The organism is Bradyrhizobium sp. RDM12, assembly GCF_051917485.1.
Lineage (GTDB): Bacteria > Pseudomonadota > Alphaproteobacteria > Rhizobiales > Xanthobacteraceae > Bradyrhizobium.
Genome location: NZ_CM133064.1, coordinates 6,071,085 through 6,128,306 on the forward strand (window position 1 = coordinate 6,071,085; position 57,222 = coordinate 6,128,306).

Below are 57,222 nucleotides of genomic sequence, written 5' to 3' on the forward strand. Positions count from 1 at the left end.
GCGCGGAGCGATTTCCGCCACCACCGCGCAATCGGGCGGAACCTCGGTTGCGGACGCGGTGACCAAACCGCGCATGTCATAGCCGATCTGGTCGAGCGCGAGCTGCAACCGGTCGAGCTGCTCTGGCGCAGCCTCCAAAATGTCGCCGGCCCCGGGCGTATCATGTCCCTTAAGCGTCTCCACGTGACTGTAGTGGAAATGGGACGGGACGGGCCGAAACACCTCTCCATGACCCGTGACGAAGCAGACCGTATCGGTGCGCTTCCGGAGCACGCGCAAGGCCGCATAGCTTAGACGCGCGGGGTCCGTGACGTTTTCGACCAGCACCTTGCGCCCGTCCGCCTGGAGCACTGCTGTGTTGTACGATCGCACACCAGCGTCCCGTGCAAGCCCCGGCTCCCTGTCGAGGTCGATTGCGCGGAACGACAACAGCGGATGACTCCGCGCGGCAATTTCGACGAGTGCTTTAACAGCAACTGCGTTGGGATCGCCTATGTTGTAGAAATACGTCAGCGCAAGCGGCGTCCGTAATTGCGTAATGACGTCTGTGAGCTGTCGCGGCGGCGTATTCCGTCCTTCCCGGCTCACGTCGAAATGGACGTCATGCCGGTACAGCGCGACATTGGCCCCAATCACGATCGCAAGTGCCGCGAGCACGATAGACAGATTCGTCACCCACGCTGAGAGCCGCGATCCGCTGCCGCGCAGCGGCAGCTTGACCGCAAGCACAAACAAAGCGAGCAGCGCAAGAAGGCACGCCGCGAACAGGAGGCAATCCGATGAGCGTTCGCCAAGCCCGGCGAAGCCTAGCGCTCCAGAGGCGATCGCAAGGATCACGAGTAAAATGAGGGCAATTTCCGATCGGGCCAGGCGGGACATCGGCTCACTCCTATCGTCGCGCCAATGCCCGCACTGTCAGCAAAAGCGTGAGCAAAGTGACACTCAGGAAGAAGCCCACGTCGGAAAGATAGATCGAGCCGATAGCAAAGGGGCGAAAGTGCACCGAGAGCGAGAGATTGACGACCAGCGTATCTGCCGGGCTCGGCAGCAGCCAACCGAAACTGTCGATAATCCACAGCAGCAGAAAGGCGGTGAGCGAAATCAGCGCGGCAATCACCTGGTTGGCGGTCAGCGCGGAGGCCAGCAGTCCCGTTCCGATGAGCGCGGCCCCGAACAGGAGCAGGCCGAAATACCCGCTGTAAATCGGACCGAAATCGGGATCGCCGAACCAAGCGAGCGCCGCAGCATAGGCGCCGGACAGCAGCAGCATCAGCACGATCAAACTCATGGCGGCGAAAAACTTGGCCAAGACGATCGCCACCTCCGATACCGGCGAGGTCAGCAGCACCTCCAGCGTCTTGAGCTTTCTCTCCTCGGCAAAGAGCCGCATGGTGATCAACGGCGCGGTCAGCATGAAGAGCACGAACATCTGGAAGAAGATGTGCACCATGCTTGGCTGATGGCTGAGGAACAGCGTCAGAGTGAAGCTGTAGCCCATGATCAGGAGGAACACGGTCATCAGCACATAGGCGATCGGGGAGGAAAACAGCGCAGTCTCTTCTTTGATGAGCAGGACTGCAAAGCTTCTCATGCGGCAGCCCTCGGTCGCCGGGTCAAATCGAGGAACACGCGCTCGAGATCCGGCTTCCGTTCGATGAGTTCGGAGACCGCAACCCCGGCTCCCACAAGGGCTGCCGCCACTTCGGAAGCAAGCGCGGGGCGCCGTTCGGCCCTGATCAGGTAATGTCCCGCACCCGCGTCCGGATCGGGCGCGACGCCGTGCACCCCGAAGATCCCCTCAAGCGCCTTGCGCACGCTGTGCTCGGGTTCGCTTGTCGAAACTCGCAAGTTCAGGCCGCTGTCCGATTCCTTCAGCGCGTCCCGCGTCAGCAGCTTCCCATCGAGGAGGATCATCACCCGAGAAGCTATTTTTTCGATTTCGGGCAGGACGTGCGAAGCCAAGAGCACCGTATGCCGGCCAGCGAGCGAATGGATCAGATCGCGGACCGCGATCACCTGATGCGGGTCGAGCCCGCTGGTCGGCTCGTCCAAAACCAGAACCTCGGGATGCCCGAGAAGTGCCTGCGCAATCGCGACCCTCTGCCGGAAACCGCGTGAGAGCTTACCGCTCGAAAGGCTCATCACCTCACCAAGATCGAGCCGCGCGGCTGCTTCGACCACCGCCCTTTTCGCTTCAGCTCCGCGCAGGCCTTTAAGGCGGGCCATGAAGTGCAGAAACTCGTCAACACGCATATGATCGTACAACGGCGCGTCTTCCGGTACGTAGGCAATGGTGCGACGCACGGCAAGCGACTCCGCCACGACATCGTGGCCGGCGACCTCCAGTCGGCCGGCCGTCGGCACCAGGTAGCCCGTGAGCATGCGAAAGATGGTGCTCTTACCCGAGCCGTTGGGCCCGAGGAGACCAACGATCTCACCCGGCTCGATCGCGAAGGACGCGTCGCTGACTGCGCGGCGTGGGCCGTACCACTTGGTCACATGCTGTGCCAGAACAACCGGGGCCATCGACTCTCAGATGCTGAATCTACTGCAAACTATACAGATTATCCCGGGCGCAAAGCCCGGGATGATCGTGCGGAAGTCCCGAACGGCGTCTTCCGATCACTCGTAAAATTCGGGTGAGTGCTTGTGCGCCTTGAACACGTCCGGATCGTGGGCATAGATGATGTCGGCGCCTTCCGTGTCGCGGACCCGCTTCACCCAGGCGTAGGCATCGAGCATGCCGACTGGATCATAGACGCTGCCGACGCTCGGCAGGATGTTCTTGTCCAGATTTTCCTGCAGGTAGACAGCGTCGCTGGTCAGCACCACCGTTCCGGTCTTGGGCAGGCGCACGACCATGATCTGGCTCCCGGGCGTGTGCGAGACGCTGCGATGGATGAAAACGCTATTATCGCCGAATAGGTCGAGATCGCCGTCGAGCTCGATGGTCTTGTACTTTGCCGGCATGCCGCCGCCTACGCTGTTGCGCAGCATGGCGAAATCGTCGCTGATGAAGAACGTCGCGTAGCCCGGCGCCGGCCAGAACGCGTTTCTGATCTCGTCCCGCTGATACACGAATGTCGATCTCAGGAATTTCCCGATATTTCCGGCATGGTCGACATGGAAGTGGCCGAGCACGACATATTTGATGTCTGACGGCTTCACGTTGATCTTCGAAAGTTGGGCATCGACCGCGACGTCCGGCGACCGGCCCGGATCAAGTGCCTTCACGAAGGGGCCCCAATAGTCCGGCTCCTTGATGATCCTGTCGTTATTGCCGCAGTCAAACAGCACGTCCCCTTTAGGGTGCCGAATCAGGAAGAATCCGACGGGAATCTGAACGTTGCCGCTGCTACCGTTTTGGATAATGGACTTGTCGAGGTTCAGCGCTCCCGAACTGAAGACATAAAGCTTCATCTCTTTCGGGGGTTCGCCGGCCAACGCTGCTGCAGACATAAAAATAAGTCCTGCGGCCAACGAGCCTAGGACCTTCGCATGGGTCACCCGCATGTTGTCCTCCCTGTTACAGCACTTAGTCTTCCAAAGGTGAGTTATGCTACCATGGTTGAAGGTAGATGTGCAGGGCGTATACGCAGCTGGCGAAGATAAATGAATCCTGCTGGCCCGCGCTGCAGTGCGGCGTGACTATCAGAATTCCATGCCCTTGTGACGCCTCTTCGGCGCAGTCTAAGCGCTTGAACTTGGCAAAACGGTCCGGCCAACCAATGCTGCGATCCGACAGCCGAGGTGTAGTACCCAATCGCCAAAAGGCGGTGAAGAGATGGGGCTGGCTTAGGCATTCGCTTTCCCCGAGGCAGCATCCTGGGTCACTCCGACGCGGGGGCACGACGGCATGCAGTTGATGTTCGGCCGCCCTATCGGCGCAAGCCTGATTGGCACTGTCCGAGCGCTTTTCGCCAACTTGATTACAATGCCATTGACGAACTACACTCAACTCAAGAAAAACGCCCGGCCACTCCAGGACCGGTCATAGGGAGGTGCAGATCATGAGTGGATCCATTACTCGTCGCACTGTTTTGGCGGCCGGAGCCGCCAGCCTGCTGGCCGCGCCCTCGATTGCCCGAGCTCAGTCCAACAAACTGCTCATCGGGATGCAAAGCATTTTGTCGGGCCCGATCGCCTTGCTCGGCACATCCTCACGCAACGCGCTTCTGATGGAGCAGGATCGCATCAACGCGGCGGGTGGCTTCCTCGGCCGGCAGATCGAATTCGTTTTCCGCGACTCGAAAGGCCAGCCGCAAGAGGCTGCCCGCGTGGCGCGCGAGCTGGTGAATACGGCCGGATGCGAGTTGCTGGTGGATGCAGAGGCTTCATCGGCCTCCTTCGCAGTCCAGGAAGTCGTCCGCGACCTCGGCGTCGCCTGTATTCACACCAACAGCGAGACTTCCTCGCTCACCGCGGACCCGAAGATCCGGGTCCCGACTGCTTTCCGCGTAGCCCGCCAAGGCGTGCACGACGCGGTAGCCGGTAGCATCTATCTCGCCGACTTCGCTAATGCCAAGAAGATCAACAAGTGGGCGACCTGCTCGCCTGACTACGCTTACGGCCGCGATACCACGGCACAGTACCTGCAATTCTTCAAAAAATTCAAGCCGGACGTCGAGGTCATCACTGAAGCATGGCCAAAGCTAGGTCAGCCTGACTTCACCGAAGTGATTACCAAGTTGATCCAGGCCAAGCCGCAGGCGCTCTTTACTCTGCTTTACGCTGGCGACCTTTCAGCCTTCGTCAATCAGGGCAATGTCTACGCGCTGTTTTCGCAAATGACGATGGCCACCCCAAACGTCGACTATCCTGTGCTGGCGGCGATCAAGAACCTGCCGGCCGGCATCCAGTCCGCTACGCGCTATCTCGAAACCTTTCCGGATACGCCAGCAAACAAGGAATTCGGCCAAGCCTACTTCAAGAGGTGGAATGAACGGCCGACAAACTGGTCATGGCAGAACACACTTGCCATGCAGTTTTACGAGGCCGCGATCAAGAAGGCGAACTCCCTCGACGGCAGGGGTTTGGCGGCAGCTCTCACCGGCATGAAGATCAATACCCCGTTCGGCGCCGATGGCACCATCACCATGCGGGACGACCACACGACTGTTGGCTACGCCATTGGCTGGGGCCAAACCATCCCAAAAGACCCGTTCATCGTCGATGTGAAAGCTGCCGATTGGGGCAAGATCATCGAGTTGGAGACCGAGTGGAAGAAGCAGCAGAACTACACCTGACATGGACTTCGACGCGCTCGGCGCCTGCCTGACCACACCTGCTTGCGTGGTGACCCAGACCACCAGCGGCCTCATCGTCGGCATGTTGCTGTTCCTGGTCGCCGCCGGCGTAAGCCTCATTTTCGGAGTGCTGAAGATCGTTAACTTCGCCCACGGCACCTTCTATATGCTCGGCGGGTACGTGGCTTACAGCACGCTTGGTGCAACCGAAAGCTATACAGTTGCCGTGCTTTCGGGCGCGCTCGCGATGGCGATCCTTGGCGTGCTGTTCGAACGCGCCCTGATCAGCCGCGTCTATGGCTCCAATGTGCTGATGCAGCTGCTGGTTTGTTATGCCGTGGTGTTGATCTTTGATGACCTGGTCAAGATCATCTGGGGGCCCGAATTCCACGCCATGGGAATGCCATCAGCATTTCAGGTACCGCCGCTTTTCATTGCGGGAGGGGTGGTGCCACCATTCTACGCGGTGCTCATCGCCATTGCCGCGCTAATCGCGATCGTGCTGGGCGCCGGGCTATCCAGGACAACAATCGGAAAAACTGTGCGCGCTGCTGCGGTCAATCCACAAATGGTCTCCGCTCTTGGCGTGAACACCACGATGCTGTTCGCGATTGTGTTCGCGGTGGGCGGCGGCCTTGCCGGGCTGGCGGGTGCGCTTGCTGCACCAGTCCGCTCACTGTCTCCCGGTATGGGCTTCTCGGTCCTGATCGAGAGTTTCATCGTCACCGTCATCGGCGGCATGGGGTCCATCGGTGGAGCGCTGGTTGCGGCGCTGCTGATCGGCATGGTCCGCGGCTTCGGTACGATCGGTTTTCCGAGGTTCACTGACGGGCTGATCTACATCGTTATGATCGCCATCCTGGTGCTGCGGCCGCAAGGCCTTTTTGGTCGCCGGTTATGAGGCGGAGGCTCGCCTTGCGCGATCCGGCGATCGCAGCAATTGCGCTTGCAACCATCTTGGCCATTCCGTTTTTCCATCGCAGCCCTGCCTTTGAAGATTTCGTGATCCGATTGAGCGCCATGGCGCTGTTTGCAACCTCGCTCAACCTGCTGATCGGCAATGCAGGCATGGTCTCGTTTGGACACGGAATGTTCTACGGGCTTGGTGCATACGCGTTTGGGCTCACCATGCAGAATACCGAGGTTTCTGTGCCTGTCGCCGCTATCGTCGCGGTCATGATCACGACATTTGCTGCGCTCTGCGTCGGTGCCGTATGCGTACGCCTCGGCACGGATTACTTTGCATTCATCACGCTCGCAGTGCAGATGCTACTCTTCAGTGTCATCCTGTCTTGGCAGAGCCTTACGGGCGGCGACCAAGGCTTGCGCGGCGGCATCCCGCGACGACAGATTTTCGGCATCGAGCTCAGCTCGCAGCTTCATCTGTATCAGTTATGTGCAGTAGTCGCGGTACTTGGTCTCCTCACGCTCCGCCAAATCTCCATGAGCCCGTTCGGCCAGACGCTGCGCATGATCCGCGACAACGAAGACCGCGCCAGTTATTTAGGTATCACCTTGTGGCGGGCTCGGCTCTTGGCGTTCACCATTGCAGGCGCTTTTGCGGGTCTTGGGGGCGTTCTGGCGGCGCTATTTGTCTCCGGTGCCTACCCTGAACTCGCGGACTGGCCCAATTCCGGACAGGCAATTTTTGCGGTCATGCTGGGCGGCGTCAACAGTTTCCTCGGACCGGTCTTGGGAGCAGCAATCCTGCTCGGCTTGAACGATGTGGTTCAACGCTTTACCGAATATCATGGACTGGTGCTGGGTCTCGTGATCCTTGCGTTCGCGTTGGGCTTGCGCCGCGGCGTACTGGACTTTATGCGATTGGGTTGGGGCAAGCGCCGGCAATGAACATCGAGATCGCACATCTCACCAAAACATTCGGCGGCGTGCGGGCAATTGACGATGTCTCTCTGACGTTTCCGTCAGGCTCACTCTCGGCGGTCATTGGCCCGAATGGTGCAGGTAAGAGCACCTTTTTCAACTTGGTCAGTGGAGCGTTTTCTGCTGATTCGGGGCAAGTGTTACTGGACGGCGAGGACATTCTGGGCCTGTCCAAAGCCGAGCGGATGCATCGCGGCATCGGACGCGCGTTTCAGGTGGCAAGCTGCTTTCCGACCATGACGGTGCTGGAGAACTTAATGGCCGCGGTCACTGCCCATTCCGGACAATGGTCAAATCCTATTCGCCGATTCCCGCCTCGTGGTATCCGGGAGCGCGCCGAACATGTGATGGAATTCGTTGGGATGACGGAGATCGCGAATACACAGGCGGCCATTCTCTCCACGGCGACCAGAAGGTGCTCGATATCGCCATCGCACTCGCGCTTGAGCCCAAGGTGCTCCTGCTCGACGAACCCACAGCCGGCATGGGCCCTGAGGAGCGCTGGCGCATGATCGAACGCGTGCGAGGACTATGGCAACAGCGCAACCTTACACTGATCTTTATCGAGCACGACATGGACATCGTCTTTCAGGTCGCGAATACGATTCGGGTGCTGTGCTATGGCCGAGTCCTCGCAGAAGGTACCCCCGACGAGATCCGGAACAATCGCTCGGTCATCGAGGCTTATTTAGGAACCGAGGTGCACCCAGAATGACAGATCTCTTGCGCGCTGAGGGATTGAGCGCCTTCTATGGCGCGAGCCAAGTTCTTTTCGGTGTGGATTTTGCTCTCCAGGAAAAGCGTACTCTGGCGTTGCTCGGGCGTAACGGAGCTGGGAAGAGCACGACGTTGAAAACGCTCGCGGGGATCGTCCCCGCGCGAAATGGGCGCATCTTTTTCGCTGAGCGGGATATCACCCGCGCGCCGCCCCACGTGCGCGCTCGCCTCGGTCTCGCTTATGTACCGGAAGATCGCCAAGTGTTTCCCGGACACAGCGTCGAGGACAATCTACTGATCGCGGCCAAGGAAGGTCCTGATGGCCAGCAGCAGTGGACGCTGGCGCGGGTCTGGGACGCATTTCCGCTGCTCGCGAACCTTCGGTACCGTCAGGCGGGCCGCTTGTCGGGAGGCGAGCAGCAACTCCTTGTGATCGCGCGCGCTCTGATGGGCAATCCTCTTGTCCTTCTGCTCGATGAACCCAGCGAAGGCTTGGCACCGATCATCGTTACTGCCATTAGCAAGACATTGCGGGAACTCGGTGCAGGCGGAGCCACAATCCTGCTCGCAGAGCAGAACATGCATTTTTGCCTGCGGATCGCCGAAGAAGCGCTTGTCATCGACAAAGGTAAGGTGGTGCATCGTCAAGAGACCGTGGGATTGATTGCGAATGAGGACATCCGCCGACGCTATCTCGCAATGTAGCCGAGCGGCCCGATGGACACACAGCTTCGTGCATGCCAATTCGGGCGCAGCACAATCCTGACGGCGAAGCAGCGTTGGCCGACATCAACGACTTCTTTCTCTTTGAACGGCGGTCGCTGCCCAAACTGCGTTCGCGCCGCCGCCGAGGCACTAGGCTGTGGCCGCGTGGGTTTTCCCGCCCGTTTGCGTCTTGCGCACGACTTATAGCCAACCCAGCGACGTATGCGGCCGCGAAGATTGGGAACCACTAGTTTGAGAAATAGAAACTCCATGCCCACCGGTATGCAACGAAATAGTCACCGTCTTTGAAGGATCTCAAGCGCGGATCGATGTCAGCGCTGGCTTGGCTCAGGACCGCTGACCTGACTGCCAACTCAGCAGCCGTGAGGCTTCATCCGTAATGCCAAACCGTTACAAATCCTCACCGCCATTCGCTGCATCGGCGTTCGCGTGAGTAGTCCTTCTATTCGGCCGGTCACTGGCCGACCTCGGCCAGCGCGATCGACAAGCTCGCCGACCGGTGCTTTAGATGTCAGTTAAGGGTGAGCACCGAAAGCAGCCGGCCGAATCAAAGGCAGATTAGTACACGTGCCGCTTTCATGCTCTCTAAGCCAAAGGTCGCATAAACTTCGCGGGTTGATAATTGGCAAGCCAAACCGGAAGAGCTAGGCTGGCAGAGCATAAGGCATCGAAGAATGCCGAGATCAAAGCAAGACCTGGGAGGGATAGTATGAGTACCTCACAACGCTTCTCGTCAATCGATCGCCGCGCTATTCTCAAGTCCAGCGCCGCTATTGCTGCGGTGCAGTTCTCTGCTCCCTTCATCATTACGGCTCGGGGCGAAACTCCCATCCGGATTGGAATGGTCGATCCGTTGACCGGCGTTTATGCTGCAATTGCACAAGGTGAGGTGGTAGGAGCGAAATTCGCCGCCGACGAGATCAACAAGAAAGGCGGCATTCTGGGCCGACCCGTTGAACTGCTGATCGAAGATTCAGCAAATGACGTCGGTACTGGCGTGCAGAAAACGCGCAAGTTGATCGAGCGCGATCAAGTGAGCTTTGTAATCGGCGACGTGAATTCAGGAATCGCGATCGCGATGGCGCAGGTCACCAGCGAAAAGAAGGTGCTCCATATTGTCTCTGGAGGACACACCGATCCGATCACTGGTGCGAGTTGTTCGTGGAATGTATTCCGGGTTTGCAATTCAACCACCATGGACGCCAATGCTATCGCCAATACCCTGATAGAGAAGTTCGGCAAGAAATGGTACTTTCTCACGCCGGATTACGCATACGGCCATTCCGTCCAGGCCGGCTTTGAAAAGGTCCTCAAAGCCGCAGGTGGCACTTCCGCCGGCTCGCTCGTCCCGCTGGGTACGCCCGACTATTCATCCTATCTGATCCAAGCCAAAGCTTACAATCCGCAGGTCTTGATCAACGTTATGGGCGGCGGCGACCAGGTCTCGAGCCTCAAGCAGTTTGTCCAGTTCGGTCTAGACAAGCAGATGGCCGTGGGAGGCGCCTTGTTCGAGCTCGAGAGCATCCGCGCGGTTCCCGATGCGGCTCGGGTGGGATGGTGGACGATGGAATGGTGGTGGGATCAGCCGGGCGTGCCTCACGTCGCCGAATTCAATGCAGCAATTAAGAAGATCACAGGTGCCGCTGCCACTGCACGCAATTGGTTTGGCTATGCGTCGGTGCAGACGCTCACGCTGATCGCAAATCAGGAGAAAACGCTGGACGCACAGAAACTGGCGCACGCGCTTTCCGGATTCAAGCTGCCGCCGGAGGTCGCTTTGCAGCCGGGGTCGCCAGAGTACCGCGCCGGCGACCATGAGTTGATGAGCACCGTCTTTGTCGGCGAGGCCCACCCGCCCCAGGGCGACCCCGACAATATGTTTACGATCCGCAATCCGGTGCCTGGCGAAAAAGCCGCCGGGCCGGCCGAGGCCACCCGCTGCAAGATTCAATGGCCAGCCTAGCCTAACATAACGCGGCACGATGTCTGGTGCCGCAAGACGATGATCGAGCTCAGAAGAACCCACCCCACGGAGAAGCGCATGACGTCGCCTATCTTCAACGCGAAATTCGATCGCCGCACCCTCGCGAAAGGCGCCGCGGCGCTCGGCGCGCTCAAGTGGTGTCCCCCTTCATCATCCAGGCGCGCGGGGAGACACCAGTCCGGATGGGCATGGTAGATCCCCTCACCGGCGTCTATGCGGCGCCTGCGGGCAACGAGGTCATGGGAGCTAAGCTCGCCGTTTCGCAGATGAACGCTAAGGGCGGCATTCTTGGACGTCAGGTCGAGTTGCTGGTTGAGGATTCCGCCAATGATGTTGGCACTGGCGTGCAAAAAGCCCGCAAGCTGATCGAGCGAGATCAGGTCAACTTCATGATCGGGGACGTCAATTCGGGCATCGCGGCCGCGATCGCCCAGGTCACCGCCGAGAAGAAGATCCTGCATATCGTTTCTGGAGGGCACACGGACTCGATCACCGGTAAGGATTGCAAGTGGAACGTGTTCCGCGTCTGCAATACCACGCGAATGGAGGCGAATTCCGTCTCCAGTGTGCTCTTTTCCAAGTACGGCAAGAAGTGGCACTTCATCACCCCCGACTACGCCTTCGGACACACACTGTATGACGCCTGCACCGACGACCTGAAGAAGCTTGGTGGAACGGTAACCGGAAACGAGCTGACGCCGCTCGGCACTACCGATTTCTCCGCTTATCTGATCAAGGCGCGCGCCGCCAATCCGGACGTGCTGCTCCTGCTGGTACAGGGATCTGACATGATCAACTGCCTCAAGCAGGTGGTGCAGTTCGGCCTCAACAAACAGATCCACGTCGCTGGGACGCAGCAGGAACTGGAATCGTTGGCCGCGCTGCCGCCCGAAGCTCGTATCGGGGTCTGGATGTTCGAATGGTATTGGAAGCAGCCTGGCGTTGCAGGGGTCGAAAAATTCGTCGCCGATGTACGCAAGCTCAACAACGGAAATGTTCCGACGGCGCGACACTGGTTCGGATACACGTCAGCAATGACCTTCGCGCTGATCGCGAATGCGCACAACACTGTCGACGCACTCAAGCTCGCGGCTGCTCTTGAGAATTTCGAGCTGCCCGACGATGTCAAGCTGCAACCTAACAAGGTCTACTACCGCAAGGGCGACCATCAACTGATGACGTCGGCGTTCGTCGGTGAAGCGCAGTCGAAGGGCAAAGACGACGCGGAAGATCTGTTCCGTATTGACGAGATCGTCCCCGGCGACAAGACCGCGCCTCAGATCAGCGAAACCGGCTGCAATGTACAGTGGCCGTCCTAAAATGAAGTCCGCAGTTTTCTTTGAGGACCAGGAGGCGTTCGCCTCGCAGTCGAGACGCAGGAGTGTTTTGGTGAATTATGTGGCAATTACTTCTGTTTAACGTCACCAACGGGCTCATCATCGGCGCCTTTTATGTCCTGATGGCGCTCGGCCTTTCGCTCATTCTCAACCTGAGCAACGTCATCAATTTCGCCCATGGCGGATTTCTCGTCATCGGCGGCTACATCGCCTATACGATCACGCCTTATGTCGGCTTCTGGGGGGCGTTGCTTCTGGCGCCGCCCCTGACGGCGATCGTCGGTCTAGCTGTCGAGCGCGTATTGATCCGTCCGCTCTATGGACGCGATCCGCTTTATAGTCTGCTGCTCACTTTCGGTCTGGCGTTCATGATCGAGGATGGCACACGATTTGTCTTTGGCCCGCAAGGCAAGCCAGTCACCATTCCGCCGTTTCTGGCGCAGCCCCTCAGCAACGAATTGTTCTTCATCACCGGCTACCGTCTGTTCATGGTTGCCGTGGTGATGATCGCGGTGGGGCTATTGTTCCTGCTGCTTCGCAATACGCGCCTTGGCGTCCGCATCCGAGCCGGCACGCTCGATCTCGAGACCGTCGCAGCGCTGGGAATTAATGTGCAGATGCTACGCTCGCTTAATTTCGCGGTCGGCATCTTCCTCGCCGGTCTCAGCGGAGTACTCGCGGCCGGACAATTGGGGCTTGAGCCGACCATGGGTACCGGGTTGTTGATGCCAAGCTTCATCGCCATCATCGTCGGCGGTATCGGTAGTCTGCCAGGAACGCTGGTCGGTGGCTTACTCATCGGGGTCGCCTCCGGACTCACGGCGGTGTTTTTCCCGCCGCTAGCGAAGCCGTGATTTACGTCATGATGGCGGTCATTCTTCTCACCCGTCCACGCGGATTGTTCGGCGAAGAAGGAATGATGGGTTGAGTGCCGAGCAAACCCGCAAGCTGATCGCCCTGGCTGCGATCTGGGCAGCCCTGCTGCTCGCCCCGTACTGGATGGTACCGCTGGGTGGCTATACCGCGCTCGCGACCCGCGTGCTGGTGCTCGGGCTGGCTGCCATGTCGCTCAATTTCCTGCTTGGGTTTACCGGCGTGCTGTCCTTTGGTCATGCTGCGTGGTTTGGCCTCGGGGCGTATGGCGCCGGGTTGGCGCTAAAATTCGTGGCGCTTAGCACGCCGCTCGCGCTGATAATAGGAATGCTGCTGGGCGGCCTGTGCGGTGCCATCCTCGGCGCCCTCATTGTGCGGCGCCGTGGCGTCTATTTCGCCATGGTCACGATAGCGTTCGGCCAAGTATTCTATTACATCGCCTTCCAGTGGAGTTCGCTAACCGGCGGCGACGATGGCTTGCGCGGCTTCTCCCGGCAGCCGATCGATCTCGGCGTCTTTAGGCTCGACATTCTCTCCAACGCCGACAGCTTCTACTACTTTGTCCTGTTCTGCTTCGCGCTGGCGGTCGGCGCTATGGCGTTTATCCTACGGTCGCCCTTCGGCCGTACCATGATCGCAATCCGCGAGAACGAGCGCCGGGCCCGCTTCCTCGGTATACCCGTCGAACGCCACGTCTGGATCGCTTTCACGCTGTCCTGCTTCTTCATGGGTTTTGCCGGCGCTCTCTATGCGCTGGTCAATAATTTCGCCGACCCGAGGGGCCTGCACTACAGCCAGTCCGGTGATTTCGTCATGATGGCAGTGATGGGCGGGATGCGCAGTTTCTGGGGCCCGCTGCTCGGCGCTGCGGTGTTCGTAGTAGTGCAGGATTATCTGTCGAGCATCACGGTCAACTGGATGTCGTTCGTGGGACTGCTGTTCGTTCTCGTCGTGCTGTTCTTTCCACGCGGCTTGTTGGGTTTCCTGCAACGGAGCAGGGCATGAACGTTCTCGATATCAATAACGTCACCAAGCGATTTGGCAATCTCGTGGCGGTGCGCGATGTCTCGCTCTCCGTCGCAGAGGGTGAGCTATGCGCGATCATCGGACCCAACGGCGCCGGCAAAACCACCTTCTTCAACCTCATCTCGGGATTCTTCCCGCCGACCTCAGGCTCGATCACCTTCGATGGCCGCGACATCACCCGGCTTTCCACTCATGAACGCGTCAAGCGCGGCATGGCCCGGACCTTCCAGATTACCGAGATCTTCCCCGAGCTCACCGTGTTCGAAAACGTCCGGATCGCCGCGGAAGTGGCAGGCGGTTACCGGTTGCGGCCCTGGATCAACCGCACCGAGGCCGCACAGATCCATGAGCGCGTCGAAGAGACTCTGAAATTGGTCTCCCTGGAAGCCAAGACGGATCGGTTGGTCGGCGAGCTCGCTCATGGCGACCAGCGTGCTGCCGAGATCGCGATGGCGCTGGCCCTGAAACCGCATCTCTTGCTACTCGACGAGCCGACCGCCGGGATGGGCGACCAGGAGACCTTTCAGATCACCCAATTGATCCGCCGGCTGCATCGCGACTCCAATTACAGCATCGTCTTGATCGAGCACGACATGCGTGTGGTGTTTCATCTCGCCGACCGCATCTGCGTGCTCGATCAGGGCAGAATGCTCGCGCAAGGCACGCCGCAAGAGATTGCCGCCAACGAAACCGTTCAGGCCGCTTATCTGGGCAATGCCGCATGACTGCAGCGTTGTCAGCTGAGAGCATCCACACCTACTATGGCAAGAGCCACATCCTGCATGGCGTCAACCTTAGCGTTGCCGAAGGTAAAATCACTGCATTGCTGGGACGGAACGGCGCCGGCAAGACCACAACCCTGCGCAGCCTAATGGGCCTGACACCCGCGCGCGAAGGCAAGGTCACCATCTTCGGCAACGATACTACGCGCTGGCCGACCTTCCGTGTAGCCGGGTTGGGGGTAGGATATGTGCCCGAGGGGCGGCGCATTTTTGCCAATCTCAGCGTCGAGGAGAACCTCAAGGTCCCGCTAGAACGTGAGGGGCCCTGGACCATCGAGCAGATCTACAAGTTGTTTCCGCGCCTCGAAGAGCGAAAGTTCAATCGTGGCCGCCAGCTTTCAGGCGGCGAGCAGGAGATGCTATCGATCGGCCGCGCACTGCTCCTAAACCCCAGATTGCTGATTCTTGATGAACCTTCGCAAGGCTTGGCGCCGCTGATCGTGCGCGAGGTGTTCCGGATCGTGCAACAGATGAAGGCCGAGGGCATCTCGGTACTCCTGGTTGAGCAGAATGCACGCATGAGCCTGGAAATCGCCGACGATGCCTCTGTGTTGGACGATGGCATCGTAGTCTATTCGGGCAGCGCCAAAGAACTGGCAGCCGATGAGGCGCGGGTCCGGGCCTTGGCCGGCGCCAGTGCAGAGGAATGGAAGCTGGGATGAGGCGCTAAGTCCAGCGGCCGGCGTCCGAAACACAGAAGTGAAGCAGCGGCGCGGTTTTAAAGCATCAAGGACGGGGTTAACCCGCATTTCTCACACGACCGATTGCTCAGCGACGGAGGATAGGAGGATTTGGCAAGGCAACGGGGAGCCGTGGCGCTGAAGGCGCAGCCGGCGATTTGGTTTTGAATGTCTCCGTTGGGCCTGTTGGTGATGCCGCCGATTGAGCGCGTCGCAGCGTCGCGTGTCAGGCCGGCGAGGCGCGAGCCTTGGCGGCTTCGGCCAGGCGACGAGCCGCGTGTCCCCACGGCTGAGCGGCTGGGCAGGCCGAGGCCATGGCGATCCTGATGCGGCGGACGCTGATGCGCACCAGTGCGCCGATCTTGAGGAGCTTGAGGCGGATGGTGCCGCAGGTGGCGTCCGCAAAGTGGTTTCGGCAAGGCCGATGCGCCGCAGGGCACAGATCAGCACATAGGCCATCGAGGCGAACCACAGCCGCAGCTGGTTGGCGCGCATGGTGGCGGCCGAGGTGCGGTCGGCGTAGAGATCGAGCTGGCACTCCTTGATGCGGTTCTCCATGTCGCCGCGGGCGCAGTAGATGTCCTCATAGAGCTGCCGCACGCCCGCCGCGCTGCGCTTGAGCGAGGTGACGACGAAGCGCGGATTGGCCTCGCCTTGCGTCCACTCCGCCTTGGCGACGACGCGGCGCTCCTGGCTCCAGGTGTCGCGCGTACGCCATTGGAAGTCCTTGAAGCGGCGTGCCGGTTGGCCGGTCGTCTCGGCTGTGGCTCTCGCCGCGGCGAGCTCCTCCTCGATCATGGCGACCAGGCGCGTGTTGCGGGCGAGCCCGAACAGATAATCCACGCGGTTTTGCTCACACCACGCCATCAGCGCCTCGCGCGCAAAGCCACTGTCGGCGCGCAGCACGATGCGCACGAACGGCCAGCGGGCGCGGATTTGCCGGACAATCCGCGCGATCTCCGCGACACTGCCTGCGCTGGCATCGATGTCGGCGCGCCGCAGCTTGGCCGCCAGCAGATGCCGGCCGCAGAACACGTACAGCGGCAGATAGCAGTAGCAGTCGTAATAGCCGTGGAAGAAGCGCCCCTCCTGATGCCCGTGCAGAGGATCGTCGGTGGCGTCGAGATCGAGGATGATCTGCGGCGGCGGTCGCTTGTGCGCCTCCAGGAACAGCGTCACCGGCAACGCCTCGATCGCCGCCGCGTCGTAGGCGATCTTGTGATAGCGCGAAGGTTCCTCCCGGCCCAGTTCCAGCCGGTTCAGCGTCGACTTGCCGGCCACCGGTGCGCAGTCCTCGCGCCTGGCAACAAGCTTGCCCGCCAGCACCGCCATCAGCGGGTCGTGCCGCAACTCGTCGTGATCGTTGATGTCTTCGTAGCCAAGTGCGATGCCAAAGACCCGCTGTCCGACCAACGTTCCGACTGCGTGCTCGATCAAGTCCACCCGGCGATGATCGCGAAAGCAATCGGCAAAGCGCCCCACCAGATCAATCGCCCGATCAGACGCGCCCAGCAGCAGCGCGCCCGCATCCGACGTCACCAGGCCACCATCAAAAGCCGCTTCCACGATGCGGCCTTCCACCTCTCCAAAATCAAACCGTTCTGCGCTACACTGTGCCGGCATCGGGGCATTCCTTGAATCACCGCGAAGTCCTTCTCGCAAAAGAACTTTCGCTGATTCGCGCCCCGATGCGCCTCAACACTGTGAGAAATGCGGGTTAACGCGCAGTCCCAAGCTGGCGAAGTAGATGCCACCGGCAGCACCACCGGCCGGATCAGGAGAGGCAATCGATCTCGCGCCCAACATCGTGCGTTTGAAACCGTCCGCCGAACTGATTTCGGCTTCGATGCGCGTTTGCGCACGCGATATGCTTCCTACCTCGCTATTGCGAACTGACGGGTTCGGGTACTTGCGGCCGGGATCTGTGGTGCTCTCGACCAGAGCAACTGATAAGGAAATGGTAATTTCCTTAGATCGTGGTCGAGTAGCTCAGCCATTCGGCTTTGCCCTCACAGATCCGGGCATGCGGCTTTCCCGCACCCGGCTCTTCCCGAGGGTAACCCTCGTCATATCCGCGCCTGTACCCAAGTGCGAGTGATGCGTGGAACGGGCAGCCGGAAGCGTGCCGTCAGGGTCTCGAACTCGGACCACCCCATGCGCCGGCTTTTCTGGCTGCGCCGTCTCAGACAGCGCATCCACGTCCGACGCACTTCGCGGTAGAAGCCGTTGAGCGCTGGATAATTGTGCGGCCTGCCGTAGTAGCCGTAGTGTCCACGCAGCACAGCGGCGAACCACTCGTGCTGCGTGGCAGTGACTCGTGCATGATCCGCCAGGCCTCCTGGCGCAACGCCGTCAGCTTGCGCGTCAGGCGTTTCCCTTCCGTCTTGTGCTTCACGATAAACCTGCCGTCCCTGGTCCGCCCGCAGTAATGGGTGAAGCCGAGGAAGGCGAAGGTTTCTGGCCGCCGCTTGCCGCGCCGCTGACGCGAGAGGGCCGCGAACCGGCCAAACTCGATCAGCCGCGTCTTGTCCTCATGGAGCGTTAGGCCGAAGCCGGCCAGCCGCGCCTTGAGGGCCAAGAGCATTTCCTGCGCATCTGCCTTGTTCTCGAAGCCCATGACGAAGTCGTCAGCATAACGCACGGTCACGACGCGACCGCGTGCATGGCGACGACGCCATTGGTGGACCAGAGATCGAGGATGTAGTGCAGGAAGATGTTGGCAAGGAGCGGGCTAATGCCCGCCGCCTTGCGGCGTACCCCTGTCTGTATCTTGCTTCTCGCCGCTCTCAAGAACGCCGGCCCGCAGCCACAGCTCTATGAGCCGCAAGATGCGAGGATCAGCGATCCTGTGCGCCACCATCCGCAACAGCCACTCGTGGTCGACCGAGTCGAAGAAGCTGCGAATGTCGGCATCGAGCACCCAGTTGACGCCGCTGGCTCATGATCGCCGTGTGCAAGGCGTCAAGCGCCATATGAGGATTCCGCCCCGGCCGGAAGCCGTAGGAGAACCCGAGGAAGTCGGCCTCATAGACGGCGCTCAGCACCTCGGCTACCGCGCTTTGGACAATCTTGTCCTCTAGCGCCGGCACACCGAGAGGCCGCTTACCGCCATCGGCTTTTGGGATGTAGACTCGCCGTACCGGGTGTGGCCGGTAACGACCCGTGTGGACCCGCCCGCAGAGCTCGCGGAGGTTATCCGTGAGCCTCTGTTCGTACTTCGCCAGCGTTACCCCATCGACCCCCGCGCTGGCCTGCCGCTTTTGTCGTCGAAACGCCCGAAGCAGAGCGTCCTCGTCGAGGTGGTGCAGCAAGGCTGTGAACCGGGTTTGGGCAGCCTGCTTGGCTGCCGCGTTCACCCGTTCGAGGTTCGGCGGCAAGGCAGCCCGGCTCTGCGTCCGGACCCTGGCCTTCTCGCGCGGGCTCCCCTCGGGCTGGCCCCTTCCCTCCATGCGTCTCGTTTCCTTCGACGACTTCACAGGTATTATGAACCAGTCCGACTCCCGACCTCAGCTCGGACCGCGGCTCTGGCACTGCCTTGCCGCTGTCCCCCGTTGGAGACCAATCCAACGGACCCGGTCGGGCCTCTCATGTTCCGATGATTACCTTCCATACATGATCCGGCCATCGACCCCGACGGAGTGGCATCGTCTCGCATAACGACGATGCTCATGCTGCCTTCGTGTTTAGGGAACACACTCGGCCTCCGCGAACATCCACCTTTCGAGGCTCATTCCCGCACCCCGCATGGGTCCTGTCTACACTTCGAACCCCGCGTTGCCGCGGCGCCCGCAAGACTCGGTCCCGGCCTGCCTGCTTCGGCTTTGGCCGGATGGGACTTGCACCCACAAGCAGTCATCAGCTTGGCATGACGTACTCCCGTGGCGTGGTGTAGCTGGCGGTGGATCACCGCGTTCGCCGGCGAGAGCCGGGCTGGTCAGCTGGCGATAGCCGTGAGGCTGACACTCGGATCATCGCTCAACGGCGCGATGGTTTCCGGTGTCATGTAACGGGCGCGCTGGACGGCCCATTCATCGTTCTGTTCGAGCAGGATCGCGCCGATGAGGCGAACGATGGCGTCCTCATTGGGGAAGATGCCGACCACCTCGGTCCGCCGCTTGATCTCGCCGTTGAGGCGCTCGATCGGGTTGGTGGAGTGCAGCTTGGTCCGGTGCTGCGGCGGGAAGGTCATGTAGGCCAGCACGTCGGTCTCGGCCTCGTCCAGGAAGCCGGCAAGCTTCGGCAGCTTTGGCCGGAGCTGGTCGGCGACCTTGCGCCACTGGGTTCGCGCGGCCTCGCCATCGTCCTGTGCGAATGCTGTGGCAATGAAGGCCGAGACGACGCGGCGGCCGCTCTTGCCGGCATGCGCCAGCGCGTTGCGCATGAAGTGGACGCGGCAGCGCTGCCAGCTGGCGTTGAGCACCTTGGCGACAGTGGCCTTGATGCCTTCGTGGGCGTCGGAGACGACCAGCTTGACGCCACGCAGGCCGCGGCGAGCGAGCTTGCGCAGGAAAGCCGTCCAGAACGTCTCGGCCTCTGAAGGACCAATATCCATGCCGAGAACTTCGCGTCGGCCGTCACTGTTGACGCCGACCGCAACAATCACCGCGACCGACACGATGCGGCCATTCTGGCGCACCTTCACGTAGGTGGCGTCGATCCACAGATACGGCCAGTCGCCCTCGATCGGGCGGGCGAGGAAGGCCTTCACCTTGTCGTCGATCTCCGCGCAGAGCCGGCTGACCTGGCTCTTGGAGATGCCGGTCATGCCCATGGCCTGCACCAGATCGTCGACCGAGCGGGTCGAAACGCCCTGCACATAGGCCTCCTGCACCACGGCGGTGAGCGCCTTCTCGGCCATGCGGCGCGGCTCCAGGAAGCCCGGGAAGTAGGAGCCCTTGCGCAATTTGGGAATGCGCAGTTCGACCGCACCGGCACGGGTCTCCCAGATCCGGTCGCGGTAGCCGTTGCGCTGGGCCAGACGCTCGGGGCTCTTCTCGCCATAGGCGGCCCCGGTCTGGCTTTCGACTTCCAGCTCCATCAGGCGCTGGGCGGCAAAGCCGATCATCTCGCGCAACAGATCGGCATCAGGGGTCTTCTCCACGAGCGTGCGCAGGTTCATCATGTCGTCGGTCATCGGTGGTTCCTCGGTTGCGTTGGCGTGTCGCAACCCGATCCTACCGGAGAACTGCCGGTGACCACCGCAAAGCCGCCCGCCCGCTACGGCGCTATTTGAGGGCGCGCGTCCGGGCGGCTTTGCTCTACCGAGCTACACCACCACCGGGGGCACGACCATTTCCTTATCAGTCAGCCGACTGACTCCGTTTTGCGTATTAGCTTATCAGTTGGTCAACTGACTCCGTTTCGCATGACGTTATCAGTCTGATCATCGCCCCTCCGATAGTTCGGCGCAACTCGCTGCAGATCGAATACTTCCGATAACAGCTCTTCTCGGAAGCAATCAGCGGCCGCAGCTACGGGGCAGGAACGAGTAGCGGATTTCTACTCTGAGGGTTGCAGGTTCGAGTCCATGCTGGGAACGCCAGCTACTCAGTCCACAAATCAAAGGCTTGGCGGAGTATCGGCTTCGTTCTGCTTGCCAAACCGTGTTGTATGTCGCGTCAAGCCGTTCCTAACGAAATCAACGCCTTACGAACAGCTCAATCACTCTCGCAACCCGGCAGCAACAGCGCGTTTCGTTATTTGTTCTCAACAGTCTTTTGCCGGCCGGGATAGCCGCAGCCGGTGGTGAGACATTTGAAGCTCTGGAATTCGGTTGAGCCGGACCAATGCTGCTCGACCTTGTCGAGCTTCAGCTCGTTGAAGCACATCGGGCACACCTCTGGTGGTGGCCTTCGCTTCACGCAATGCCACTCAGCGACTCTCTAGAGCCCGTCAGAAACGCTGTCCGGTTGCTCGGGACAGAAACCGGTGCTTCACTTGGATGCCGTGTCCACTCCCCAACAGCGGGCCGGCGGAGGGGCGGCCCCGAGTTCACTCTTCAACCGGGCGATTCGGGGTCGCTCTGTCGCTACGCCGGCATGGCTGTCAATCGGCCCTTTAATTGCGGTTTGTTGTCAAGCTACCATTCTTCCTCTCTCCAGTGACACGCCGGTAGCGATTGCTCCGTCGGAGCTGGTCAGGTTGCGGAGACGGAGCAATCGCGGATGGCGAGACGATTGCCTAGCGGGCTTGGCAATCGACGTCGTTGGCGGCTTCGTCGGGTTGGGTTGATGTCGTAGCTGGGGTCATGGTCCTTTCCGAGGTCGCGAGCGCCTCATGATGATGTCCGGATCGGGCGCCTCAACGTTTGCAGCGGAGTGCGGGCGAACCGCCACCAGCCGATTGACCGAGGTCACCACGACCACCGTCCCAGCGGGACATCGCCAGTCCGGCGGACCGGACCAGGAACTTGCGAGCAAATATCAGATTGGCTTCGGCTGGCCCCAGTCGAACGACGTGCCATCGACCCAGATGCAGTGGAGAATTACGGCGATCTTTCGGGCGATGGCGACCTTTGCCTTCTTCATGCCGATCCGCTTGGCGAGCTTCATGCCCCAGGCCTTTAGGGAAGACCACTTTTTGGTTCGATAAAGAAGGACAGTGGCGGCCTCGAACAAGTAAGTTCGGAGAAGCCGGTCGCCCCATCGAGATATCTTTCCGTTGGTGTCGGTTTCGCCGGATTGGCTGCGCCTCGGCGTAAGGCCGAGGTAGGCGCCGACCGTCGAAGCCGATCGGAAGCGCGAGGGGTCATCGATCGTGTGGCGGAACGTTAGGGCCGTCACGACACCGACCTCCGGGACCGTCATCAGGCGACGCGTCGTCTCGTCCAGCTTTGCCAACCGGCGGACCTCGTTGTCGAACTTACCTTGTTGTTGACAAACGTTCTCATGGATCGAGAGCAGCGGCGATATCACGCTGAGAAGCAAATGATCGACGCCCAAGAGTTCGCTGACCTGGCTGCGGAATTGTTGGCCGATCGCGCGAGGGAACAGCAATCCACATTCCTTGATCAAGCTGCGAACCTGGTTCTCGATGTCTCGGCGCATGGACACTAGCCGAGATCTGGCGACAAGGATCGCTCGGATCTTCTGGCTTTCCTCGCTTTTGACTTTTACCTCTCGATACCATCCAACCCGAACCAGTTCGGCAAGCCCTCGCGCATCATTCTGATCGCTCTTGTTCATTCGGACCGACAAAGCTGCGTGCGCATGCCGAGCGTCGATGCAGACCACCGGAAGCTCAACCCTGCGGAGTTCATGCCATAGCCAACTCGCCATCGCACCGGTCTCGAAGCCGATACGCTCGGCATGAGGCGCATGTTTGTTAAGCAGGTCAGTCAAGGCACCAGGATTAGACTTGGCTTTCCCTTCGAAGATTACTTGACCAGTCTCGTTGACAACGCACACAGCGGTTTCTCTCTGTGAGACGTCCAGCCCGACGTACTGCTTCATGGGAGCTCCTTCGAATCATTTGATTGCGAGGGCTCAACGATAACGGAGGTTGTCTGCCACGAGCGCCGACCGCAATTACGTCATCGTTTGCAATTTGACCCCGCATTGCCTCATCCAGAATGTTACTGGACAACTTCTCGCCGACCACCTGCCGTTGCAGAATGACCCGGGCATGCCGCAGTTTTTCGAGGAGGTTAGCCAGTTCCTAAGTGGTGTGGTTTGAGCAAATGACGTGGCGCTTGGGACGTAACCACGCTTCGGCGGTTTGGAACGGTCAGCAAGCGTAAGACATGCAGGCTGCACAATATCTCGCCTCCTGATCGATACTCGCAGAGGTTTGCAATGGGGTCCTCGTATTTCGGAGCCCACAAGCGATTAGCAGAATGCGCTGGGCTGTTCGCCTTGGTAGGCCTGCCTCTCAGTTCTCCGGCTATAGCCGATGTGTATCCAGTGACGGGGATCTGGGTCACTCTCGATCCCAACTTCCCTATCGGAGTCGATGAAGCTTGCTTCACCGTCCGACTGTCTGGCGTCGAAGCGGTGGGTCGGCATTTGATTGCTGAAATGCTTATATTTAATGGGGACAAGCGGTACGACGTCACGCCGAGTACGCAGCTAGTCAGCTCACTTTCCTCTGCTAAGCCTGCACCGAAAGGTTATTGGATTACTGAAACACCCGATGCTAGGAGGCGACTCTGGTTTACTCGAAAGATCACCTATCTTCTGACGATTGTTAATCCCACGACGATTGAGATTGGGAAAAACTCGCACAGAACAAAATTTGTGAGATGCGGACCAGGCAAACTGCCAACTTGACAAACGATCAATGCGCTGCGCAAGGGGGTCAGCGTGTTCGAGGTTGTCCGCAACATGGGCACCTCCGTCGACATCATTCAGGAGTACCATAGAAACAGGCGACAGCTGCCGCTTTGCAACAGCCAACCGCGTTGCTAAGCCCAGCGGACGCGCTGAAAGTGTGGAATGGAAGTCGGGACATGCAGCATCCCGACCTTGGTCAGGGGCGCCAAGCCGCCTAGCCAGGTGGCAACATGTCGCAATTGACACCCTTGTTCAGTCGCGCGCCCACCGGCGGCATCGCGAGGCGTTAGTACTCAATCTCAATGTGCGGCGCGGTCCCGGTAGGTTGCGTAAGCGCGTTTGCAACTGCGTGGCAACGGCAGCGAAGTACGGATCCATCGCGAGCTGGTCGGTCTTGGTGCGCGCCCGCCGGGAAGGCGAGTGGCCCATCTCGCAGGTGGTAGAGTCGAGGATGGGCGCGGTAGCTTGGGGCCTATGGCCAACGCCCCGTTTCCCATCCCCGCTCATCAAACCGGACGTGCCGATTTCCGGCATCCGGCTTTCCGACCGGCTTCACCGCAATGCACGCGACGGGACCGCTTTGGGCAGGCGTTGAAGGCACAGAACGCCGAGTTCTCGATGAATGACATCGAACGTGAATCGGCGATTGCCGCGCCCTTGCACTTTGTGTCTTCGCGCGAGGAACCTGCGCAGACGTTCAGAGACGTATTGATCGACGCTACGGTATGCCTTGCTCCGCGAACCGTAGCCAAAGTAGTTGGACCAGCCTCGCAGAGACCTGTTCAGCTTGCCACATACTTGCGGCCATGGATCGATATTGCTCGGCACCAGTAGATCGCTGATCTTCGTCTTGAGCCGTTGCACACTCTTCTTGGACGGGCTCGCACCCAGATACCAATTCCCGTTCGCCTCAAACCGATGCGCGCCGAACGAGTAGCCGAGGAAGTCGAAGCGTTCCTCTCGGGCGTTTCTCAACGCAGTTTTCGCCTCGTTGATCGTCAACCCGAGCTTGGTCATCACCGCCTTCGTCCACGCCAATGCCTCCGCCGCGCGGCCGCGGCTGAGGATAACGAAGTCGTCGGCATAGGAGACGACGTGAGCACGGAACGTGTCGCCGCTTTCAGTCATACGCCAATGCTTCAGGAACCGATTCATGTAGATGTTGGCCAGCAGTAAACTTGCGACCCCGCCTTGCGGCGTGCCGCGCGTGTTTCGCTTGCCACCACTCATGCGCCGGGTCTCGTCGGCGTCCCGTTCCTCGATCGGCGCCCTCAGCCACATCTTGATGAGGCGGAGGACGTTTCGATCCACCACACGCCGGGCTACTGACTTTATCAGCTCGGAATGCGGTATCATATCGAAGTACTTGGACAAATCGGCATCAACTACGTCAGCATAGCCCCGGCATAAATGCCGGTGCACTTCCTTGACCGCGTCCACCGCCCCGCGAGCGGGTCGGTAGCCGTAGGCATTGTCCTCGAAGTCAGCCTCGAAGAACGGCTCGATCACCATCTTGGCAGCAGTCTGAATCACACGATCACGAATGGTCGGAATGCCGAGCGGACGCTCGCCACCATTCGCTTTGGGGATCATCACCCGCCGCACCGGATCAGGTCGGTATGTTTTCGAGACCAGTTCCTCGCGCAAGCCCGCCAACCATGCTTCCAGGCCCTGCTCCTCGATCTGAGCAAACGTGATCCCATCCACACCCGGTGCACCCGCATTAACGCGGGCGAGCCGATAGGCGTGGACCAGGATGTCCTCGCGACAGATCTTGTCGTAGAGCAGATAGAAGCGGAAGGTGGGCTCCGCCTTCGCTTTGCAGTAGAGCTTTCTCTGAAGGCTCCGGATCTTATTAGGCGTTGTCAGGCTCATCGTAAGCGCTTAGCCGCAACCCTATTGAGGCTGGCTTGACGTTTTGCGGAATCGCCACGGCATAAGGTCTTCGATGCGGCTATGGGGATGGCCGTCGATGATCGTCTCGAGTGTTTCGGCGATGTAGGCGGCCGGGTTGATGTCGTTGAGCTTGCAGGTGGCGACGATCGACGCGAGCAAGGCCCAGTTTTCGGCTCCGACCTCATGACCGGCGAAGAGCGCATTTTTTCTAGTCAGGCAGACTGGCCGGATGGCGTTCTCGACCGGGTTCGTGTCAAGCTCGAGGCGCCCGTCTTCGAGGAAGCGGGTCAGCCCTTGCCAGTGATTGAGCGCGTAGCGGATGTCCTCGGCGAGCGTCGAACCACTGGAGATCATCGACAGCTGTTTCTCGAACCATGGCTTTAGCGCGGCGACGATTGGCAGCGAGTGCTCCTTGCGCGCGGCCAGCCGGATGTCCGGCGATGAACCGCGTACCATGGCTTCGATGGCGTAAAGCTGTGCGATGTGCCGAACCGCAGCCTCGGCGATCGGCGATTTGCTGTTGCGGGCCAATTTGACGAAGCGTCGCCGCAAATGGCTCCAGCAATGCACAAGCGTCCACGGCCCCTGCGGTCGAGCGACTTCGGTCAGCCGGTCATAACCGTCATAGGCATCGCATTGCAGGAAGCGTCCGTTAAAGCCATGCAGGAACTGCTCCGCGAAGGCGCCGCTGCGACCGGGGGCATATCGGAACAGCACGATCGGAGGACTTGGGCCGCTGTGGCCGCGGTCGTCGGAGACGATCGCCCAGAAGTAGCCTTTCTTCGTTTGGCCACGCCCGGGATCGAGCACCGGTGCCGTGGTTTCGTCCATGAACAGACGATCTGCCCTCTCCAGATGGCGACGCATGTGGTCCGCTACGGGTTGGAGATGGAAGCAGGCGCGGCCGGACCAGTTGCCCAGTGTCGCCCGATCAAGCCGGATCCCCTGCCGAGCATAGATCTCGGCCTGACGGTAAAACGGCGTATGGTCGCCGAACTTGGAGACGATCACGTGCGCAATGGCCGCTTCGGTCGGCAGCCCACCAGGCACGACGTGCTCCGGCGCGTGGGCCTGCACGACAGGGCCGAGCAGCGGCGACAGATGTATTTCGGGCGGCGCGTGACCAGCACGCGCCATTGCGCCGGGATCACGTCGAGGCGTTTGCTGACGTCCTCGCCGATCTTTGTCATGGCGCCGCAACCGCACGGACAGAGCGTGCTCGCAGGCTCGATGATCCGTTCCACCCGAGGCAAATGGGCAGGCAAGCAGCCGCGATTGCGATGAGAACCTTGATCCGGCGCGCTCCGCGATCGGCCCTGGATCACAGCCTCGGCTCTCTCCTGAGCCGCGTCCAGGATGCCTTGCGCGATCTCCACGTCTTCCAGCGGCAAGTGATACTGATCTGGCCGTAGCTTCTCGGACTTCGCGCCGAACTTCTCGCGTCTCAATTCCCCGAGAATGACCTCCAGCCGACGTCGCGCTTCCTCCGATGCCGCCAATGCCCCCTGATGCTCGCTCAAGGCTGCCTGCGTTTGCGCCAAAAGCGCCTTCAGGCGTTCGTTTTCGTTGCGCAGCGCCGCAATGCTCATGCGCTATTTCGAGCACGTCGCCACCGCGCCTGCCACGTTCAAAATAGCTCCCGAGTCAATCTGCCGCAGTTATCCAGCCGCCTGGGGACGCCGCGCTTCTTTCGGGCGGACTAACCTCCAATCCAGCCCTTCGAACAGGGCTGCGAACATCGCTGGCGATATGCGCATCACGCCGTCTGCGATCGTTGGCCAAACGAACTTGCAGCCTTCGAGGCGCTTATGAACTAACACCAGGCCCGTTCGATCCCAGACCAAAATCTTGATCCGGTCCGCTCGTTTCGATCGGAACACGAAGGCTGCGCCGCTGAACGGGTCGAGGCCAAGCATCTCCTGCACCTTCGCCGCAAGTCCATCGTGGCCACAGCGGAAGTCGATCGGCCGCGTCGCGATGTAAATCTTCAGATCGGCACCGGCCGCGATCATCGTGACGCTCGCACTGCGCGGATCACCCGGGACAGCTGCTCGCCATCTATTGCTGTGTCCGTCCGCAGCACGACATCGCCGATCGCGATCTCAAGCTTGATCGCCGGAACGTGACCCTCCTCCAACGCGCTTTCCACGACCAGCGGCGCGAATGTCGACTGCGACGCCTCGCACGGCGCCAACAGGCCTCGCTGTCGAAAGCGTCGTCGCCAATCGTAAATCTGCCAGCGCGTCGCCCCGTGCTTGCGCGCCACCTCGGAGACCTGGGCACCGGGTAGCAGACTCTCGGCGACGATCCGAGCTCTCTCAGCCTCCGAACGCACGCGGCGTCCCGACGGTCCTTCAAGGACCTCCAGCCGGCTCACCAGCCCTACCGATGAGCCGTCCAAATGGACGTCCTTTTTGCTGTCCAATCCCATCCCAAACCTCCGTCCAAGCCGGAGGCTTCTTCGCACGTTCATTCGAATTCTGAAGCAAGGGTATCGGCTTCGCGCTTACGGCTCATCACCAATCACCTTCACCTCATCATCTTCAAAAGCACACCAGAAGTCGGGGCCCTTTGCTCCGCCGGCATTACCCGGCATCAACGCTCCTACTGCCCCGTCCGACTCCCGCCATGACCACCGCCTGATGCGATGCTGAGGCCGCTACCCTCGTCCGCGACGGGTCTCCCCCTGTAACTACGAACCACCCTACCGACGTGCCGTACCCACTACCCCGGCGGATCGCGTGGGTGCGCGTGTCGATTGCTTCCCCACACGTGCGGCCTTCCCCAAATGACCGGAGGGTCGGCATCCGCATTAGAACTTTCGAGGCCTGCTCGGGCTTCACTTTGTTACGGCCCATCGGATCGCTCAGCAGCCCAAGGCCGCCTTTGTCGCAGGGCTCCGACCCGATCAGTTACCTGACCGAGCCGCCTGCCAGCTTCCGGACCAATCGACAACTATCCGGGTGAGACCCTCCCTCACTGTAGTTCGCGCCCTCGGGGCGCACGGTCATTCGCGTCGATTTGGCGGCGAAAACCGCGCGCCGCCATCATCGCCATGCAGGCGTCTAGCGGATCGTCCGGCTTGATCGTTGCCGGCTTGCCCGTCATTACCTGGCCCACCGGCGTCTGCTTCGCATCGAGCCCGGGCAGCAGCACTTTGATGGCGCAGTCACCTTGAGTCACGATGCCGACCAGCACGTCGTCGTCCATGACCAGCACCGACCGCACCCGGCTTTCGCGCATCTCGCGTAAGGCTTCGACGACCATGTCGCCGGAACGAACATGGATCAGGGCGCCACTCTTCTGCGTTCAGCGCGCTTTTTACCGTGCTCATTGAACTGCCCTCGTGGGTCTTTGTCCTGCCCATTTGATGGCCCGCATTGAAGGATAGTCGAAATATCTTTCCGTGTCAGCACCGCGCCGAGGTCACCGGCGAAGGCTGCCGCCGACTCCAACAGCGGGATCTTCACCGCCTCGATAGAGTAGCCCTGCGGCACCTTCACCACTACAGCTCGAAGCCGCTGCCCTTACGTTTCCGGTGCTCACGCAAGGTGCCATGATCGCATATGCCGCAAAATGGAGTCGTCCCCATGAGAGGTCTGCTCGGGGTCATTTTCGACGGATTTAGCCAGGACAGTCCCATGGCTGATCTCCGCTGCACCAAAAACGCCTGCGTGGTCGAGCTAGGCGCAGCATGAACTTGTCGATTTTGAATGGGCCGCCCTCACTCGATCGACACATCGCGAACCAATACATGGAGCGCTTCGCCATCCACAGTCCGCACTGCGGCTGTAAAGCCTTCACTGTTCAAGTCCCTGAAACGTCGCTCCGCTCTGGTCAGGGCTTCAGCATTGTCGGGTCAAATTCATGGCGGGAGTGGCCGGTGTGATCCATTACAATTTGCGTTGCCACACGCTACTCCTGGACTAAGCAACGGATCCCCTGCCTCTGCTAACGTGCTATTTCATTGTCACCCATGCGGGCTGCAGCAGCGGATAAGAGATAAGCCCAACCACTGCGGTAGCCGCAATTAGCGCCGGATTGTTGACCTTCCAGCGGAGCAGCACGGCAACCGAAACGACGCCGATCGCCACCTCACGCAGTGACATGCAAGCGCACCTCCGCTCGCAATGACCTGTGATGGCGATGCCTCCTCCGAGGCACTAGTCGCTCGCTGCAGTTTGAAGAGCGCGCCTGAACCTGACGTCGCAGACAGATCCACTCACGCGGGCCGCGTAAGCGCAGCCCGCGTCAGATTCCGAAACCTCCTCTTTTTGCAGGATCAAGTCATGCTGGTCCTCGGACGGTCACGGCTTCATAGCGCCCTGCGCGCTTGTGTAAACTGCGTAGAGAGATGTCGAACCACAGATGTAAAGTCTATTTCGTTGCTGACCGCCGAAGCAAAGATTGGCGACGGTTTCCGGAATGTGGATCTTACCTAACAGTTCGCCCCCTGGTGTATAGCAGCGTACCCCGTCCTCGCTCGGATCGCCCCAACCCACGGAGCACCAGACCCGGCCCTCGGTGTCACAGCGTAAGCCGTCGGTAATGCTGGGCTTGGGCATTTCCGCAAAGACCTTGGTGTTCGACGCCTTTCCGGCGGCCACATCGAGCTCGAACACCCGGATGTGCGAGGGGTTGTCGGGCCCGTCGGTGAAGCCGGTGTCGATCACATAGAGCTTCTTCTCGTCGGGCGAGATCGTAATCCCGTTCGGCTCGACGAAATCATCGGCGATCACCTTGATCTCCCCTGATTTAGGATCGACGCGGTAAACGTTGTGCTTTTCCTGCTCGGGCTCGGCCTTGATGCCCTCGTAGAAGCCGCCGATGCCGTAGACCGGATCGGTGAACCAGATCGCACCATCGGACGTGACAACCGCGTCGTTTGGCGAGTTCAACCTTTTGCCATTGTACCTATCAGCGATGATTGTGATCGAACCATCCAATTCAGTCCTGGTAACGCGTCGGCCAGAATGCTCGCAGGTGATCAAACGGCCCTCGCGATCGATCGTGTTACCGTTCGAGTTCATGGATGGCTGGCGGAACACGCTGACGTGACCGTCGTCTTCCGAGAAGCGCATGATGCGATTGTTTGGAATATCGCTGAACAGGACATAACGGCCAGCCGGGAAGTAGACCGGCCCCTCGGCCCATCGGAATCCCGTTGCGACGCGTTCTACCGCCATCGTTCCGGCGAACGCCGGAAAGTCAGCCGGCCCGAACGTGGCCTTGCCCTTCTTCATGGATTCCAGATGAGCATCGGGGTAGCGGCTTCCCGATAGCGGCCCCAATGGCAACGCCTCGGTCGACCTGGTTGGAGCGCCCGTCTGACCGAATGGCGCTACGCTCGCAGCCGAAGCCATTTTCGTTGTTGCTGCCATTGTTGCAGCTGCTGTTGTGGTGAGAAACGCGCGTCTGTTCATCATCACCTCCCTAGTTGCATTGACTATTTTTGGTAGACGCTGATCGGCGATCCGAACTGCTTGCCAAGCAGTACTGTCGTTCGGAGGTCGAAAATTGTAGCACGAGAAAGACGGACCAAGAAGTCGAGCAGTGCGCTGAGCGTGAAGAAAGTAATCCTTGGCGAATGGCGCGCATCTCGGTGTGCGCACCCGCCCCGAGGTCGATCGCGTAGGGAAGAGCTGAGCCAGTCGGGTTCAAAAAAAGCCCCAGCTCCCGGGTCGGGGAAACTGGGGTCTAGCCTCTCGCTTCGGCCGGCAAGGGGACCGCCGGCACCAACATGCTAGTTCCTCCAGGGGCTCCCGGGGAGTCACGATCAGGTGTGGTTGATCAGAAGCAGCAGGGCGTGCGTGGCCGAATGGAGCCGTGCGAATGGTTCCGAAGAAATGTGATGCTCGTTTCTATGCTCCGCAGCGGATCAGTTGAAACATCCTGTTCGACGAAAACATGCTCCACGCCGCTATGGGACGCAGATTCGAGTATGCCGGCGAAGTCGATTGTGCCGCGACCTAGTTCGGTGGTCGAACCATCTTTTGCCATGTCCTTGAGATGAACCAGTGGAAACCGTGAAGGGTGTGACCTCAGCACGCGCGTGGGATCGAGATTTCCCTTGGTGGCCCAGTAAACGTCCAGCTCGAACTTGACGAAGCGCTCGTCCGTGCGGCTCAGCAAAACATCATATGGCTGGATGCCATTTGGCAATTCCGCAAATTCAAAGTCATGATTATGATAGGCCAGCGTCAGGGCGGAACGCGACGCTCGTTCACCGATCGTATTCAGATCGTCGCAGATCCGCTTCCAGTCATCGGCAGTCTGCCTTACCGACGGATCCAACCAGGGGCAAACCACAAACCGGCTGCCGAGCATATGAGCGATTTCGAACGACGGTCGGGCATGCTCCCTCAGAGTGGCATAGTCGAGATGTAGCGATGGGGCAGTGAGACCCAAGCCGCGCAGGAGCTTGTGCGTGCGGCTGACGTCTAAGCCGAGAATGCCGGCAAACTCCACCTCGCGGTATCCGAGAATGGCAACTCTCCTCAGGGTCCCCTCAAAGTCGGCCGTCAGCAGGTCACGAACCGTGTAGAGCTGCAGGCCGATCTTCCGTAGCTCTCGACCGCGTGCGGAACCGAGTCTCATCATCGCCCCAGCCGCGATGCATCCTAAGAGATGGCGCCTGCTGGGGTGCAGCGGCGTATGGCGGTTACCTTGGCGGCTGTAAGACGACACCGTAACGCTCGTATATCCGATTAATCGTACCGTCGGTTCGCAACCGGTCCAGAGCTCCGTCGATGGCCTCGCGCAACTGGTCGTCCGGGCGCACCATGCCAACGGCAACGTTCCAGTTGAGGCCAGCCTCGTTCTCGTCAAGTGCTAGGATGTGTACCGCCTTGTCCGGATGCGTCAAATTGAAATAGCTGGCGGCCGTCGGGGTGACCGCTGCCGCATCAATCTCATGATTGACAAGAGCCTCCAGGCTGTCGACCTCGAAACCGAACGTTGACGTCGCCACGTGTCGCTGCCCGAGGGTCATAGCCGCCATCGATCCGACAAGGACACCAACTTTCGAGTGTTCGTCGAGGCTCCTGAATGACGTGAGTCTGCTTCCATCAGAAACCGCCAGCGCAACCCCTGTGCGGTAATACGGCTTCGAGATCTTCAGGTTAGTCTCGCCCTGCGCTTCTCGATCGGCGATGATGTCGAGCACAATGTCACAGCCCGCACTCCGCATCTGGTATTGAGTGATGATCCAGTCTGGCCTCAGGGTGACGCCGAGCTCACGTGCGAACGCATTGCCCAGTTCGATCTGAAATCCCGGAGGGTCACCGGCCTTGTTGGCGAAAGGAAGCGAGTTGGGGTGGGCACATAGTCCAAGCACACCGGAGCTGCGGATCGCATCGAGAGAACGGGCCTGCGACACGCTGGTTAGTCCCAGCAGGGCGCCGACCACGAGGGCTAGATAGGTTTTCATGAAACCCCTGTGTAGATCAATGTCGCCTAGCCTTCATGTGGCTTCAGGGCGCGGATGTATTTGATGATTTCGTCGATCTGCGCATCGCTGAACGTCGCGCCGAAAGCCGGCATCGCGCCTTCCTTGCCGTTCTTGATGCGGTTGCGGATGAAGTCGTCATCTCGTTTGGTGTCCATGAGCTGCGGCCCCTTGCCGGCAGCGCGACCGCCGTCGGAGTGACACCAACCACAGGTGGTCGCGAACAACTGCCCGACATCGAGCTGTTGGTTATCCGGAGCGCCCGGAGTAGGTTGCTGCGCGCGAGAGGGCAAGCTGGAAATCGTAAGGAGCGCGGCCAGTGTCGAGGTCGACAACGTCATGATCTTCCAAGCCAATCGCATACCGGCCAACCCTACCTCTCAGGGATCCAATTTGCGCCGAGCTTCGTTAGCTCCGCTTTGATAGAGGGAGCGGCGTCAAGCCGCTCCCTTCCGGCGTCACGAGCATTATTTCAGACTGTAGACGATGAGCGCGCCGTCGTCACGAGGCATGCTCTTGTAGACGCCGCCGAAAGTCGGCGCGTAGTCATCCGACGCCATGCCGCCGAAGCCGGCGACGACTGCGATGTACTGCTTGCCATTAACGGCATAGCTGATGATGCCGCCTTGGTGGCCGGTGCCGTCGCCGTGGCTCCACAATTCGGCACCGGAGTCAGCATCGTAGGCATGGACCGTGCCGCGCGAGTCCGGCACGAACACCAGATTGCCTCCAGTCGACAATACGCTTCCGAGCGGCGGCTCGGGGAAGCGCACTTCCCACTTCTTGGCGCCGGTGATCGGATCGCGCGCGTCGAGGTGGCCATAGATCTCACCGCCGGGCGGCGGCGCGATCTTGAAGTCGGCTCCGATGTTGAGTTGGGCCTGAGGAGCAACGATCGGAGTCGTCTTCTGAACTTCGAGCGTCATGCACCATTCCTGGCCGAGCTTGTAATAGAGGCCTGTCTTCGGGTTGTACGATCCGGAATTCCAGCTCACCCCACCAGATATGTGTGGGCACAATGGTTCGGAAACCTTCCCCGCGGAGAAGTCGCGGCGGCCGATCAGTTCACCCGCCTTGGGATCAATGTTCTTGACGAAATTGCTGTTCTGCGTGATCCGCCACACGTTCTTGACACCGAGATTGCGGTCATAAACGAAAATATATCCGCTCTTGTTCGGATGGACGATGTACTTCTGGCCATCGCGATCGAGCATCACGAACTCGCCGACCGCGCTGTCGAAGTCCCAGGCGTCGTGAGGTAGTTCCTGATGATAGGATTTCAGCTTGCCGGTATCGATATCGAGTGCGATCACCGAGCTGGTATAGAGATTGTCTCCCGGACGCGCCCCTTGCGTCTTGTAATCGGCTCCCGACCAGTCGTAGAGCGGCGCCGGGTTGGCAGTGCCCCACAGGATTGTATTGTTCTCGGAGTCGTAAGTGCCAGGCATCCAGCCGCCGCCGCCGCCCGTGCGCCACGAGTCATTGCCCCAGGTCTTCGTGGCTTCGTCGGTGCCGGCCACCGTCAGGAATTCCCATTTCTTCTTGCCGGTTGCGGCATCAACACCGAAGATGGGACCCCGGCCCGGCCATTCGCCGCCTTGCGCGCCGATCACCACCGTGCCCTTGGCGTAAAGCGGCGCTCCGGTGAAACCAACGGTCAGCTTTTGGGAATCGATCAGCTTGGTGTCCCACATGACCTTTCCGGTCTTCATGTCCAGCGCGATGAGGCGGCCGTCCATCGTTCCGACGTAGACCTTTCCTCGCCGATGGCGGCACCGCGATTGTAGGGTGAGTGGGTCTGCCGCGCGATCAACGCCTCGTCCAGCTCGGGGAAGTAGGACCAGATTACCTCGCCGGTTGCGCCGTTCAGTGCAAAGGTACGACTATAGGAGCCCGTGTAGTACAGCACTCCATCGGCCGCGAGAGGCATCGATTGTAATCCTCGTGTCGAACGTCCCGGAATATGGATCCAGGCGACACTCAGGTTACTCACATTGCTGGGATTGATCTGTGCCAGGGGGCTGTAGTGATACGACTTGTATGAGCCGTGATAGGTCAGCCAGTCGTTCTGACCGGCTGCTTCGATCCGCGCCGTATCAACGGATTGCGCAAATGTCGATGACGCCATGAGCGTCATGCCAATAACAACAACAGGGAAACACGAATAACGCCACAGCTTCTTCATCTAGAGTTCCTCCCGCTTTTTCTTTATGGACTAAGTAGACCGCCTCCGAAGAGTGTCGCCGTGCAAACGCGGCGTTTCTTCGTCATCGCGTATCGGTTGCCCGCAAGTGCTCGGTTCACAAATGGGCTACGCTGACTGGACTGGCTGCTGTTTGCACCCCGCCCAGCGTCGTAGACTACGCCGGATCACATCTCGTGCAACGATGGAATGCGCACACCAGTGAATGTCAGCGGCACTTACCGAAAGCGAGCCTGTCTTGCGGGTGGCGCAGCTGTCTCGCTCAAAAAAAAAACCCCGTTAAGCGGGGGAGTACAGTTTAACCGGCGCGATCGGATCGCTAGCAGTCAGGCATTCCTGGCGGGCGCGAGGAAGCATTGGCGTTGGCACTCGTACCGGAAGGAGCAGCGGAAGAAGTGCCAGAGCTTGACCCGGTTGATGTTGTTGAGCCGACGGTGGTATTTCCAGATGGCCCAGTTGCGGTGGCGCCGCTTACGTCCCGAACCACCTTGTTAGCCACGTCCCAGCATTGCTTGAGATCGTGACCACTCGACCCACCCGTCGAAGTTCCTTGTGCGTTTGCGAATGCACCGATAGCCAACAATGCGGCGCTGATCGGCACTCCTAGATAAATCTTCCTCATTGATGAAAGCTCCTCTTTGTGCGCCGGCCAGAGTGCCGGCGCCTCTTAATGCGGATGCAACATTCAACGTTCCCTCCGGATGAAAGCATCTAGCGAGCAAGGAAATTCGCTGCGGTTCTTCATTCAGGCTAAATGTTTGACGGTTGCCAAAAGCCATTCAGCATCAGGGATCATTTCATGCGTATGATCGCCAAAAATCAGTTCATGCAGGGGCATCGAGGTGCGCGATCCGGGCAGGCGGCACAGCGTCAGGAGCGGCCCTACGCACAAGGTCGTTGTCGTTGGCGGCGGAATAACCGGGACCTTGCCCGCGAGCCAACTCGGACGCCGCCTCGCTCGCAGGCGCGGGCATGACCCTTGTCGACCACAATTTCGCGCATGTCTGTCGCGCCCGGCAGCGCCACCTACGGCACCCAGAGCTAGCACCGGCCCGTCCTGAACAAACGCCGATTTGGTCGCGCCGGCGTGCGCGATTATTCCACGGCTCAATAGAAAAATTTGCCCCACAGAGAACGTTGCGAAGCTCATTCGTTTCCGTCTAGCTTCAGCAACAGCAAGACACTCCCGGGGGGAACATGAAAAGCAACGCGCGAAGCACTCTGACTTCCGCCTTCGCCCGAGCAACAACGGCGGTGCTTCTCTTGGCCACTCAGGTTAGCGCACAGGAAATCAAGATTGCCAAGACCGACATGCAAGTCGATGCATTAGATCCGGGCATCAAGCTATTTTTGCGCGAAAAGATGGCGGAAGCCAACACCACATTCAACGAAGACAATGTCATCTTGTTTCTGCACGGCGCGACCAGCCCCTCTACCTGCGACTTCGACCTCGCGTACAAGGACTACTCCTGGGCCGACTGGCTCGTGAAGAAGGGTTACGTCGTCTACATGGGCGACTATCGAAACTATGGCGGCTCGAGCCGCGAGCCCGCTATGGATGAAGCCGCGTCGAAGAACCCTATCTCGCGCTGCGCGACGTCGAAGCGATGGTCGACGCCATCAGGACTAAGCGCGGTGTCAAGAAGGTCACCCTGATCGGCTGGTCATGGGGCGCGATGATGGCGGGCTATTACGCTTCGCTTCATTCCGAAAACGTCCGAAAGCTGGTGCTGTACGCGCCGCTCTACAATTTCAACGATCATACAAATCTCGGGCCTGGCAGCGCGCTTCAGAACAAGCGACGACCGTACGAATTCAACTTCGCCATGGGCGCATATCGGCTGGCTTCCGAGGCCGCCAACACGGCGCGTTGGAACGGCGAAATTCCGCTTGATAACAAGGATGAGTACCGCGACCCCGCGCTGCCCGCCGAATTCTGGAACGCGTGTCTTGCAACCGATCCGACCAGCGGCTCGCGGACCCCGGCAAGCATGAGGGCGCCGAACGGAGTCCTAGAGGATTCGTTCTATCAGGCCACGGGCCGGCCGCTCTGGAATGCCGCGAATATTTATGCGCCGACGCTCGTGATCGGCGGAAATTTCGATACATGGTCTTACCCTGAGGACCGCGAAGGGCTGATGCGAGATCTGATCCACGCGCCAAGCAAGAAAAACGTCCTCATCTCCGACGCTACCCATTTCGTGCTGTTCGAGAAGAAGAGGTTCGAATTCTTTGACCAAATTCTGAAGTTCCTGCGTGAGTAGCTTTTAGAAGACAAAAAGAAAAAGGGAGGTTCACGTGACCGGATTTGATCCTGGCGGGTTGCGCTTTTTGGGATGCATTTGTTTCATCGCGCTCTTGCCTGCGGCGAGCCTGGCGCAATCGGCTGAGATGGTTGCGCTGCAGGTGCCTGCGAAATCAGTCCCGGTGCCCAGCACCGTGAGCCCGCAACTCGCAAAGATAATCGGCGCGCCGCTTCGAAACGGCTGGGACATCCTGCCTAAGACCGGCGAGGAATGGGTGCCCATCGTCCAAGCGACCGCAGCGGCGACATTGAAAAACATTCCAGGAATGCAGGAGCGACTTCACGTCAAAGTCGAGAAGACGACCATCGACGGCGTAAGAGCGTTCATCGTGACGCCAGAAACAATACCGCCTCAAAATCAGAACCGCGTGCTGCTGCACATGCATGGCGGTTGCTACGTGCTCAATCCGGGAGAAGCTGCTCTTCCCGAGGCCATGTTCATGGCCGGCTTCGGCGGTTTCAGGGTGGTGTCGGTCGACTACCGAATGCCGCCGGAGGCCTATTTTCCGGCCGCGCTCGACGACGGGATGACGGTGTACAAGTCACTGATCAAGACGACCGATCCGAAAAAGATCGCCGTTTTCGGCAGTTCGGCGGGCGGCGCGCTGACGCTCGAAATGATGATCAAGGTCAAGCAGGACGGGTTGCCGTTCCCCGGCGCGATCGCCCCCGGGACACCGATGTCCGATGTCACCAAGGTCGGAGATACCTTCGTGACAAACGCCAAGCTCGACAATGTGTTGGTCTCCCCGACGGCTTCTGCGACGCAGGTACTGTCGTCTATGCCAAAGGGCATGATCTGAAGGATCCGCTGCTCTCGCCAGTGTACGGCGACATGACAGGATTTCCGCCTACTATCCTAACCAGTGGAACGCGTGACCTGCTCCTCAGCAACACCGTAAGAGTGCACCGCAAATTACGCCAGGCGCATGTCGAAGCCCAACTTCAGGTCTTCGAAGCCCAGTCGCATGCTCAGTATTATCGAGACGACACGTCTCCGGAGGCGAAGGAAGCCTTTCAGGAGATCGCGTTCTTCTTCGACCAGCATCTCGCCAAGTAGCGGGCGAGCGGCGACTTGCCTGTCCGCCAGAAAGGTCCATCATGAAAAGCATTGTCATTGTTTCGCTGAGCCTTCTCTTGACGGCCCCGGCAACGGCTCACACTCCACAACAAGCGCCCCATCAACTGTACAGCGAAGGGGATCTGAAGCTCGAAAGCGGCGAGGTTATCAAGGACTTCGCCATCTCATACGTAACGCATGGCACGCTGAATGCGGAGAAATCCAATGCTGTCCTGATGGTGACCGCGATCTCTGGAAATCACCATCGTATCGACTTCATGATTGGACCGGGCAAAGCGCTGGATCCTGACAAGTACTTCATCATTTGCACCGACGCGATCGGCAATGGGCTGACGACGTCCCCCAGCAATTCTAAGACTCAGCCGCGAATGCAATTTCCGAAATTTTCCATCCCCGACATGGTCGAATCTCAATACCGTCTTGTGAAGGAAAAATTTGGTATCGAGCATCTGGTCGCAGTGATCGGTCCTTCAATGGGCGGCATGCAGACCTTGCAATGGGGTGTCAGTCATCCCGACTACATGGGTGTGTTGGTTGCCATGGTCCCCCTCGCCAAGACCCCAGGCTGGACGGTCGCCGTTTTGGAGGCGTCGCGTAAGGCGATCATGAATGATCCTGCATGGAAGGACGGAAACTACGATGTGCCCCCAGAGAAAGGAGTCCGTTTGTGGCGTGACATTCTCAACCTCCTCGCGGCGAGGACGCCGGACATGTACCAGGCTCAGTTCAACAACGGCATGGACGCGCTGCCCTGGATGAGACAGCAAGAAAATGCCGCTATAAGGGCGTTCGACGCCAATGACTGGATCTATCAGACATGGGCCTATGAACAACACGATGTCGGAAACTCGGTCGGTTTTGCGGGCGACACCGCCAAGGCAATGGCTTCCATCAAGGCCAGGACGCTGATCCTCACGGGCACAAAGGACCTTCTGAACCCCGAATTCGAGCCTTTGGAGATGGGCAAAAACATCCGCAAGGTAAAGATGGAAACGATAAACCCGGGCACAGTGACCGGGCACGCGTCGGCTGGAGGTGCTAACGCCGCCGATGTGGATTACCTAAATCATGAAGTCCGCAAGTTTCTGCAAGATGCGCCCAGCTCAGAGAACTCGAAATAGCACAGCGCGGACTCGACCATTTCCGCAAGGGACCGCTAAGCTGGTGCCGTAGCTGCCCGGACATCTAGCTGCCAGCCCGTGCCGATGGGCGATCACGGCATCAACGGAGCTGTCAGAGTGCCGAGATGCTACGCTGCGGCCCGGACGCGAGTTCCGCGCTTTCGGCCGTCAACCGGGCGCAGAGCCGCGGCACGGAGGCAGCCGTCGTGTCGTCGCCCGACGGCTGGAGCCCTGCAAGTTCATTTAGCTCGTCGATCGAACCTAGTCGCGGAGCAGGACCGCCGGGGCCAGCTTGCGGGATCGTCTATCAGCAGTTCGAACATGAGCGCGAGATCCAGCATAGCGCCCAGGGTAGCGGGCCAGCCAGCGCCCACCGAGGCGGACCTGAAGTAGATCAGCGAAGGATGCCAACGGTGGCTCTGCAGCACGGACGCGCCCCTGTCGCGCCCGCTATAGAGCACACGTCTAACCTCCCCAGGAAAGTCCAAGTGCCCGAACGCCGATGGCGGCTCGCCCGCAGCCGTGGTGAGCTTGCCGGCATCGCTTCGAGATGCCCTCTTGCACCTCGAGCAGGTAAGTCACGGTCATGGTGAGAACCGAAAGGCCTGAAAGCCCGCAGACGGGGCCTCGCACGCCACGGGCAGCCCGGGGCGATTGACCAGCAAGATGCAGCCATTGCGCCACTCTCGGATGGCGTGCTGCGAGATGACTGCGACCGGTTGCGCCTGCACGAACGGCTTTTCGATGAGATGCTGTTCCCTCGCTCCAGCAACCTTGCGTGCAGCACCATCTGATGGCGGACTTAGCGACTGCGCGACCGAGCCTGTCCGTGCGGGGCAGAGATAAAGAGAAGCTCTCTTACCCCACCACGTTGAGAGCTAGTCTTTTGCCAGATGCGGCGATAAAATCGTTCTGCACGCATGAGCAGAGGCAAGCGAACTCGGATGAAAGGGCGAAAAGTCAAGGAAGTTCGGTGTGACGAGTGCAAGGGAGCTGGCTCGCTGCCGACCGAGCAGCCAGACACACCGGGCACTCGCATCTATCCACCCAAATGTCCAAAATGTTGCGGCAAAGGGTGGACATCTGTTGAGCTGAGGCTGGGGCTTCCTTCAATTAAGCCTTCCTGACATTGCGACTTGCGCACCATCTGAAAGCGCTCTCTCGGCCGCAGAAATGCGTGGCGGACGAGCGATCTGTTGTTTGTACTCACGCATTCGCGGGCACCAGCATCGGAGACCCTAAAGCGCTACGTGACCGCCTCTTTCCGAGGATGCGGCCTTGTTAGCACAAGCGGAGCAGCCGGTCGGACATAAAGACGTGCTCGACGGCTGCAGACCGGCAGAAATCCAAGCTCGCCAACGAGTTTGGCCACGAGCTCGATCGGAAACGCATTAGTTCACCTTCACTTGGCGGGCGATCCGCTTCTGGATAACCGCCGATCGGAGCGCAACCTGAGCCTCTCAATTTGCTGACTGCGCGAAGCAAAGCATTTTTCAAAGCGGCTGGCTTTGTGAACTGGATCATAAAGGAATCGCATCAGACCTGATCTCCTTCCTAGTGCACAACCACACAGGGTAGGTGCACTCGAAAAACGGAAACGTTGATTCAATTATCGATTGCACTTTAGATGTTTTTCACTTGCCAACTTTTCCTTCCGGGTGCAGGGTCACACTGCCATTCTTGCATTCGGCCGCACCTGCGGTGACAACGAACGATGGCTCTAGGGAGACGGCAATGAGCACAGCCAATTCCCAGTACTCGAAATCGTCGCCTAAGATCGATTTCGGCCGAAGGCGTTTTCTCGAACAGTTTGCGATAGCTGGTGCAACTGCCGCCGTGCTTTGGCCGGGATCGGCCAAGGCCGTTATGGAGCTGTGGGAAGAGGGTGATCCGCTCTGCAGCGTTCACTACGACGCACTAGCGAAGCCGGACGGCTATGATCTTGACCTTGCGTATCTCGAAAGTTTCCTCGGCGCATCCAAGTCACTGACTGGCCTCGCCGAGTTCGATCGGCACATCGCGAACCAATACATGGAGCGCTTTGCGACTCATCCGCAGCTCTCGAAAAACCTGGATCTGCTCATACGCGCGTACCGGGCGATACCGGGAGGCAATCCGGGCGAGAGCGAGATCAAGCAGTCGATCTGGATGTCTTCGGATGCGGGGGTGAGAGCCGGTGCCAAGCAGTTGATTTATCTCTGGTACATTTCGGCATTTTACATTCCCCTGGACATCACCCCGGGCGCGAAGCCGCCTTTACAGGATGATCCGGCGGACACCCGTAAAAAAATCTGGGTCTATGGCACGCCCGAGCAATATAGCCGCGGGATGATCTGGCAGGTGATCCATGCGCATGCGCCCATGACGCCCGGCGGACCCCGACGCTATTGGGCCAGCAAACCGCAGGTCGCTTGACTACCGCGGCTGCCAATCACGAATTTTACGAAGAGAGTACCCAGGCGAGATCGACTCCAAAAGCAAGAAGAGAGCCCGGTTCTGATCGCTTGAACCACAGAGCTCCCGATCACTGATCAATGGCTGCTCGGAGAGACGATCATGAGACCGATTCTCGAATATGCGGAGTTTGACATCGTTGTCATCGGCTCCGGCGTGGCAGGCGCCATGGTTGCGCATCAGGTTGCGAAAGAGGGTTTCCGCGTCTTGATCTTGGAGGCAGGCGGCGTTCCGCCCGACTCGCTCGGCCGCTGGGCGATGGTACATAACTATACCAACTCGCCCTCGAAGGCGCCGGACTCTCCTTTCTGTGGCGATGACGTCCTGCCGACTGATCCGAACGTCAACCCGACAACAGATCCCGGCAAATATCGTTTTCTCCAGCCGAGTCCGATCGAGGACGGCGGCAAGAACTATTACGACTACAGCGCGGACTCGATCAGCAAAAAGCGCTTCTTCAAGAGCTTCTACGAGCGCATCGTCGGCGGCTCCACCTGGCACTGGCAAGGCATCTACATCCGGATGCTGCCGAATGATTTCAAGATGAAGACGCTCTACAAGGTGGGATTTGACTGGCCAATCACCTACCGCGAACTCGAGCCCTGGTACGTCAAAGCCGAATACGAGATGGGCGTTGCCGGCAGTGACGAGGAGAACGAGGACTATTACGAGCGCAAATGGGGAGCCTATCGCAGCGAACCGTTCCCGATGCCCGCGCTCGTTCCGAGTTTTCTCGACAATGAGCTCGCAAGGGTCATCAACGGCGAGAAAGTGCCCGATCATGGCCTGCGGCTCAAGGTCAATACCGTGCCGCACGCGATCAACTCCAGGCCGTTTGCGGGGCGCCCCGAATGCGACGGGCATACCTCCTGCGTGCCGTTGTGCCCCATCAAGGCGCGGTACGAAGCCATCATACATGTCGAAAAGGCGGTATCCGCGGGCGCCGTTCTGCGAACGCAGGCGGTCGTCACAAAGCTGGACGTCGATGCCGAGAAGAAGTGGGTTTCGCGGGTCTGGTACAAGCGGCCGGATGGCACGGAGGACCGCGCCTCGGGACGCATTGTGGTGCTTGCGGCGAACGGGATCGAGAATCCGCGGATTTTGCTGTCATCCGGAGCGGCCAACTCCAGCGACAAGGTTGGGCGATACCTGATGGATCATCCGATCAAGCAGTCTTTTGCCCTGGCGCCCCAGCCGCTGTTTCCCTTCCGCGGACCGCAGACCACCTCCGATATTGCCGCATTCCGCGATGGCGATTTTCGCGCCCGGTACGCCGGCTTCAAGACCTCGATCAAGAACGATGGGTGGTCCAGCACCAAGACGGGCTCTCCCCGCGGCAACTTCATTCCGCCGAAAGACCCGAGCGGCAACGAAAATACGAACGGGACCATCCTGGATTTCGTCGAGAACTTCGGACTGTTCGGAACCGAGCTGCGGAAGAAGATCAGCGATCATGCCACCCGTCAGATTACCCTGAACAGCGCCTGCGAGCAGCTTCCGCGTGAGACCAACCGCGTGACGCTTTCAAGCAATGCAGACGGGCTCGGCATCGCCAAGCCAATGATCAGCTACAATCTGGACGACGACGAGTACCTTCGCAACTCGTTCAAGACAGTCATCGACGTTCACAAGTTCATCTTCGACCGATTGGGCGCGACCGATCGCGTCATGCAAGCCGATCCGCCCGACACCACAATCTACGGCGGCTCGGGCCACATCATGGGCACGACCTTGATGGGCAACGATCCGAAGACCTCAGTAGTCGACAAATATGGTCGTGCGCATGACCATCCGAACCTGTTTGTGCTCGGCAGCAGCGTATTTCCAACGAGCTCGACGGCCAATCCTACCTCGACGGTTGCTGCGCTGGCTTTGCGCGCCGCAGAAACCATCAAAGAACAGTTGAGAAGCTGATGAGTCCGACGAAGTCGTTTCCGGCACATTTCGCCGGGACAGCCCAGAGTTTTTTTCTTCTATTTTGGCAGGGAGCTATCAATGCTGGCAGGTTTACTGGAAGTGGACGGTTCAATCGAACTCAAGCAGTTCTGGCCAGATGGCCGATCCGACGCGGATACCACAAAAGTTGTGCTGAACGTCGGACCGAACGCAATCAAGTTTCGAAAGGATGGCTCCTCACCCTTCCATCCCACACACGTCTTCGAGGGCGCAAAAGTCAAAGGCAGGACAATCACGGCGCCCATAAAAAATGGAAAAGTCACCATTCGCCTTCAGGGGATCGATGCAACCGAACTTCACTATCAGCCCTCGCCGCTTTCGACGGCGGAAAAGAGCGGGCGCCCGGCGGCGCAGCTGAAAGCCTATCACGATCTTGTGCACTCGTATCGACAGTTGCTCGGAGCTACTTCGACCAAGGCGCTGCACGACTTCCTCGGCTCAACCGGAAAGACCACGCTCGATTGTCGCGTCATCACGCAGGTTGATACCCCGAACGAGGTATTCGACACCTATGGTCGGCTGGTTGGCGATATTGAGGTCACGGTCAACGGTAAGCTGCTCAACCTAAATCATTGGCTGGTCGAACATGGTTGGGCATATCCCACGTTCTACTCGAGCATGACCAATGACGAGATCAATGCGCTGCTTGCGCTCGCCAAGACTGCACGATCGAACAAAACCTTGGTCTGGAAATTCCTGTCCCAAGTAATTGGACCCTTCGATTTCAATTTGCGTGAACCGCGCGTCGGCGATACGAGCGTGTTAGCCGCGGATAAGGGGTCTGCAATCTTTCCAAAGCTGTTTCGACGCTACACGAACTTCTCGCCGCGAAAGAAGGCGAAGATAACAGCGCAGAATTTTCGGGCATTTTTGGTGGCGGGATCAGGTGGGAAGCCCGACATCTGTTTCGAAATTGCTGACTTCCTGGCCAATGGTGTTCATTCGGCCACTCCGCACAATTTTGCGAACTTTGTGGCAGGGGGAAAACAATAAAGTTTCAGCCAGATAGTCTGGTTTTCAAGGAGGCTCCTCCACGTTGCTCGGACCGGACAACAAACCGGTCAGCCATTTCTGACCCCGGGAGCCTCTCCACCAATTTTGAAGATCCGACATGGCAGCCCCATGATGGCATCTCACAATCTGTGGAGGCCTGAACGCTTCATCGCGCTCTCGAGGCAAAGGTTCTTCCGCGCGCGTGAAGCGGCAACCCTGGGCGGCAGGTCACCCGCCCGATTGGCTGCCAACTTTCCCTGCGAATGATCCAGCGACGACCAGCACGCCGTCGGCAATCGCCACCGGTAGCGCGGCCAATCGTCTAGGGGCAGGCCCAAACACGACCTCTGCCGCGTGGCGGGGATCATACTCTGAATTGTGGCAAGGGCACTTGAGGACATACTCGCCGCCCTGCTCCGCTTTGACCCACTCTGAAACTGGACACGCGGCATGGGCGCAAATCGCAAAATAGGCAACGATACCGTCAGCCGCGCGAGTTCGGCTCGCGTCGTCAAGCTCGTCCGGCTCGAGTTTCAGCACCAGGATCTCGTTCAGCCGCGAACCGTTTCGGATGACCGACGTTTTCGGATCCTTCGGCCAGGCGCGAAGTGGCGGCCCTCCGAGTTTCAGATCATCGGGTTTGATGATCTCTCCTTCGTGCTCGCCTTCAGAGGTGACAAGCACATCGCCCTTCTGTGGTCGCTCATCGCTGCCCGCCTGATCCTCGGCAGCGGCCGATTTCGCTGCGAGGCACACGCCAGTCGCCAGAGCCGTCAGGAGAAGCGAACGTCGTTCATGATCAGGACAATGCATCATCTCAATCTCCGCATTGCTAGACGATAGATATTCAAGCCGCGAGTCCGTCGAAACGAGGGCGCCAGCCGCCGGTTCTTATCATCCGCCCCACCGGCACAATCACGGTTTGTGGGCTCCCTCGAAGCGAAGGGGGACAGCAAAGGTCAATCCGCCTCGAATTTCGTCGATGGAACGGCCGTTGGTCAGCGCGTGGCGGTAGGCGACATCGAAAGAGAGCTTGTCGTTGACCTGCCAAATCAGTCCTACAAGCCCCGAAACAGTCTCCTCGAGACCAAACTCCTTCTCGTAGAACACCTCTGCGACCGGCCGCACTTTCCAGCTTGCAGGCCCCTCCAGTATGGTTCCGACAAAGACGTCGGCCCGATGCTCGCGCGTCAGCAGCGTTTCCACGTTAAAATGAACTGTACCCCAATCCCAGCGCTGCGACGCGATCGCGGCCCAACTTGCGCCCGTGCCGCTAGTGCCGGTGCTATCGGGCAAGAGCACACCAAATTCAGTCGCCACGCTCGGTCCCGTCTTCTCCTGAAGGCTGCCGGGCACAACGACATGCTTGAGGAATGCGCCGGCATCGATCAGCTCAGTCGGACGGGATGGAAACAACGGCGTTTCGCCGCGGCCTTCGAACACCGCCTCCCAACCTTCGCCCAAGCCGATGTTCAGCACCGTCCATGGAGCAATGAGGGTACGCGTTCCCTGCTCGTGCTGGACGCCTGCTGGCTGCAATTCGACCTCGAGTTCGCCCGGCGCGGCCACAGCTGCGTCGGTGCCGTCGAACGGACGATAGGCGAAGGCTGGTCCGGCCCACGCGGCCGCGGCGAGGACGGTCGATAAAGCCGTAACATACCGCATAGAGGTAACCTCCCAGCAAGCATGGTCATACATCGATCTCAGGGCGACGGACGAAACACCCAGATTGCTGCGCTGTTTTCTCCCCTCGCTGGAACGGCGAGCAGCAATCGATCGAGCTCAGTCACGAACAGCGACGTTCTGGCTCCCGGAGCGGTCGCGATCCTGTCAATTCGTTCGTAGCTGTCGCCAGCGGCCGCAAGCACGTCTACGAATCCCTCTCCGCAGCTGACGTAGACACGGTTACGCTTGGGATCAACGAACAAGTCGTCGACATCCCCACAGGTCGACACCGCAGATGCCGGCGCGCCATCCGTCAAAGAGAGGACCCGGAGTTCGGCCGGATGCCGGAATGCCGCAAGAAGTCGCCCATGGCCCCGATCAATCGCCATTGCGAAGTTCGCGCCTCTGCCGTTGGTAGGCCAAGAGGAGATCCTCTGGCGTGTGATGCGATCCACAACGTCAATGGTGCCGGCATCTGGCAAGTTGACGAAGATCCGGGTCGAATTTTCATCCAGCTGAAAGCTCTCGGGGTGCGCCTTCAATGGGACATCTGCGATCTTGCTATGCGTTGAGAGATCAATGATCGCCAGGGCGCCGTCGCCGTGTCCGACGAACGCCTGCCCAGCCTTCGAATCAATACGAACGTTATCTGCGTCGCTTTCCAGCTCGATCTGTCCAATAGGGGACAGATCGCCGTCGTTGAAAAGTCTCACAGAACCGTCGCCGGCGTTTGCGACGTAAAGCGTATCTGTAGCCTGGTCGTAACCTACACCCTGCGGCCTCGGAAGGCGGCCGATGAGCCGATCCAGCCGTTTGGCTGTGAGGTCAACGACGGCCAGGCTGTCGTTGCCCAGCGCAGCCACGAACAGACGACGCCGGCCCAGATCGACCGCCATGTGGTCGATCCGGCCGCGCACGTCGCCGAGCGATATCTTGCCTTCCAGTACGAGTGGTGGGGTTTCGGCACCTGATGCCGTCGGGCCCCTCGCGAGAGCAATCCCCGCAAGAAGCGCCACCAAAATAGCGAAAGACGTTCGGCACATGTTCAATCTGCCGTTTCCGACGTTGCACGTCCCTTGGGGGCGCAGACCGCTAGTCGAGCCGTTCTGAAGCGGTCGAGAATCTCTTCCCTTGCAGGAGGACGATCTTGGCCTCCGGACGGTCATCCTTAAGCTCCGCGACCGCACTTACGACGAGTACCTCGGTTGCCTCGTGCTTTGCCTGTCCCTTCGCTTTGGTTGCTGCGTCCGCCAGCTTGAACTTTGCCCTGTCCATTGCGGCTTTTTGCGACTTGGCGTGTATGAGGTCTTCGCCTTCGGTTATTGGCTCAACCTTGGCAATATTTCCAGTCATGTGATCGACAATCACCTCGAAGAACTTGCCTTCCTTAGCGGTATAGACGGAAAGCTGGAGCTTGCCTTCTTCGACTTCAAATTTTCCAGAAATCGGCTGACCTTCCCGTTCACTGGCCGTAAAACCCTGCTGCAAGCTTACCTTCGCGCCGCTCAATGCATTCGCCAATTCAGCCTGTTCTTGATCCGGACCAATCGCAAGAGCCAGCCGCTGGCCGGCTAAAGGCGTCGTCAGGACAACCAGGAGACCGGACACGGACGTAAGTAACATTTTTCGTCTTGTCATGGGATACCTCCTTACATTTGACCGAGATGCCCCCTGCCCTAAATTAAGCGATCACTTCACCATCACCCACGCGGGCTGCAGCAGCGGATAGGCAATCAGCATCGGATTACTCACGTTCCAGCGGAAGAGCACGGCGAGTGAGACCACGCCGATCAAGACGGTCAGCCAGTCGCCGATCGCGATCTTTCCGAGCAGCACACAAGCCCCCAGGATGGTGCCGATCGCTGCAGCGTAGGCGCCCTTCACAAAACCCTGGATATTGGCGTTGCCTCGATGCCGCGCCAGGATGGGTGCAACGATCAGAACCAGCAGGAACGACGGCAAGAAGATGCCGATGGTGGATACCAGCGAGCCCCAAAATCCCGCAACGAGATAGCCGACGAAAGTCGCCGTGATCACGACCGGTCCGGGACTGATCATGCCGATGGCGACAGCGATCAGGAATTGACGTTCGTCGAGCCAGCCATATTGCTGCACCAGCCCCTGTTCAAGGAACGGCACAATGACGAGCCCACTGCCGAAGGTCAACGAACCTGCCTTCAGGAAGAACAGCATGAGCTTGCCAAGCGTCGATCCCGTCGCGACCGGTGCCATCGGGGCCGCCGGCACCACCGCCACCACCATGGGAAACACCGCGGGCGTTCGCTTGAACAGACGACCATAGTAGAGAATGCCAACGATGCCGGCGCCGATGAACAGCAGCGCGCCCTCGGCCTGCAGGATGATCGTCACCAGAAAGCAAACCGCTGCGATCACCCATTGAAGCCAGTCTTCCATGCCGAGCTTTGCCAGCCGATAGCAGGAATGCAGAATGAGCGCGATCACGGCTGGGCTTACGCCGTAGAAGATTGCAGTCACCGGCTGAAGATCACCGAGATAGACATAAAGCGCGCCGAGAGACGCGACGATGACGAAATTGGGTAGGATAAAGCACCAGCCTCCTACCCACGCGCCCCAAAACCCGCAGCGCAGCCAGGCGATGTAGACGCCGACCTGGATCGCGAGAGGTCCGGGAAGCGACTGACAGATCGCGATGGACTCTCGCATCTGCTCCTTGCTGAGCCACTTTTTGTCATTGACCAACTCGCGTTCCATCTGGCCGACCAGGGCAACGGGTCCGCCAAAACCGAGAAAACCGAGCCGCAGGAAATAGAGCGCGAGTTCGCCCATCCGGCCACGCTCGGGTACTGCGGTCGTTGTCATGTCAAAACTCCCCTCTTATTGCGCATCGGAAATGGGCTGAAGTATGCCGTCCAGGGGCGATTCCACTCCGGCGGTCGTCAGCGTGAAGGTCTTGCCTGACCGTGCAACCTCAAAGCAGCCGTCAACCGGCTCCTGGAGGTAGAGGCAAAGCTGGTCCTTATCGACGACCCACTTGCCGCGCTTCTTCACCCCTAACGTAAAGCTGCGCAGCGTGCCGTCGCGTTCGTAGGCCAGACGGTAGTGCACCTCGTCGGTAAGCTGCATCCGCGCGAACTTCGCCCGGACTTGCGCCCCGGACAGCTTGTGGACGCCTTCAGCGTCAACGAATGCGGCATCGAGAGCAACGAGGCTCCCGATGCCGGCAAGGATCGCGATGGAACGCAAACTACCCAACTCAGCCTCTCATTTTTTGCAAGCTTTGAGGCACATCTGGTACTCGGTGTTGCAGGCCGGCCCGGCGTAGTTCTTCATGCACGCCTTTTGCTGCTCCGCGCATATCTTGCAGGACGTTTGAGCCTGCGCCGCAGCGCTCAGCGCAACGAGGCCCGTCAGTAGCGACAACGTAAGGACCAGATTTCGCATTCGATCTTCGTCTTTTGAAACGCCTCATCCCGCGCCAGCCTGTCCGGCGCGCGGAGTAGTCAAGTCTTGCTAACTCTTGGTCCTGGCGGTCTTGTCGAGCGCCGCGCGCAAGCCCTCCGCCAGCTTGACGGCGTCGTCATTCGCCCAGAAATGCATGAAGAACAGCCGCGGCTGCTCGTCCAGCATATGACTGTGCAGGGCGGTCACCTCGATGCCATGTGTCCGCAGCGCCAAAATGACCGGGTTGACCTCGTCGCCGGTCAACACGAAGTCGCCCGTGATGGCGGCCTTCCCGCCCCCGGTCGGCTGGAAATTAATCCCGATCGCGACCCCCATCGGGCCGACGGGGGTCAAGGGCATGCCGTCCTGCGTGATCGGGTCTCGCCGCTTGACGTTGAATTGGTAGACGCCGCCGTTGGCCTGGCCCTTCACGCCGATGATCTGGTCGAGCTTGGCCGTGTCGAGATCGACCGCGGGCGGTGGGCTCGCCGGCGCCCCGACGGTCAACGGCGTCTTGCTCTCGGCCAACGCATCGTGGATCGCCGAGGCCAGCTTGAGGGGGTCGCCGTGGCCGGCGACGTGCATGTAGAACGTCGCCGGACTCGCCCGCAGCAGATGGTTGTGCACGGCGGTGATCTCGAGGCCGTTCTCGATCATCTTCGCCATCACGGGATTGATTTCGGTCTCGAGCAGCACAAGATCCCCCATGACCATCGCGCCGCCGTGTCGGGGCTTGAACGCGACCCAGCCGCCCAGTGCCAGGGAAGGCTTGATCGTCACCCCGTCCAAGGTCACCGATAGGTCGCTGCGCGGGAACCCGTAGCGATGGACATCCTCGGAGACCGCTGCTTTCCTACCGAGGGTCTCGTCGACCTTTTGCCAATCGATCGCTTGCGCGCGTGCCATGTCGACGAAGGATGGGTAGCCGAGAGCGAGGCCGATCACGATCAGGGGCCAGACTGTGCGTTTCATCGTACTCCTCCACCTCAGTTTCGTTCTTTGATCTGGCCGCCGCTGTCGACGACGAGCGTCACCGGCTTGCCGTCCTTCACCGCCTTGACGGTAGTGCCTTCGGCCGTGGACTTGACGTCTCTCACCTGCGAGTAACCAACTGCCTGGATCTTGGCGACCAGTTCGTCCTGACTCAGGGCGTGGCCGGGCGAGAGCCCCGCCGCAAGCGCCACGAAGAGCGTTGCCCGATAGATCGTCGATGTTCGCATGTCTGATCTCCTGGTTGTCCCTGCCCCAGAAGTCCTTCCTGCGTCCGGCCTCACCTGACCTTCTTGGTCGGCCAGTTGTGCGTCTCCTTGGTCCCGTCGCGGCACCATCGGTAGAACGCGTGGTAGAGCGGGTAATCGGCGTTCAACTGTTCGAGGTCGTCGCGAGCGCCGAACGCCGCCAGGAATCGGTGCGGGTCGGCCGAAAAGTTCTCATCGGTGCGCCCATCGATGAGCGTCGGCGCGGGCGCAGTGCCTACCGATGGAGACAGTATGTTGGGTGAAATAAAGGTGCACGATGCTGACATGCTGCGCCCTTGGTGATCAGGACGCGATTCTTCGGCATGACGCCTCGCGGGGAGATCGCACATCCCCGTAGCGAGAATAAAAACCCGGATGGCAGGGCTGTCAACCTGGCTGTGCCGAACGATTCCATGAAATGCCGCACCGACATCACGAATTTTTTAGCGGCCGAATGGAACGAAATTGATCCTCGGCCGGGGCGCCTTTCCATCCAAAAAGAGAACGGGCACTTGATGGTGCCAAGCGACCTCCCGTAGACTGACCAAGCGGGATGAAGCAGACTCCCGGCGAGACTTCGGTCCAAGTTCTGCGCAGCACGCAATACGTGGAGCTTGCGCATGTATACCGAAACACAAACCTTTCCCCGACGTACCGTCGCCATCCTATCGCGAGGAGATGCTGCCGCGCGTCGAGATGCCACCTCGAAGAACGGCCGCTTCGTCGACGTCTTCGAAGCGCTCGCCGCCGTCGGCGTCGAAGGGCAACCCGCAATCTACGACGAAAGCTTCGCCGACGCCGTCCGGGAGCAACTGCTCGCGGTGGATGGCGTGCTCGTCTGGGTCAACCCGATTCAAAACGGTCGAAACCGCGTCAGTCTGGACGCCATGCTGCGCGACGTCGTTAACCGGGGCGTTTGGGTCAGCGCCCATCCCGATGTGATCCTGAAGATGGGCACCAAGGAGGTGCTCTATCGCACCCGCGCGATGGGCTGGGGAAGCGACACGGCGCTCTATCGGACCGCCGGAGCGATGCGCGCCGAGTTGCCGACGCGGCTCGCCGCCGGCCCGCGTGTGATCAAGCGCAATCGCGGCAACGGTGGCCAGGGCGTGTGGAAGGTCGAAAGTTTGCCGACGTCCCCGATGATCAGAGTGCTGGATGCGACCAAGGACACGCCCGAGGACCTGACGCTGGATGATTTTCTCCGTCGCTGCGTGGAGTATTTCGCGAACGGCAGCGTAATCGACCAGGCGTTCCAGCCTCGCGTGAGCGAGGGCGTTGTGCGTTGCTATATGGCAGGCGACCGCTGCGCCGGCTTCGGCCACCATAAGGTCAAGGCCCTGGTCGACTCGCCGGCCGCGCGCGGCGAGGCCGGGCCGCGGCTCTACTCCTCCAACGCAGACCTGCGCTTCCGGCGGCTGCGCCGCCTGATGGAAGAGGAGTGGACGCCGCAGTTGACCTCGTTGCTGGACATCGCGCGAGGTGACCTGCCCGCGATCTGGGATGCCGACTTCATGCTCGGCCCCGTCCAGGCCGACGGGGGCGACAGCTACGTGCTCGGCGAGATCAACGTCAGCTCTGTGCATCCGTACCCAGCCGAGGCGCCGGCCGAGATCGCCCGACGGGTCGCCGATCGGCTGCAGCTGAAGCTTTGACGCATGCTGGCGGTCAGCGCGCTCAAGCGCTTGCACCTCTGCGTCTCATTCGACTTGCAGGACGGCGAATGCGTCGCCCTGCAGGGACCGTCCGGCGTCGGGAAGACCTTGCTGCTTCGCTCCATCGCGGACCTCGACCCCAACGAAGGAACGGTCAAGCTTGACGAAACACTGGAGGAGGCGATGCCCGCGCCGGCCTGGCGAAAGCGGGTGACTTATCTCGCCGCCGAGCCCGGCTGGTGGTCCGACGCCGCGCAAGAGCACTTCACAAACTGGGATGATGCCCTGCCGCTCGTCGAGCGCCTGGGGCTTCCGACCGACTGCGGACCTTGGCCGATTCAGAGACTTTCCACGGGCGAGAGACAACGATTGGGGCTTGTGCGGGCGCTCATGCTGCGGTCGCGCGTGCTGCTGCTGGACGAACCAACCTCGGCGCTCGACTCGGCATCCGCCGCCGCCGTTGAATCCCTGATCGCCGAGCGCATTGCGAATGGAACGAGCGTCATCTGGAGTACCCACGACAACGCTCAGGCCCGCCGGGTCGGATCGCGGATATTCCTGATGGGCCCCCATGGTGGCATCGAGGAAAAGCGGCCATGACCTACATCCAGCTTTCGTACAGTGATCTTGCCCTACCCGCGCTCCTTGTCGTCATGGATGGCCTTCTCTCGCTTGTTCTCCGCCTCAAGCTCGAAAGGCAACTGGCCATCGCGAGTGTACGCATGGTGGTTCAACTCGTCCTCGTTGGATATGTGCTGACGTTCCTGTTTGCCGCGGTATCGCCACTTTGGACCGCCCTCGCCGCCCTCATCATGGTTCTCTTCGCCTCGCGAGAAATCGTTGCGCGGCAGAAGCGGCGCCTTGCGGGGTTTGGAAGTACGGCCTGGGCGCGGCATGCACGCTACTCGCCGCCGGTACCGTCACGATGTTCGCGCTCCTGACGGAGCTACGGCCCGATCCTTGGTATCATCCGCGTTATGCGCTGCCTTTGCTCGGCATGATCCTGGGCAACACCATGACAGGAATAGGCCTGGGCTTGGACATGTTGACAAACAGCGTGGTGCGCGAACGAGCCGCCGTCGAAGCTTGCCTTGCGCTCGGCGGCACCCGGCACCAAGCCCTGCTGCCGATCATACGGGATTCACTGAGAAGCGGCTTCATGCCGATCATGAACAGCATGGCGGCGATCGGCCTCGTTTCCTTGCCGGGGATGATGACAGGTCAGATCCTCGCGGGCGTCGAGCCGGTCGATGCAGTAAAATATCAACTGCTGATCATGTTCCTGATCGCCGGTGGCACCGGATTTGGAACTCTTGCTGCCGTTCTGGGAGGCGCACGCCTGCTGACCGATCGTCGACACCGGCTACGTCTCGACCGAATTGCGAGCGCAGGGGTGACGACCTGACGAGACCGTTCGACGCGCTTGCTTTGCCGGCGCGGGATTGACGGTCATTTTCCCGTCCGTCGCCGTCTTCAGCGAGATGCATCCTCACGGTTTGGCAAGCAGGGCCGGCACGATCAGCGAAAGGCCAGCAAGCAGGATCAGTATCAGCACCACTTTGCGGAACACCTCGTCGTCGATCTTTCCGTACAGCCTGAAGCCGCTCCAGAGGCCAACGAGCAGAAACGGTAGACCGAGCCCGTACAATTTGACGGTGTCCGCAGTGAAGGCGCCGGTGACGGCCATCGAAATCGAGATCACCACAAAGGCCGCGAACAGCACCGGCTGAAACACCGCCCGTTGCTCGTCCCGCTTCCAGCCGCGCCATTGGCAGGAGATGGTCGAGACGACGCCTCCCAGTCCGGTCAGTCCGCCAACTAAGCCGTTGACGAAGCCGATGCCGATGTCGGGTGCTGTGCCAATCTTCATCGGCTTGAACGCCGGCCGGGCCAGGCTGTAGATCGCGTAAAGTACCAGCAGCACGCCGACGCCGAGCCTCATGTAGAGCGGGTTGATGTAGGTCAGCAGGAGCACGCCAATCGGGATGCCGATCGTCGTGCCGAGCGACAGCGGCCAGATGGCCCGCCAGTTCAGCCTTTGGCGCAGTTTCAGGATGCCGTAACCCTGCGTGAGCAGGCCATATCCCGCAATCAGTGCCGCGGTCTGGACCGGCGTGATGATATGCAACCATACGCCGGACACGACGAGCCCCATCGCGAATCCAGAAAACCCGCTGACCAAGCCGCCGGCAAAGGCGGCTAAACAAAAAAGAACCAGAAACATTCCATCCATCGGTCGCTCCCTCCAGGGCGTTTTCCCCTCGTCGACCGGTCTTATTTCGCTTCGCCGAAGGTGATTTGATCGAACAGCGTCACGCTGTCGGCCTTGGTCCACAGCCCGACCTTGCCGGCATCGACGAAGGTGGTATCCTCTACCTCGAACAGTTGCTTGCCATTGAACGACACGCGAAAGCGCGAGCCGCTGAAATCAACGCGAAGGCTGTGCCAGGCGTCGGCCGATACCTTAACTCCGATTCCGTACCCTCCTTTGCGGCCAACAATGTCGAGCGGGCTGCGGACGCCGTCAAAGGTCTTGTAAAGAACGACGTTGTCCTCGAGCGCATTGGCCCGGGTCACGTAGTAGTTGTTCGCGTCCTTCGCGCGCCAGACGACGCCGGCGGCGCGGTCCTGCGATCCCGCGACGGCCTTGAATTTGATCTCGACAAAGCCGTCCTTGATGCTGCTGTCGTTCTTCAGCAGCAGGGGATACGTCGCGCGGCCGGATTGCTTGAGCACCTTCGACTTCGACGGTGCCGTCTCGTCGCTTTCGACCGTCCATTTTGGGGCGCCCGAGCCCGTTAGGGTCGAGGTCCAGCCCTCGGGCGCGACACCCGTCTGCGTGCTCTCGAAGCTGATCGCATGGTTCGACATGTCACTTACTCCAATGAAGGAAATCATGGTTCCGATGATGGCCCAGCGGCGTTGCGGGTGAAGCATTGGGCGGGTACGTGTGCTATCGAACCGATCAGGTCCAATTCCAAGTCACTCGAAGAGCTTCACCGGACCTTTGATTGCCTTCCACGCGTAATGTCCACCGGCCATGTAGCGGGCATCGAATCCGGCCTTGCGCAGCGCCGAAGCCGTCTGACATCCGATGTGGAAGCCGTAGACGCAGAACGTGACGACGGGCTCGGTCTTTGACAGGGTGCCGATCCAGTCCTCGAGGCGTTCGGGGTCGCGCCACACGGCGCCGTCCATGATGTCCTGGGCCTTCGTGGTGTAGTGCTTCGGCCGCGTGTCGATGATCTGAACCGGCGTCCCCGACTTCATCATGTCGCGGACTTCCTCGACGGAAATCGACGGCACGTCGCCAAACTCCTTTTGCTCGAGCGGCCGTGGAGGCGCGACCTTGATGGCATCCTCATAACGCTGCTTTACGGCGGACCAATCGATGTTGCGCATGAAGGCCGCGATGTAGGCGCTGGCGTTCGCGCCGAATTCCAGGTGGAAAGCGTGCTCATACATATCGAGGGCGAGGATCGGGACGCCGCCCGCGATGCTTTGACTGTGTTCCGACGCGATCTGATTGATGAGCCGTCCGTCGCGCGGAACATAGGTCAGCAACACCCAGCCCGAGCCACCTGCCAGTGCGGACCCGATGCCGACAAACTCCTGGCGCCAGCGATCCACGGATCCAAAATCCTTTGCGATGCCGCTTGCGAGGTCGTCCGGCACCACGCGCCCGTCGCCGCCGAGGCTCGCAAAATACAATTCGTGCAGAAGCGTAGAATTGAGCGCGACAATCTCGTCGCGCTTGAGCCGGGCAAGAGATGGGTTTGGAGCGTCACCGAGATCGAGGCGCTCAATCTCCTCGGAAATGGCGTTCAAACGGTTGAGCGCCCCCGTAGTTGTTTTCGTAGTGGCTTTCGATGAGGCGGGCGGAGATCCCGTTCAGCGTCCAGGGTCGGCAATGAAGCGGTGCCAGTTGGTAGCGCATCGCAATTCTCCTTTGGTGGTCTGAATTTTTCCAACAGTGGATGATTGAGACTTCGAAGGTTTCGGACAGGGGCATGCTATCGGTCTGCGTCCACAGGCCGACCTTCCCGCGTGGGCCCGGAAACCTTTTGTCAGTCGCGACAAAAAGCTCCTTGCCGTCGAAAAATATTGGCAAGCGGTCCCCGTTCGCCGAGACACCAAGTGTGTGCCGCGCCTCGCCCGACACGTTGATGTCCATGCTTCCGATCATCTCTCGCCGTCCGCGGGCGACGCGGTACAGGGTGACGCTGTTCTCGATTGCGTCGGCGCGTACTGCGCAGTGTT

Annotated in this window: 51 protein-coding genes and 6 pseudogenes (2 of these 57 running past the window's edge); 23 read left to right on the top strand and 34 right to left on the bottom strand. The window is 59.9% G+C overall.

The genetic code is table 11. The features are described 5' to 3' along the window. From ACTGJ9_RS29760 to ACTGJ9_RS29775, 4 genes are all read right to left on the bottom strand, one after another. Positions 1-879: the 5' portion of a Gldg family protein gene (locus ACTGJ9_RS29760; protein ID WP_456673969.1), read on the bottom strand. It extends 735 nt beyond the left edge of the window; the window shows 879 of its 1,614 coding nt (coding positions 1-879); its start codon is at positions 877-879; the stop codon falls past the left edge of the window. Positions 880-889: 10 nt separating this feature from the next. Next, positions 890-1,591 (bottom strand): ABC transporter permease, encoded by a 702-nt coding sequence (locus ACTGJ9_RS29765; RefSeq protein WP_456673970.1) that lies wholly within the window; start codon positions 1,589-1,591, stop codon positions 890-892. Then, positions 1,588-2,526 carry an ABC transporter ATP-binding protein gene (locus ACTGJ9_RS29770; RefSeq protein WP_456673971.1) on the bottom strand — a complete coding sequence of 313 codons (939 nt, stop codon included), beginning with the start codon at positions 2,524-2,526 and terminating at the stop codon, positions 1,588-1,590. Before ACTGJ9_RS29770 ends, ACTGJ9_RS29765 begins: the two co-directional genes overlap by 4 nt. Positions 2,527-2,622: 96 nt before the next feature. Beyond that, complete coding sequence (locus ACTGJ9_RS29775; RefSeq protein WP_456673972.1) at positions 2,623-3,459, bottom strand: N-acyl homoserine lactonase family protein; 837 nt, start codon at positions 3,457-3,459, stop codon at positions 2,623-2,625. A 551-nt stretch (positions 3,460-4,010) separates the two neighbouring features. Between ACTGJ9_RS29775 and ACTGJ9_RS29780 the strand changes: the two genes are divergently transcribed. The 12 genes from ACTGJ9_RS29780 (at position 4,011) to ACTGJ9_RS29835 (ending at position 15,237) form a co-directional block, all read left to right on the top strand. Then, on the top strand, positions 4,011-5,246 hold the full coding sequence (locus ACTGJ9_RS29780) for an ABC transporter substrate-binding protein (RefSeq protein ID WP_456673973.1): 1,236 nt from the start codon (positions 4,011-4,013) through the stop codon (positions 5,244-5,246). Position 5,247: 1 nt separating this feature from the next. Beyond that, positions 5,248-6,147, top strand: coding sequence for a branched-chain amino acid ABC transporter permease (locus tag ACTGJ9_RS29785; RefSeq protein ID WP_456673974.1), 900 nt, complete (start codon positions 5,248-5,250; stop codon positions 6,145-6,147). Positions 6,148-6,161: 14 nt separating this feature from the next. After that, complete coding sequence (locus ACTGJ9_RS29790; protein WP_456673975.1) at positions 6,162-7,097, top strand: branched-chain amino acid ABC transporter permease; 936 nt, start codon at positions 6,162-6,164, stop codon at positions 7,095-7,097. After that, complete coding sequence (locus ACTGJ9_RS29795) at positions 7,094-7,642, top strand: ATP-binding cassette domain-containing protein (protein ID WP_456673976.1); 549 nt, start codon at positions 7,094-7,096, stop codon at positions 7,640-7,642. The genes ACTGJ9_RS29790 and ACTGJ9_RS29795 overlap by 4 nt, the downstream gene beginning before the upstream one ends. Then, positions 7,639-7,845, top strand: coding sequence for an ABC transporter ATP-binding protein C-terminal domain-containing protein (locus tag ACTGJ9_RS29800; RefSeq protein WP_456673977.1), 207 nt, complete (start codon positions 7,639-7,641; stop codon positions 7,843-7,845). Before ACTGJ9_RS29795 ends, ACTGJ9_RS29800 begins: the two co-directional genes overlap by 4 nt. Beyond that, entirely contained in the window at positions 7,842-8,552 is a 711-nt protein-coding gene (locus tag ACTGJ9_RS29805; RefSeq protein ID WP_456673978.1) for an ABC transporter ATP-binding protein, read from the top strand. The genes ACTGJ9_RS29800 and ACTGJ9_RS29805 overlap by 4 nt, the downstream gene beginning before the upstream one ends. Before the next feature lie 730 nt (positions 8,553-9,282). Then, positions 9,283-10,536, top strand: coding sequence for an ABC transporter substrate-binding protein (locus ACTGJ9_RS29810; protein WP_456673979.1), 1,254 nt, complete (start codon positions 9,283-9,285; stop codon positions 10,534-10,536). A 203-nt stretch (positions 10,537-10,739) separates the two neighbouring features. Then, on the top strand, positions 10,740-11,876 hold the full coding sequence (locus ACTGJ9_RS29815; RefSeq protein WP_456673980.1) for an ABC transporter substrate-binding protein: 1,137 nt from the start codon (positions 10,740-10,742) through the stop codon (positions 11,874-11,876). Between the two features lie 77 nt (positions 11,877-11,953). Next, positions 11,954-12,748 (top strand): branched-chain amino acid ABC transporter permease, encoded by a 795-nt coding sequence (locus ACTGJ9_RS29820; RefSeq protein WP_456673981.1) that lies wholly within the window; start codon positions 11,954-11,956, stop codon positions 12,746-12,748. A gap of 70 nt (positions 12,749-12,818) precedes the next feature. Further along, positions 12,819-13,772, top strand: coding sequence for a branched-chain amino acid ABC transporter permease (locus ACTGJ9_RS29825; protein WP_456673982.1), 954 nt, complete (start codon positions 12,819-12,821; stop codon positions 13,770-13,772). After that, complete coding sequence (locus tag ACTGJ9_RS29830; RefSeq protein WP_456673983.1) at positions 13,769-14,518, top strand: ABC transporter ATP-binding protein; 750 nt, start codon at positions 13,769-13,771, stop codon at positions 14,516-14,518. Before ACTGJ9_RS29825 ends, ACTGJ9_RS29830 begins: the two co-directional genes overlap by 4 nt. Continuing rightward, complete coding sequence (locus tag ACTGJ9_RS29835) at positions 14,515-15,237, top strand: ABC transporter ATP-binding protein (RefSeq protein WP_456673984.1); 723 nt, start codon at positions 14,515-14,517, stop codon at positions 15,235-15,237. The genes ACTGJ9_RS29830 and ACTGJ9_RS29835 overlap by 4 nt, the downstream gene beginning before the upstream one ends. A gap of 244 nt (positions 15,238-15,481) precedes the next feature. Here the strand turns inward: ACTGJ9_RS29835 and ACTGJ9_RS29840 are convergent. The 17 genes and pseudogenes from ACTGJ9_RS29840 to ACTGJ9_RS29920 form a co-directional block, all read right to left on the bottom strand. After that, positions 15,482-16,878, bottom strand: a pseudogene (locus tag ACTGJ9_RS29840) (IS1380 family transposase). Positions 16,879-17,437: 559 nt separating this feature from the next. Continuing rightward, positions 17,438-18,175 (bottom strand): annotated as a pseudogene (locus ACTGJ9_RS29845) (reverse transcriptase domain-containing protein). Between the two features lie 1,014 nt (positions 18,176-19,189). Then, a complete protein-coding gene (locus ACTGJ9_RS29850) occupies positions 19,190-20,389 on the bottom strand; it encodes an IS256 family transposase (RefSeq protein ID WP_456673985.1) in 1,200 nt (399 codons plus the stop codon). A 562-nt stretch (positions 20,390-20,951) separates the two neighbouring features. Continuing rightward, a complete protein-coding gene (locus tag ACTGJ9_RS29855) occupies positions 20,952-21,083 on the bottom strand; it encodes a hypothetical protein (RefSeq protein ID WP_456673986.1) in 132 nt (43 codons plus the stop codon). Positions 21,084-21,677: 594 nt separating this feature from the next. Continuing rightward, complete coding sequence (locus ACTGJ9_RS29860) at positions 21,678-22,706, bottom strand: IS110 family RNA-guided transposase (protein ID WP_456673987.1); 1,029 nt, start codon at positions 22,704-22,706, stop codon at positions 21,678-21,680. A 1,371-nt stretch (positions 22,707-24,077) separates the two neighbouring features. Next, positions 24,078-25,400, bottom strand: a complete 1,323-nt coding sequence (ltrA, locus tag ACTGJ9_RS29865) for a group II intron reverse transcriptase/maturase (RefSeq protein ID WP_456673988.1) — start codon at positions 25,398-25,400, stop codon at positions 24,078-24,080. 21 nt (positions 25,401-25,421) lie between these two features. Then, a pseudogene (gene tnpC / locus ACTGJ9_RS29870) lies at positions 25,422-27,010 on the bottom strand (IS66 family transposase). A 69-nt stretch (positions 27,011-27,079) separates the two neighbouring features. Then, the gene (gene tnpB, locus ACTGJ9_RS29875; RefSeq protein ID WP_456673989.1) at positions 27,080-27,433 is read right to left on the bottom strand and encodes an IS66 family insertion sequence element accessory protein TnpB; all 354 of its coding nucleotides are present in this window, start codon (positions 27,431-27,433) and stop codon (positions 27,080-27,082) included. Next, positions 27,430-27,852, bottom strand: coding sequence for an IS66-like element accessory protein TnpA (gene tnpA, locus ACTGJ9_RS29880; protein ID WP_456673990.1), 423 nt, complete (start codon positions 27,850-27,852; stop codon positions 27,430-27,432). The genes tnpB and tnpA overlap by 4 nt, the downstream gene beginning before the upstream one ends. 545 nt (positions 27,853-28,397) lie before the next feature. After that, positions 28,398-28,688, bottom strand: coding sequence for a CBS domain-containing protein (locus ACTGJ9_RS29885; protein WP_456673991.1), 291 nt, complete (start codon positions 28,686-28,688; stop codon positions 28,398-28,400). A gap of 20 nt (positions 28,689-28,708) precedes the next feature. After that, on the bottom strand, positions 28,709-28,924 hold the full coding sequence (locus tag ACTGJ9_RS29890) for a hypothetical protein (RefSeq protein ID WP_456673992.1): 216 nt from the start codon (positions 28,922-28,924) through the stop codon (positions 28,709-28,711). A gap of 456 nt (positions 28,925-29,380) precedes the next feature. Continuing rightward, entirely contained in the window at positions 29,381-29,530 is a 150-nt protein-coding gene (locus tag ACTGJ9_RS29895; RefSeq protein ID WP_456673993.1) for a hypothetical protein, read from the bottom strand. Between the two features lie 198 nt (positions 29,531-29,728). Next, the gene (locus ACTGJ9_RS29900) at positions 29,729-30,664 is read right to left on the bottom strand and encodes an SMP-30/gluconolactonase/LRE family protein (RefSeq protein ID WP_456678674.1); all 936 of its coding nucleotides are present in this window, start codon (positions 30,662-30,664) and stop codon (positions 29,729-29,731) included. 547 nt (positions 30,665-31,211) lie between these two features. Further along, the gene (locus ACTGJ9_RS29905; RefSeq protein WP_456673994.1) at positions 31,212-32,021 is read right to left on the bottom strand and encodes a sugar phosphate isomerase/epimerase family protein; all 810 of its coding nucleotides are present in this window, start codon (positions 32,019-32,021) and stop codon (positions 31,212-31,214) included. Between the two features lie 61 nt (positions 32,022-32,082). Beyond that, positions 32,083-32,850, bottom strand: a complete 768-nt coding sequence (locus tag ACTGJ9_RS29910) for a substrate-binding periplasmic protein (RefSeq protein ID WP_456673995.1) — start codon at positions 32,848-32,850, stop codon at positions 32,083-32,085. 26 nt (positions 32,851-32,876) lie between these two features. Further along, complete coding sequence (locus ACTGJ9_RS29915; RefSeq protein WP_456673996.1) at positions 32,877-33,209, bottom strand: c-type cytochrome; 333 nt, start codon at positions 33,207-33,209, stop codon at positions 32,877-32,879. A gap of 126 nt (positions 33,210-33,335) precedes the next feature. Next, positions 33,336-35,053: pseudogene (locus tag ACTGJ9_RS29920) on the bottom strand (outer membrane protein assembly factor BamB family protein). Between the two features lie 1,215 nt (positions 35,054-36,268). Between ACTGJ9_RS29920 and ACTGJ9_RS29925 the strand changes: the two are divergent. The 8 genes and pseudogenes from ACTGJ9_RS29925 to ACTGJ9_RS29960 all read left to right on the top strand — a co-directional run bounded on the left by ACTGJ9_RS29925 (position 36,269) and on the right by ACTGJ9_RS29960 (position 44,981). Further along, positions 36,269-36,727: an alpha/beta hydrolase family protein gene (locus tag ACTGJ9_RS29925; RefSeq protein ID WP_456673997.1), complete on the top strand. Its 459-nt coding sequence runs from the start codon at positions 36,269-36,271 to the stop codon at positions 36,725-36,727. Further along, a complete protein-coding gene (locus ACTGJ9_RS29930) occupies positions 36,679-37,335 on the top strand; it encodes an alpha/beta fold hydrolase (protein WP_456673998.1) in 657 nt (218 codons plus the stop codon). The genes ACTGJ9_RS29925 and ACTGJ9_RS29930 overlap by 49 nt, the downstream gene beginning before the upstream one ends. 307 nt (positions 37,336-37,642) lie before the next feature. After that, a complete protein-coding gene (locus tag ACTGJ9_RS29935; protein WP_456678675.1) occupies positions 37,643-38,179 on the top strand; it encodes an alpha/beta hydrolase fold domain-containing protein in 537 nt (178 codons plus the stop codon). Next, positions 38,167-38,436, top strand: a pseudogene (locus ACTGJ9_RS29940) (alpha/beta hydrolase); the annotation flags it as partial. The gene ACTGJ9_RS29935 and the pseudogene ACTGJ9_RS29940, both read left to right, overlap by 13 nt. Positions 38,437-38,477: 41 nt before the next feature. Next, the gene (locus tag ACTGJ9_RS29945) at positions 38,478-39,578 is read left to right on the top strand and encodes an alpha/beta fold hydrolase (RefSeq protein ID WP_456673999.1); all 1,101 of its coding nucleotides are present in this window, start codon (positions 38,478-38,480) and stop codon (positions 39,576-39,578) included. A gap of 1,734 nt (positions 39,579-41,312) precedes the next feature. Next, positions 41,313-41,993: a hypothetical protein gene (locus ACTGJ9_RS29950; RefSeq protein WP_456674000.1), complete on the top strand. Its 681-nt coding sequence runs from the start codon at positions 41,313-41,315 to the stop codon at positions 41,991-41,993. Positions 41,994-42,134: 141 nt separating this feature from the next. Beyond that, on the top strand, positions 42,135-43,946 hold the full coding sequence (locus tag ACTGJ9_RS29955) for a GMC family oxidoreductase (protein WP_456674001.1): 1,812 nt from the start codon (positions 42,135-42,137) through the stop codon (positions 43,944-43,946). A gap of 81 nt (positions 43,947-44,027) precedes the next feature. Beyond that, the gene (locus tag ACTGJ9_RS29960; protein ID WP_456674002.1) at positions 44,028-44,981 is read left to right on the top strand and encodes a thermonuclease family protein; all 954 of its coding nucleotides are present in this window, start codon (positions 44,028-44,030) and stop codon (positions 44,979-44,981) included. 228 nt (positions 44,982-45,209) lie between these two features. Here ACTGJ9_RS29960 and ACTGJ9_RS29965 read toward each other — a convergent pair whose 3' ends face one another. The 9 genes from ACTGJ9_RS29965 to ACTGJ9_RS30005 all read right to left on the bottom strand — a co-directional run bounded on the left by ACTGJ9_RS29965 (position 45,210) and on the right by ACTGJ9_RS30005 (position 51,594). Beyond that, positions 45,210-45,797 (bottom strand): QcrA and Rieske domain-containing protein, encoded by a 588-nt coding sequence (locus ACTGJ9_RS29965; RefSeq protein WP_456674003.1) that lies wholly within the window; start codon positions 45,795-45,797, stop codon positions 45,210-45,212. 99 nt (positions 45,798-45,896) lie between these two features. Next, positions 45,897-46,646, bottom strand: a complete 750-nt coding sequence (locus ACTGJ9_RS29970; protein ID WP_456674004.1) for a hypothetical protein — start codon at positions 46,644-46,646, stop codon at positions 45,897-45,899. Positions 46,647-46,684: 38 nt separating this feature from the next. Then, the gene (locus ACTGJ9_RS29975; RefSeq protein WP_456674005.1) at positions 46,685-47,542 is read right to left on the bottom strand and encodes a YncE family protein; all 858 of its coding nucleotides are present in this window, start codon (positions 47,540-47,542) and stop codon (positions 46,685-46,687) included. A gap of 196 nt (positions 47,543-47,738) precedes the next feature. Further along, on the bottom strand, positions 47,739-48,284 hold the full coding sequence (locus ACTGJ9_RS29980; protein WP_456674006.1) for a hypothetical protein: 546 nt from the start codon (positions 48,282-48,284) through the stop codon (positions 47,739-47,741). 51 nt (positions 48,285-48,335) lie between these two features. Continuing rightward, on the bottom strand, positions 48,336-49,487 hold the full coding sequence (chrA, locus tag ACTGJ9_RS29985; protein ID WP_456674007.1) for a chromate efflux transporter: 1,152 nt from the start codon (positions 49,485-49,487) through the stop codon (positions 48,336-48,338). Positions 49,488-49,502: 15 nt separating this feature from the next. Next, positions 49,503-49,871 (bottom strand): hypothetical protein, encoded by a 369-nt coding sequence (locus ACTGJ9_RS29990; protein WP_456674008.1) that lies wholly within the window; start codon positions 49,869-49,871, stop codon positions 49,503-49,505. A 267-nt stretch (positions 49,872-50,138) separates the two neighbouring features. Then, positions 50,139-51,041 (bottom strand): DUF1259 domain-containing protein, encoded by a 903-nt coding sequence (locus ACTGJ9_RS29995; protein WP_456674009.1) that lies wholly within the window; start codon positions 51,039-51,041, stop codon positions 50,139-50,141. Between the two features lie 14 nt (positions 51,042-51,055). Continuing rightward, complete coding sequence (locus ACTGJ9_RS30000) at positions 51,056-51,289, bottom strand: hypothetical protein (RefSeq protein ID WP_456674010.1); 234 nt, start codon at positions 51,287-51,289, stop codon at positions 51,056-51,058. A 50-nt stretch (positions 51,290-51,339) separates the two neighbouring features. Next, positions 51,340-51,594, bottom strand: a complete 255-nt coding sequence (locus ACTGJ9_RS30005) for a hypothetical protein (protein WP_456674011.1) — start codon at positions 51,592-51,594, stop codon at positions 51,340-51,342. Positions 51,595-51,927: 333 nt separating this feature from the next. On the opposite strand from ACTGJ9_RS30005, the gene ACTGJ9_RS30010 reads away from it, so the two are divergent. The 3 genes and pseudogenes from ACTGJ9_RS30010 to ACTGJ9_RS30020 all read left to right on the top strand — a co-directional run bounded on the left by ACTGJ9_RS30010 (position 51,928) and on the right by ACTGJ9_RS30020 (position 54,367). Beyond that, on the top strand, positions 51,928-52,962 hold the full coding sequence (locus tag ACTGJ9_RS30010) for a Cj0069 family protein (protein ID WP_456674012.1): 1,035 nt from the start codon (positions 51,928-51,930) through the stop codon (positions 52,960-52,962). 3 nt (positions 52,963-52,965) lie between these two features. Next, entirely contained in the window at positions 52,966-53,562 is a 597-nt protein-coding gene (locus ACTGJ9_RS30015) for an ABC transporter ATP-binding protein (RefSeq protein WP_456674013.1), read from the top strand. Next, positions 53,559-54,367 (top strand): annotated as a pseudogene (locus ACTGJ9_RS30020) (ABC transporter permease). Before ACTGJ9_RS30015 ends, ACTGJ9_RS30020 begins: the two are co-directional and overlap by 4 nt. A gap of 84 nt (positions 54,368-54,451) precedes the next feature. Here ACTGJ9_RS30020 and ACTGJ9_RS30025 read toward each other — a convergent pair. The 4 genes from ACTGJ9_RS30025 to ACTGJ9_RS30040 form a co-directional block, all read right to left on the bottom strand. After that, on the bottom strand, positions 54,452-55,195 hold the full coding sequence (locus tag ACTGJ9_RS30025) for a TSUP family transporter (protein ID WP_456674014.1): 744 nt from the start codon (positions 55,193-55,195) through the stop codon (positions 54,452-54,454). Between the two features lie 41 nt (positions 55,196-55,236). Next, a complete protein-coding gene (locus ACTGJ9_RS30030; protein ID WP_456674015.1) occupies positions 55,237-55,833 on the bottom strand; it encodes a hypothetical protein in 597 nt (198 codons plus the stop codon). Between the two features lie 111 nt (positions 55,834-55,944). Then, on the bottom strand, positions 55,945-56,790 hold the full coding sequence (locus ACTGJ9_RS30035; RefSeq protein WP_456674016.1) for a Fe-Mn family superoxide dismutase: 846 nt from the start codon (positions 56,788-56,790) through the stop codon (positions 55,945-55,947). Beyond that, positions 56,765-57,222, bottom strand: partial view of a hypothetical protein gene (locus ACTGJ9_RS30040; protein WP_456674017.1) — the final stretch only. It continues 580 nt past the right edge of the window; only the last 458 of its 1,038 coding nucleotides appear in the window; the start codon falls outside the window, past its right edge; the stop codon is at positions 56,765-56,767. The genes ACTGJ9_RS30035 and ACTGJ9_RS30040 overlap by 26 nt, the downstream gene beginning before the upstream one ends.

Bases quoted from the DNA above. Each gene is read 5' to 3' on its own strand.
- ACTGJ9_RS29910 (WP_456673995.1), bottom strand. From the start codon at position 32,850: ATGAAAACCTATCTAGCCCTCGTGGTCGGCGCCCTGCTGGGACTAACC.
- ACTGJ9_RS30010 (WP_456674012.1), top strand. From the start codon at position 51,928: ATGTATACCGAAACACAAACCTTTCCCCGACGTACCGTCGCCATCCTA.
- ACTGJ9_RS29925 (WP_456673997.1), top strand. From the start codon at position 36,269: ATGAAAAGCAACGCGCGAAGCACTCTGACTTCCGCCTTCGCCCGAGCA.
- ACTGJ9_RS30000 (WP_456674010.1), bottom strand. From the start codon at position 51,289: ATGCGAACATCGACGATCTATCGGGCAACGCTCTTCGTGGCGCTTGCG.
- ACTGJ9_RS29820 (WP_456673981.1), top strand. From the start codon at position 11,954: ATGTGGCAATTACTTCTGTTTAACGTCACCAACGGGCTCATCATCGGC.
- ACTGJ9_RS29855 (WP_456673986.1), bottom strand. From the start codon at position 21,083: ATGTGCTTCAACGAGCTGAAGCTCGACAAGGTCGAGCAGCATTGGTCC.
- ACTGJ9_RS29930 (WP_456673998.1), top strand. From the start codon at position 36,679: ATGGTCGACGCCATCAGGACTAAGCGCGGTGTCAAGAAGGTCACCCTG.
- ACTGJ9_RS29850 (WP_456673985.1), bottom strand. From the start codon at position 20,389: ATGACCGACGACATGATGAACCTGCGCACGCTCGTGGAGAAGACCCCT.
- ACTGJ9_RS29805 (WP_456673978.1), top strand. From the start codon at position 7,842: ATGACAGATCTCTTGCGCGCTGAGGGATTGAGCGCCTTCTATGGCGCG.
- ACTGJ9_RS29905 (WP_456673994.1), bottom strand. From the start codon at position 32,021: ATGATGAGACTCGGTTCCGCACGCGGTCGAGAGCTACGGAAGATCGGC.
- ACTGJ9_RS29885 (WP_456673991.1), bottom strand. From the start codon at position 28,688: ATGGTCGTCGAAGCCTTACGCGAGATGCGCGAAAGCCGGGTGCGGTCG.
- ACTGJ9_RS30025 (WP_456674014.1), bottom strand. From the start codon at position 55,195: ATGGATGGAATGTTTCTGGTTCTTTTTTGTTTAGCCGCCTTTGCCGGC.
- ACTGJ9_RS29795 (WP_456673976.1), top strand. From the start codon at position 7,094: ATGAACATCGAGATCGCACATCTCACCAAAACATTCGGCGGCGTGCGG.
- ACTGJ9_RS29785 (WP_456673974.1), top strand. From the start codon at position 5,248: ATGGACTTCGACGCGCTCGGCGCCTGCCTGACCACACCTGCTTGCGTG.
- ACTGJ9_RS29980 (WP_456674006.1), bottom strand. From the start codon at position 48,284: ATGACAAGACGAAAAATGTTACTTACGTCCGTGTCCGGTCTCCTGGTT.
- ACTGJ9_RS29800 (WP_456673977.1), top strand. From the start codon at position 7,639: ATGATCGAACGCGTGCGAGGACTATGGCAACAGCGCAACCTTACACTG.
- ACTGJ9_RS29950 (WP_456674000.1), top strand. From the start codon at position 41,313: ATGAGCACAGCCAATTCCCAGTACTCGAAATCGTCGCCTAAGATCGAT.
- ACTGJ9_RS30005 (WP_456674011.1), bottom strand. From the start codon at position 51,594: ATGTCAGCATCGTGCACCTTTATTTCACCCAACATACTGTCTCCATCG.
- ACTGJ9_RS29835 (WP_456673984.1), top strand. From the start codon at position 14,515: ATGACTGCAGCGTTGTCAGCTGAGAGCATCCACACCTACTATGGCAAG.
- ACTGJ9_RS29955 (WP_456674001.1), top strand. From the start codon at position 42,135: ATGAGACCGATTCTCGAATATGCGGAGTTTGACATCGTTGTCATCGGC.
- ACTGJ9_RS30015 (WP_456674013.1), top strand. From the start codon at position 52,966: ATGCTGGCGGTCAGCGCGCTCAAGCGCTTGCACCTCTGCGTCTCATTC.
- ACTGJ9_RS29915 (WP_456673996.1), bottom strand. From the start codon at position 33,209: ATGACGTTGTCGACCTCGACACTGGCCGCGCTCCTTACGATTTCCAGC.
- ACTGJ9_RS29765 (WP_456673970.1), bottom strand. From the start codon at position 1,591: ATGAGAAGCTTTGCAGTCCTGCTCATCAAAGAAGAGACTGCGCTGTTT.
- ACTGJ9_RS29965 (WP_456674003.1), bottom strand. From the start codon at position 45,797: ATGATGCATTGTCCTGATCATGAACGACGTTCGCTTCTCCTGACGGCT.
- ACTGJ9_RS29780 (WP_456673973.1), top strand. From the start codon at position 4,011: ATGAGTGGATCCATTACTCGTCGCACTGTTTTGGCGGCCGGAGCCGCC.
- ACTGJ9_RS29775 (WP_456673972.1), bottom strand. From the start codon at position 3,459: ATGTCTGCAGCAGCGTTGGCCGGCGAACCCCCGAAAGAGATGAAGCTT.
- ACTGJ9_RS29975 (WP_456674005.1), bottom strand. From the start codon at position 47,542: ATGGCGGTCGATCTGGGCCGGCGTCGTCTGTTCGTGGCTGCGCTGGGC.
- ltrA (WP_456673988.1), bottom strand. From the start codon at position 25,400: ATGAGCCTGACAACGCCTAATAAGATCCGGAGCCTTCAGAGAAAGCTC.
- ACTGJ9_RS29900 (WP_456678674.1), bottom strand. From the start codon at position 30,664: ATGAAGAAGGGCAAGGCCACGTTCGGGCCGGCTGACTTTCCGGCGTTC.
- tnpA (WP_456673990.1), bottom strand. From the start codon at position 27,852: ATGGGATTGGACAGCAAAAAGGACGTCCATTTGGACGGCTCATCGGTA.
- ACTGJ9_RS29895 (WP_456673993.1), bottom strand. From the start codon at position 29,530: ATGTCACTGCGTGAGGTGGCGATCGGCGTCGTTTCGGTTGCCGTGCTG.
- ACTGJ9_RS29995 (WP_456674009.1), bottom strand. From the start codon at position 51,041: ATGAAACGCACAGTCTGGCCCCTGATCGTGATCGGCCTCGCTCTCGGC.
- chrA (WP_456674007.1), bottom strand. From the start codon at position 49,487: ATGACAACGACCGCAGTACCCGAGCGTGGCCGGATGGGCGAACTCGCG.
- ACTGJ9_RS29935 (WP_456678675.1), top strand. From the start codon at position 37,643: ATGCAGGAGCGACTTCACGTCAAAGTCGAGAAGACGACCATCGACGGC.
- ACTGJ9_RS30030 (WP_456674015.1), bottom strand. From the start codon at position 55,833: ATGTCGAACCATGCGATCAGCTTCGAGAGCACGCAGACGGGTGTCGCG.
- ACTGJ9_RS29970 (WP_456674004.1), bottom strand. From the start codon at position 46,646: ATGCGGTATGTTACGGCTTTATCGACCGTCCTCGCCGCGGCCGCGTGG.
- ACTGJ9_RS29960 (WP_456674002.1), top strand. From the start codon at position 44,028: ATGCTGGCAGGTTTACTGGAAGTGGACGGTTCAATCGAACTCAAGCAG.
- ACTGJ9_RS29830 (WP_456673983.1), top strand. From the start codon at position 13,769: ATGAACGTTCTCGATATCAATAACGTCACCAAGCGATTTGGCAATCTC.
- ACTGJ9_RS29815 (WP_456673980.1), top strand. From the start codon at position 10,740: ATGGGCATGGTAGATCCCCTCACCGGCGTCTATGCGGCGCCTGCGGGC.
- tnpB (WP_456673989.1), bottom strand. From the start codon at position 27,433: ATGATCGCGGCCGGTGCCGATCTGAAGATTTACATCGCGACGCGGCCG.
- ACTGJ9_RS29770 (WP_456673971.1), bottom strand. From the start codon at position 2,526: ATGGCCCCGGTTGTTCTGGCACAGCATGTGACCAAGTGGTACGGCCCA.
- ACTGJ9_RS29860 (WP_456673987.1), bottom strand. From the start codon at position 22,706: ATGAAGCAGTACGTCGGGCTGGACGTCTCACAGAGAGAAACCGCTGTG.
- ACTGJ9_RS29945 (WP_456673999.1), top strand. From the start codon at position 38,478: ATGAAAAGCATTGTCATTGTTTCGCTGAGCCTTCTCTTGACGGCCCCG.
- ACTGJ9_RS29810 (WP_456673979.1), top strand. From the start codon at position 9,283: ATGAGTACCTCACAACGCTTCTCGTCAATCGATCGCCGCGCTATTCTC.